This window comes from Xanthomonas sp. WHRI 7064, from assembly GCF_040202355.2.
Lineage (GTDB): Bacteria > Pseudomonadota > Gammaproteobacteria > Xanthomonadales > Xanthomonadaceae > Xanthomonas > Xanthomonas arboricola.
The window spans coordinates 573278-629668 of sequence record NZ_CP167821.1; the positions used below are offsets into that span (position 1 = coordinate 573278).

General features: G+C 64.4%; 56 protein-coding genes (2 of these 56 only partly in view). 26 read left to right on the plus strand and 30 right to left on the minus strand.

What is annotated here, in order from left to right:
* The 3 genes in view from ABQY74_RS02450 to ABQY74_RS02460 are tightly spaced (each overlapping or abutting the next) and all read right to left on the minus strand, a layout consistent with a single transcriptional unit that may run on beyond the window.
* Positions 1–620, minus strand: the beginning of a protein-coding gene (locus ABQY74_RS02450) for a monovalent cation/H+ antiporter subunit D (protein ID WP_039531384.1). 925 nt of this gene lie to the left of the window's left edge; the window shows 620 of its 1545 coding nt (coding positions 1–620); the start codon lies at positions 618–620; its stop codon lies off the left edge, out of view.
* Positions 617–991, minus strand: a complete 375-nt coding sequence (locus tag ABQY74_RS02455) for a Na+/H+ antiporter subunit C (protein ID WP_016901335.1) — start codon at positions 989–991, stop codon at positions 617–619. Before ABQY74_RS02455 ends, ABQY74_RS02450 begins: the two co-directional genes overlap by 4 nt.
* Positions 991–3819 carry a monovalent cation/H+ antiporter subunit A gene (locus ABQY74_RS02460; protein WP_039531378.1) on the minus strand — a complete coding sequence of 943 codons (2829 nt, stop codon included), beginning with the start codon at positions 3817–3819 and terminating at the stop codon, positions 991–993. The genes ABQY74_RS02455 and ABQY74_RS02460 overlap by 1 nt, the downstream gene beginning before the upstream one ends.
* Before the next feature lie 167 nt (positions 3820–3986).
* On the opposite strand from ABQY74_RS02460, the gene ABQY74_RS02465 reads away from it, so the two are divergent.
* Positions 3987–4889, plus strand: coding sequence for an NAD-dependent epimerase/dehydratase family protein (locus ABQY74_RS02465; protein WP_349793241.1), 903 nt, complete (start codon positions 3987–3989; stop codon positions 4887–4889).
* Positions 4890–5036: 147 nt separating this feature from the next.
* Here ABQY74_RS02465 and ABQY74_RS02470 read toward each other — a convergent pair whose 3' ends face one another.
* The 7 genes from ABQY74_RS02470 to ABQY74_RS02500 all read right to left on the minus strand — a co-directional run bounded on the left by ABQY74_RS02470 (position 5037) and on the right by ABQY74_RS02500 (position 12762).
* Positions 5037–5522, minus strand: coding sequence for a DUF962 domain-containing protein (locus ABQY74_RS02470; RefSeq protein ID WP_104554502.1), 486 nt, complete (start codon positions 5520–5522; stop codon positions 5037–5039).
* A 99-nt stretch (positions 5523–5621) separates the two neighbouring features.
* Positions 5622–7217 carry a M4 family metallopeptidase gene (locus tag ABQY74_RS02475; protein ID WP_349793243.1) on the minus strand — a complete coding sequence of 532 codons (1596 nt, stop codon included), beginning with the start codon at positions 7215–7217 and terminating at the stop codon, positions 5622–5624.
* A gap of 427 nt (positions 7218–7644) precedes the next feature.
* Positions 7645–9396 carry a peptidoglycan-binding protein gene (locus ABQY74_RS02480; RefSeq protein ID WP_349793245.1) on the minus strand — a complete coding sequence of 584 codons (1752 nt, stop codon included), beginning with the start codon at positions 9394–9396 and terminating at the stop codon, positions 7645–7647.
* A gap of 74 nt (positions 9397–9470) precedes the next feature.
* Positions 9471–10007, minus strand: coding sequence for a hypothetical protein (locus ABQY74_RS02485; protein ID WP_104554499.1), 537 nt, complete (start codon positions 10005–10007; stop codon positions 9471–9473).
* 233 nt (positions 10008–10240) lie between these two features.
* On the minus strand, positions 10241–10747 hold the full coding sequence (locus ABQY74_RS02490; RefSeq protein ID WP_104571461.1) for a hypothetical protein: 507 nt from the start codon (positions 10745–10747) through the stop codon (positions 10241–10243).
* A 289-nt stretch (positions 10748–11036) separates the two neighbouring features.
* The gene (locus ABQY74_RS02495) at positions 11037–11717 is read right to left on the minus strand and encodes a hypothetical protein (protein WP_349793247.1); all 681 of its coding nucleotides are present in this window, start codon (positions 11715–11717) and stop codon (positions 11037–11039) included.
* Between the two features lie 118 nt (positions 11718–11835).
* On the minus strand, positions 11836–12762 hold the full coding sequence (locus tag ABQY74_RS02500) for a phosphoribosylaminoimidazolesuccinocarboxamide synthase (protein WP_024938204.1): 927 nt from the start codon (positions 12760–12762) through the stop codon (positions 11836–11838).
* A gap of 207 nt (positions 12763–12969) precedes the next feature.
* Between ABQY74_RS02500 and ABQY74_RS02505 the strand changes: the two genes are divergently transcribed.
* The gene (locus ABQY74_RS02505) at positions 12970–13299 is read left to right on the plus strand and encodes a DnaJ family molecular chaperone (RefSeq protein WP_016901358.1); all 330 of its coding nucleotides are present in this window, start codon (positions 12970–12972) and stop codon (positions 13297–13299) included.
* Positions 13300–13428: 129 nt separating this feature from the next.
* On the opposite strand, the gene ABQY74_RS02510 is transcribed toward ABQY74_RS02505, so the two are convergent.
* The gene (locus tag ABQY74_RS02510) at positions 13429–14268 is read right to left on the minus strand and encodes an outer membrane protein (protein WP_104571430.1); all 840 of its coding nucleotides are present in this window, start codon (positions 14266–14268) and stop codon (positions 13429–13431) included.
* A gap of 123 nt (positions 14269–14391) precedes the next feature.
* On the opposite strand from ABQY74_RS02510, the gene rpe reads away from it, so the two are divergent.
* The 6 genes from rpe to ABQY74_RS02540 all read left to right on the plus strand — a co-directional run bounded on the left by rpe (position 14392) and on the right by ABQY74_RS02540 (position 20335).
* Positions 14392–15063, plus strand: a complete 672-nt coding sequence (rpe, locus tag ABQY74_RS02515; protein WP_104574961.1) for a ribulose-phosphate 3-epimerase — start codon at positions 14392–14394, stop codon at positions 15061–15063.
* Entirely contained in the window at positions 15060–15551 is a 492-nt protein-coding gene (locus tag ABQY74_RS02520) for a GNAT family N-acetyltransferase (RefSeq protein ID WP_104574959.1), read from the plus strand. The genes rpe and ABQY74_RS02520 overlap by 4 nt, the downstream gene beginning before the upstream one ends.
* 232 nt (positions 15552–15783) lie before the next feature.
* The gene (gene yegS / locus ABQY74_RS02525; protein ID WP_349793251.1) at positions 15784–16713 is read left to right on the plus strand and encodes a lipid kinase YegS; all 930 of its coding nucleotides are present in this window, start codon (positions 15784–15786) and stop codon (positions 16711–16713) included.
* A 257-nt stretch (positions 16714–16970) separates the two neighbouring features.
* A complete protein-coding gene (gene trpE / locus ABQY74_RS02530) occupies positions 16971–18446 on the plus strand; it encodes an anthranilate synthase component I (protein WP_065050376.1) in 1476 nt (491 codons plus the stop codon).
* A complete protein-coding gene (locus ABQY74_RS02535; RefSeq protein WP_349793253.1) occupies positions 18446–19513 on the plus strand; it encodes an aminotransferase class I/II-fold pyridoxal phosphate-dependent enzyme in 1068 nt (355 codons plus the stop codon). The genes trpE and ABQY74_RS02535 overlap by 1 nt, the downstream gene beginning before the upstream one ends.
* A gap of 27 nt (positions 19514–19540) precedes the next feature.
* On the plus strand, positions 19541–20335 hold the full coding sequence (locus ABQY74_RS02540; RefSeq protein ID WP_349793255.1) for an SIMPL domain-containing protein: 795 nt from the start codon (positions 19541–19543) through the stop codon (positions 20333–20335).
* A gap of 131 nt (positions 20336–20466) precedes the next feature.
* On the opposite strand, the gene ABQY74_RS02545 is transcribed toward ABQY74_RS02540, so the two are convergent.
* The 3 genes from ABQY74_RS02545 to ABQY74_RS02555 form a co-directional block, all read right to left on the minus strand.
* A complete protein-coding gene (locus tag ABQY74_RS02545; protein WP_349793257.1) occupies positions 20467–21375 on the minus strand; it encodes a LysR family transcriptional regulator in 909 nt (302 codons plus the stop codon).
* Between the two features lie 191 nt (positions 21376–21566).
* The gene (locus tag ABQY74_RS02550) at positions 21567–22472 is read right to left on the minus strand and encodes a LysR family transcriptional regulator (protein ID WP_349793259.1); all 906 of its coding nucleotides are present in this window, start codon (positions 22470–22472) and stop codon (positions 21567–21569) included.
* Between the two features lie 123 nt (positions 22473–22595).
* Positions 22596–22910 (minus strand): hypothetical protein, encoded by a 315-nt coding sequence (locus tag ABQY74_RS02555; RefSeq protein WP_372470026.1) that lies wholly within the window; start codon positions 22908–22910, stop codon positions 22596–22598.
* On the opposite strand from ABQY74_RS02555, the gene ABQY74_RS02560 reads away from it, so the two are divergent.
* The 3 genes from ABQY74_RS02560 to ABQY74_RS02570 all read left to right on the plus strand — a co-directional run bounded on the left by ABQY74_RS02560 (position 22897) and on the right by ABQY74_RS02570 (position 24105).
* The gene (locus ABQY74_RS02560) at positions 22897–23466 is read left to right on the plus strand and encodes a flavodoxin family protein (RefSeq protein WP_016901383.1); all 570 of its coding nucleotides are present in this window, start codon (positions 22897–22899) and stop codon (positions 23464–23466) included. The genes ABQY74_RS02555 and ABQY74_RS02560 overlap by 14 nt on opposite strands.
* A 31-nt stretch (positions 23467–23497) precedes the next feature.
* Positions 23498–23797, plus strand: a complete 300-nt coding sequence (locus tag ABQY74_RS02565) for a superoxide dismutase (RefSeq protein WP_349793262.1) — start codon at positions 23498–23500, stop codon at positions 23795–23797.
* Positions 23798–23946: 149 nt separating this feature from the next.
* On the plus strand, positions 23947–24105 hold the full coding sequence (locus ABQY74_RS02570; RefSeq protein WP_155273620.1) for a hypothetical protein: 159 nt from the start codon (positions 23947–23949) through the stop codon (positions 24103–24105).
* Between the two features lie 173 nt (positions 24106–24278).
* Here the strand turns inward: ABQY74_RS02570 and ABQY74_RS02575 are convergent, their stop codons facing one another.
* Together ABQY74_RS02575 and ABQY74_RS02580 are read right to left on the minus strand one after the other, a co-directional pair.
* Positions 24279–25019 (minus strand): SDR family oxidoreductase, encoded by a 741-nt coding sequence (locus tag ABQY74_RS02575; protein WP_104601414.1) that lies wholly within the window; start codon positions 25017–25019, stop codon positions 24279–24281.
* A 380-nt stretch (positions 25020–25399) separates the two neighbouring features.
* On the minus strand, positions 25400–26299 hold the full coding sequence (locus ABQY74_RS02580) for a LysR family transcriptional regulator (RefSeq protein ID WP_253657853.1): 900 nt from the start codon (positions 26297–26299) through the stop codon (positions 25400–25402).
* 159 nt (positions 26300–26458) lie between these two features.
* Here ABQY74_RS02580 and ABQY74_RS02585 point away from each other — a divergent pair, with 159 nt between their 5' ends.
* The 4 genes from ABQY74_RS02585 (at position 26459) to ABQY74_RS02600 (ending at position 33941) form a co-directional block, all read left to right on the plus strand.
* Complete coding sequence (locus ABQY74_RS02585) at positions 26459–27370, plus strand: NADP-dependent oxidoreductase (RefSeq protein WP_065050372.1); 912 nt, start codon at positions 26459–26461, stop codon at positions 27368–27370.
* Between the two features lie 173 nt (positions 27371–27543).
* Entirely contained in the window at positions 27544–28233 is a 690-nt protein-coding gene (locus ABQY74_RS02590) for a glutathione binding-like protein (RefSeq protein ID WP_104601183.1), read from the plus strand.
* A gap of 287 nt (positions 28234–28520) precedes the next feature.
* Entirely contained in the window at positions 28521–30734 is a 2214-nt protein-coding gene (paoC, locus tag ABQY74_RS02595) for an aldehyde oxidoreductase molybdenum-binding subunit PaoC (protein WP_349793266.1), read from the plus strand.
* Positions 30735–31109: 375 nt separating this feature from the next.
* Positions 31110–33941: an HrpF/NolX family T3SS translocon protein gene (locus ABQY74_RS02600; RefSeq protein ID WP_349793268.1), complete on the plus strand. Its 2832-nt coding sequence runs from the start codon at positions 31110–31112 to the stop codon at positions 33939–33941.
* A 472-nt stretch (positions 33942–34413) separates the two neighbouring features.
* On the opposite strand, the gene ABQY74_RS02605 is transcribed toward ABQY74_RS02600, so the two are convergent.
* Positions 34414–35064, minus strand: a complete 651-nt coding sequence (locus tag ABQY74_RS02605) for a hypothetical protein (RefSeq protein WP_349793270.1) — start codon at positions 35062–35064, stop codon at positions 34414–34416.
* A 570-nt stretch (positions 35065–35634) separates the two neighbouring features.
* Between ABQY74_RS02605 and hap3 the strand changes: the two genes are divergently transcribed.
* Together hap3 and xopF1 are read left to right on the plus strand one after the other, a co-directional pair.
* Positions 35635–36078, plus strand: coding sequence for an Hpa3 family type III secretion system protein (gene hap3 / locus ABQY74_RS02610; RefSeq protein WP_349793272.1), 444 nt, complete (start codon positions 35635–35637; stop codon positions 36076–36078).
* Positions 36075–38093, plus strand: a complete 2019-nt coding sequence (xopF1, locus tag ABQY74_RS02615; RefSeq protein ID WP_349793274.1) for a type III secretion system effector XopF1 — start codon at positions 36075–36077, stop codon at positions 38091–38093. Before hap3 ends, xopF1 begins: the two co-directional genes overlap by 4 nt.
* A gap of 422 nt (positions 38094–38515) precedes the next feature.
* Here the strand turns inward: xopF1 and ABQY74_RS02620 are convergent, their stop codons facing one another.
* The 12 genes from ABQY74_RS02620 to sctU form a co-directional block, all read right to left on the minus strand.
* The gene (locus ABQY74_RS02620) at positions 38516–39547 is read right to left on the minus strand and encodes a pectate lyase (RefSeq protein WP_372470084.1); all 1032 of its coding nucleotides are present in this window, start codon (positions 39545–39547) and stop codon (positions 38516–38518) included.
* 266 nt (positions 39548–39813) lie between these two features.
* Positions 39814–40296: a CesT family type III secretion system chaperone gene (locus tag ABQY74_RS02625; RefSeq protein ID WP_349793278.1), complete on the minus strand. Its 483-nt coding sequence runs from the start codon at positions 40294–40296 to the stop codon at positions 39814–39816.
* 56 nt (positions 40297–40352) lie between these two features.
* On the minus strand, positions 40353–40634 hold the full coding sequence (hrpE, locus tag ABQY74_RS02630; protein WP_349793280.1) for an HrpE family protein: 282 nt from the start codon (positions 40632–40634) through the stop codon (positions 40353–40355).
* Positions 40635–40717: 83 nt separating this feature from the next.
* Positions 40718–40960, minus strand: coding sequence for an HrpD6 family protein (hrpD6, locus tag ABQY74_RS02635; protein WP_102255011.1), 243 nt, complete (start codon positions 40958–40960; stop codon positions 40718–40720).
* Between the two features lie 10 nt (positions 40961–40970).
* Positions 40971–41918: an HrpD5 family protein gene (gene hrpD5 / locus ABQY74_RS02640; RefSeq protein ID WP_349793469.1), complete on the minus strand. Its 948-nt coding sequence runs from the start codon at positions 41916–41918 to the stop codon at positions 40971–40973.
* Positions 41915–42730, minus strand: a complete 816-nt coding sequence (locus ABQY74_RS02645) for a 4-hydroxyphenylacetate catabolism regulator HpaA (protein ID WP_349793471.1) — start codon at positions 42728–42730, stop codon at positions 41915–41917. Before ABQY74_RS02645 ends, hrpD5 begins: the two co-directional genes overlap by 4 nt.
* Positions 42727–42987, minus strand: a complete 261-nt coding sequence (sctS, locus tag ABQY74_RS02650; protein ID WP_016901415.1) for a type III secretion system export apparatus subunit SctS — start codon at positions 42985–42987, stop codon at positions 42727–42729. Before sctS ends, ABQY74_RS02645 begins: the two co-directional genes overlap by 4 nt.
* A gap of 4 nt (positions 42988–42991) precedes the next feature.
* A complete protein-coding gene (gene sctR / locus ABQY74_RS02655; protein ID WP_006451038.1) occupies positions 42992–43636 on the minus strand; it encodes a type III secretion system export apparatus subunit SctR in 645 nt (214 codons plus the stop codon).
* A complete protein-coding gene (gene sctQ / locus ABQY74_RS02660) occupies positions 43623–44576 on the minus strand; it encodes a type III secretion system cytoplasmic ring protein SctQ (RefSeq protein WP_349793473.1) in 954 nt (317 codons plus the stop codon). Before sctQ ends, sctR begins: the two co-directional genes overlap by 14 nt.
* Positions 44577–44666: 90 nt before the next feature.
* Complete coding sequence (gene sctP, locus ABQY74_RS02665) at positions 44667–45302, minus strand: type III secretion system protein SctP (RefSeq protein ID WP_349793283.1); 636 nt, start codon at positions 45300–45302, stop codon at positions 44667–44669.
* Positions 45302–47224 (minus strand): FHIPEP family type III secretion protein, encoded by a 1923-nt coding sequence (locus ABQY74_RS02670; RefSeq protein WP_349793285.1) that lies wholly within the window; start codon positions 47222–47224, stop codon positions 45302–45304. Before ABQY74_RS02670 ends, sctP begins: the two co-directional genes overlap by 1 nt.
* 8 nt (positions 47225–47232) lie before the next feature.
* Entirely contained in the window at positions 47233–48306 is a 1074-nt protein-coding gene (gene sctU, locus ABQY74_RS02675; RefSeq protein ID WP_349793288.1) for a type III secretion system export apparatus subunit SctU, read from the minus strand.
* 212 nt (positions 48307–48518) lie between these two features.
* Between sctU and ABQY74_RS02680 the strand changes: the two genes are divergently transcribed.
* From ABQY74_RS02680 to sctC, 9 genes are all read left to right on the plus strand, one after another.
* Entirely contained in the window at positions 48519–48974 is a 456-nt protein-coding gene (locus ABQY74_RS02680) for an HrpB1 family type III secretion system apparatus protein (RefSeq protein WP_039511079.1), read from the plus strand.
* Between the two features lie 31 nt (positions 48975–49005).
* On the plus strand, positions 49006–49398 hold the full coding sequence (locus tag ABQY74_RS02685; RefSeq protein WP_349793290.1) for a type III secretion protein HrpB2: 393 nt from the start codon (positions 49006–49008) through the stop codon (positions 49396–49398).
* A 1-nt stretch (position 49399) separates the two neighbouring features.
* Positions 49400–50164, plus strand: a complete 765-nt coding sequence (gene sctJ, locus ABQY74_RS02690; protein WP_047127966.1) for a type III secretion system inner membrane ring lipoprotein SctJ — start codon at positions 49400–49402, stop codon at positions 50162–50164.
* Positions 50165–50173: 9 nt separating this feature from the next.
* Entirely contained in the window at positions 50174–50803 is a 630-nt protein-coding gene (locus ABQY74_RS02695) for a type III secretion protein HrpB4 (protein ID WP_349793293.1), read from the plus strand.
* Positions 50788–51489, plus strand: coding sequence for a type III secretion system stator protein SctL (gene sctL / locus ABQY74_RS02700; protein ID WP_349793295.1), 702 nt, complete (start codon positions 50788–50790; stop codon positions 51487–51489). Before ABQY74_RS02695 ends, sctL begins: the two co-directional genes overlap by 16 nt.
* A complete protein-coding gene (gene sctN, locus ABQY74_RS02705; RefSeq protein ID WP_166767799.1) occupies positions 51479–52807 on the plus strand; it encodes a type III secretion system ATPase SctN in 1329 nt (442 codons plus the stop codon). Before sctL ends, sctN begins: the two co-directional genes overlap by 11 nt.
* A complete protein-coding gene (locus tag ABQY74_RS02710; RefSeq protein ID WP_104596162.1) occupies positions 52800–53309 on the plus strand; it encodes a type III secretion protein HrpB7 in 510 nt (169 codons plus the stop codon). The genes sctN and ABQY74_RS02710 overlap by 8 nt, the downstream gene beginning before the upstream one ends.
* Positions 53306–54136 carry a type III secretion system export apparatus subunit SctT gene (sctT, locus tag ABQY74_RS02715; RefSeq protein ID WP_039517019.1) on the plus strand — a complete coding sequence of 277 codons (831 nt, stop codon included), beginning with the start codon at positions 53306–53308 and terminating at the stop codon, positions 54134–54136. Before ABQY74_RS02710 ends, sctT begins: the two co-directional genes overlap by 4 nt.
* A gap of 174 nt (positions 54137–54310) precedes the next feature.
* Positions 54311–56137, plus strand: coding sequence for a type III secretion system outer membrane ring subunit SctC (sctC, locus tag ABQY74_RS02720; RefSeq protein WP_349793298.1), 1827 nt, complete (start codon positions 54311–54313; stop codon positions 56135–56137).
* A gap of 76 nt (positions 56138–56213) precedes the next feature.
* Here the strand turns inward: sctC and xopA are convergent, their stop codons facing one another.
* Positions 56214–56391, minus strand: the final stretch of a protein-coding gene (gene xopA, locus ABQY74_RS02725; RefSeq protein ID WP_372470028.1) for a XopA/Hpa1 family type III secretion system protein. Its footprint extends 464 nt past the window's final position; 178 of the gene's 642 nt are visible here — the last part of the coding sequence; its start codon lies off the right edge, out of view — the gene reads right to left on this strand; it ends in the stop codon at positions 56214–56216.

A 56391-nucleotide genomic window follows, 5' to 3' on the forward strand; every position in this document is an offset into this window, starting at 1 on the left:
AGCGGCAGGTCCTGCGCCGGCAACGCGGCGATGCGTTGCGACAGCTCGGCCATGTTCAAGGTGCCGAACACGCCGAACAGCAGGCCCAGCGCGATCAGGAACAGGGTCGACGCGCACACGTTGAACACCACGTAATGCAGGCCCACACGCATCTGCAGCCCGCGCCCGCCGCTGAGCAGCAGGCCGTAGGAGGCGATCAGCATCACTTCGAAGAACACGAACAGGTTGAAGATGTCGCCGGTCAGGAACGCACCGTTCAAGCCCATCAGCTGGAACTGGAACAGCGCATGAAAATGCGGCGCGCGCCGGTCCCAGCCGGCGCAGGCATGCAGCAGGCAGGCCGCGCCCAGGATCAGGGTGGTCAACAGCATCCACGCCGAGAGGCGGTCGCCCATCAGCACGATGCCGATGCGCGCCGGCCAGTCGCCGAGCAGGTACACCAGCACCTGGCCTTCGGCGGCGCGCGCGAACAAGGCGATGACCGATGCGGCCAGCAAGGCCATGCTTGCCCATGCCACCGTGCGCTGCACGCGCGGCCCATAGCGCCGATGTTCGACGAACAGCGACGCCGACGCGCCCAGCATCGGGATCAGGATCGGCAGGATCAGCAGATGGCTCATCGCCGGGCCTCGCGCGTGTCCACGCCGGTGGTGGCGTCTTCATGCGCATCCACATGATCGCTGCCGTTGTCGCTGCGGCTGCGGATCGCCAGCACCAGGCTCACCGCGGTCATCGCGAAGGCGATCACGATCGCGGTCAGCACCAGCGCCTGCGGCAACGGGTCGGTGTAGTGCATCAGGTCGGCGGGCACGCCCTCGCGCAGCACCGGCGCCTGGCCGCTGCGCAGCCGCCCACCGGCGAAGATCAGCAGGTTGGTCGCGTACGACAGGAAGGTCATCCCCAGGATCACGTCGAAGCTGCGCGCGCGCAGCAACAGGTAGATTGCCAATGCGGTGAGGACGCCGATCGCGCTTGCCACTGCCAATTCCATCAGTGCTGCTCCGCGGTGCGTGTCGAACGTTGGGTGGGGTCGATCTCGCCGCGCTGCGAGCTGCGCGTGCGCGAGGGTTTGATCGTGCCCATCATCGACAGCATCAGCATCGCCGCACCGAACACCACCAGGTACACACCGACATCGAAGCCCAGCGCGCTGGCCAGTTCCAGATCGCCCAGCAGCGGCAACGGAATCTCCAGATGCCCGCTGCTCAGGAACGGCATGCCGAACACCAGCGCACCGGCACCGCTGACCAGCGCGCACAGCAGGCCGATGCCGATCAGGCGGATGTAGTCGAAGCCGAAGCGCGATTCCACCGACGCGGTGCCCTGGATCACGTACTGCATCAGCAACGGCACCGCCAGCACCAGCCCGGCGATGAAGCCGCCACCGGGCGCGTTATGGCCGCGCAGGAACAGGAACAAGGACACCGTCAGCGTCAGCGGGAACATGATCTGCGCCAGATCGGCCGGCACCGGCAACTTGATCGGCGGCCCGGGCATGCTGCGCTCCGGCGCCATCCGCGAGCGCCGCAGCAGCGCGTGCACCACCAGCCCGGCGATCGCGAACACGGTGATCTCGCCGAAGGTATCGAAGCCGCGGAAATCCACCAGGATCACGTTGACCACGTTGCGCCCGTAGGCTTCCGGCAGCGCACGCTGCAGCAGCTCGCCGGCAACCGTGTGGCTGGGCTGGGTCATCAAGGTATAGGCCAATGCGGCAAGCCCGGCACCACCGACGACGGCGATGCCGGCATCGCGGAGCTTGCGCAGGCGCGCGGGCTCGGGCAGCGAGCGCTCGGGCAGGTAATTCATCGCTAGCAGCATCAGCACCAGCGTGACCATCTCCACCAGCAACTGGGTCAACGCAAGATCCGGTGCCGACAGGAACACGAAGGTCATGCTGACCGCCAGGCCGGTGCCACCCAGCACCAGCACCGCGAGCAGGCGCTGCTTGTACAGGAACAGGCTGCCCAGGGCGCAGGCGATCATCAGCAGCCAGATCGTCCAGCCCAGCAGCGGCAGCGGGGTGGGCGCCGGCCAGGCCGGCAATGCGCCGCCCTGCAGGAACGGCACCAGCGCCACCACGACAGCGCTCAGCACCAGCAGCATCAGCATGCGTTGCAGGTTGCCGTTGGTGACCGCATCGGTCATGCGCACGGTACCGGCGAACAGCGCGCGCAGGTTCCAGTTGAACAGCGCCTTGCCGGGCGAGCGGTTCTGGATCGCGTACATGTCCAGCGTGCGGCGCAGCGCCATGTACAACAGGGTGCCGCCCACCATGCCGGCGATGCTCATCGCCAGCGGCCAGTTCCAGCCATGCCACAGCGCCAGGCTGTAGTCGGGCAGGCGCTCGCCCAGGATGGCGCTGGCACCGGCGCGCAGCACCGGCGCGATGGTCCAGGCCGGCACGATGCCCACGGCCACGCAGATCAGCACCAGCACATCCACCGGAATCCGCATCCAGCGCGGCGGCTCGTGCGGGGTGGTGTCCAGATCGCGCGGGCCTTCGCCAAAGAAGGTGTCGTGCACGAAGCGCAGGCTGTAGGCCACGCCGAGCAGGCCGGCCAGCAGCGCGGCGATGCTGGCCAATACCCGCATCGTCTGCGGCGCATCGGTTTCCAGCGCCACGGCAAAGAACATTTCCTTGGACAAAAAGCCGTTGAGCAGCGGAACGCCGGCCATCGCCAGCGAGGCGGTGATCGCCAGCACGCTGGTGACCGGCATCAGGCGGCGCAGGTTGCCCAGCTTGCGCATGTCGCGCGTGCCGGTCTCGTGGTCGATGATGCCGGCGGCCATGAACAACGATGCCTTGAACACCGCGTGGTTGAGGATGTGGAACACGCCGGCCACCACCGCCATCGGCGTGGACAGGCCGAACAGCATGGTGATCAGGCCCAGATGCGAGATGGTCGAGTACGCCAGCACGCCCTTGAGATCGTGCTGGAAGATCGCGTGCCATGCGCCGAGCAACAGCGTGATCGCACCGATGCTGGTGACCGTGTAGAAGAACAGGTCGGTGCCGGCCAGGGCAGGATGCAGGCGCGCCAGCAGGAACACGCCGGCCTTCACCATCGTGGCCGAATGCAGGTACGCCGACACCGGCGTCGGCGCCGCCATCGCGTGCGGCAGCCAGAAGTGGAACGGGAACTGCGCACTCTTGGTGAAGATGCCCAGCAGCACCAGCCCCAATGCATAGGGATACAGCGGACTGGCGCGAATCAGATCGCCGGCCGCCAGCACCGCATCCAGCTGGAAACTGCCGACGATGCGGCCGATCATCAGGATGCCGCCGAGCAGGGCCAGGCCGCCACCGGCCGTCAGCACGAAGGCCATGCGCGCGCCTTCGCGCGCGTCCTTGCGGTGCGACCAGAAGCCGATCAACAGGAACGAACTGATGCTGGTGAGTTCCCAGAACACCATGAGCAACAGCAGGTTGCCCGACAGCACCATGCCGAGCATCGCGCCCATGAACAGCATGAGATAGGCGAAGAAGCGCGATGCGCTGTCGCGTGCACTCAGGTAGTAATGCGCATACATCACCACCAGCGCACCGATACCCAGCACCAGTAACGCGAACATCCACGCCAGGCCATCGAGCCGCAACGAGAACATCAGGCCGATCTGCGGCAACCATGCGTACTGGCTGCCGATCACCTCACCGCGCAACACGGCCGGTGTGAGCGTCGCCAGGATGACCAGCCCGCCCAACGGCGCGGCCGCAGCCAACCACGCAGTGATCGAACGGGAGGTGCGCCAGAGCAGCGCAGTGGCGGCCGCCATCACAAATGGCAGCGCGAGCAGGATTTCCAGCGAGAAAGGCATGCAGGGAACACAAGATTCGCGAGCAGGCCAGAGAGCTTAACAAACCGTTGACTGACGCCAGCGTCAACGCCGCGGCTGCGCGCCCGCGCAAATCGCCGTCGGATCGGCGTCGCGCCGCTGCCTGTCACTCGCTATGCTGGGATCCACCCAGACTGCATCCGAGCCCTGTGACCGCTGCCGATCCCGCTCCGTCCACTGCCGTTTCTGCGCCGCGCGCCCTGGTGTTCGGCGGCAGCGGTCAGATCGGCGAACGCCTGCTGACACGGCTGCTCGGCCGCGGCTGGCAGGTGACGGCCTGGTCGCGCCAGCCACGTGCCGCGCGCGCCGGGCTGATCTGGCGGCAGGGCGATCTGGCCATGCCGGCTGCCGCGGGCGAGGCATTCGAGGTGATCTTCAGCTGCGGTCCGCTGGACCATTTCGCGCGCTGGTATGCCGAAAATCCGGTGCGTGCTCCGCGCATCGTGGCGTTCGGTTCCACCAGCCTGGAGGTCAAGGAACACTCGATCGACGCGGCCGAGCGCGATGTCGCACAGCGCCTGGCAAATGCCGAACAGGCGCTGTTTTCCGCAGCCCAGGCGCGTGGTGCTGCGGCGACGGTGCTGCGCCCGACGCTGGTCTACGGTGCCGGGCGCGACCGCACGCTCACCCAGATCGCCGGGCTGGCGCAGCGCACCGGCGCCTTCGTGCTGCCGGCCAACGCGACCGGGCTGCGCCAGCCGGTGCATGTGGACGATCTGGCCAGCGCGGCGCTGGCGGTGGTCACCCAGCCGGCGACGCAGCAGCGCAGCTATGCCGTCGGCGGCGGCGAAGTGCTGGCCTACACGCAGATGGTGGAGCGCGTGCTGGCAGCGCTGCCGCGAGCGGCGCGGCTGTATCAGGTGCCGCCCGGACTGTTCGGCCTAGCCCTGACCGCTGCGCAGCGGCTGGGGCGCCTGCGTGGCATCAATGCGGCCGCATTGCAGCGCATGCGCGATGACCTGGTGTTCGATCTGGAACCGGCGCGTCGCGACTTCGGTTATGCGCCGCGTGCCTTTCGTCCCCTGCCCGAAGAACTCGGCATTGGCGAGTGAGGCTCGTCTGGGCGTGCGTGCTGCCAGGCCTGGATGGCGCGCAGACTGCCTGAAGTGCGATCCGCCTGAGCGTAGCCACCGCAGCGCGACGCCGCTTTCAAATCATGATCAAGCCAACGATGGCTGCGTTCTTGCAGTCACTCGCGCTCAGTACCGCCAACCCAACTGACGATAGAGCTTGGCCAATACCCAGATCGGCCCGATCAGCAGATAGGTCAGGTCGGTCAGAAAGCTCGGCTTGCGGCCTTCGATCCGGTGGCCGACGAACTGCGCGACCCAGGCCAGCACGAACACCGTCAGCGCCGTGGTGAACAGCCCGGTGAGCCCGAGTCTGCCTTCGAGCAACCGGCACAGGCAGCCGAAGAAAAAGAAGATCCCCAGCATGCCCAGCCCGAGCGGACGCGATAGGCGGTTGTAGTACGACCAGGCCGCGAACATCGACAACGCCGCCCACACGCCGCTGCTGAACCAGGTGCCGCCGACCGGGATGCACCACAGCAGGGCCACCACCGACCACAGGATCGCCGGCACCGCCAGCACGTGGATCTGCTGATTGGTGGTGTTGCGGTGATCGTCGGCGTAGCTGGCGAAATAGCGGTCGATCGGTCGCGCGGTCTTGGTGCGTTCGGTCATGTTCCCTCCCAGGAATGACCCAAGCATACGCGCGCGGATGGCACTGTGGCAGCCGTGCTCCCTGCCACGCGCAGTGCGCGTGGCAGGGGCCGGTGTGCATCAGTTGACCGACACGGCGCTCCACGCTGCGGCAACCGCGCGGTATTGCGTGGATGTGCTGCCGTACAGATCGGTGGCCGCGCTCAACGTGGCCCTGCGTGCGGCCGCGTAGTTGGTCGAGGACGTCATGTAGACCGTCAACGCGCGGTACCAGATGCGGCTGGCCGCCGCCCGGCCGATCGCCGTCAATGCCGTATTGCCGTTGCAGACCAGCCCGGCCGGCGTCACGTTCCAGCTGGTGCCCGACCCGAAGCCGCTGGGTACCACCGCGCCTTCGGCCAGCAGATAGTAGAAATGGTTGGCCACGCCCGAGCTGTAATGCACGTTGAGCGAGCCCAGGCTGCTGCTGTAGCAATCGGGCGAATCGCCATCCAGGCTGGGCTTGAACATGTAGCGCAGGGCCAGCGTCCCGCTGCTGTTGCCCGGGATGATCTTCTCGCCGATCAGGTAATTGCCCGGCTGCGCGCTGTTGTTGGCGGAGTACTCCACCATCGCGCCCATGATGTCGGACGTGGCTTCGTTCAGGCCGCCCGACTCGCCCGAATACACCAGGCGCGCGGTGCGGCTGGTCACGCCATGGGTCATCTCGTGGCCAGCCACATCCACCGACACCAGCGGCGTGAACGTGCTGCCGTCGCCATCGCCGAAGGTCATGCAGAAGCAGCTGTCCTGCCAGAACGCGTTGTTGTAGCGGCTACCGTAATGCACGCGGCTGCGCGCACCGACACCGTCGTTGGCAATGCCGCTGCGCGCATGGGTGGTGCGGAAATAGTCCCAGGTCAACGCCACGCCGTAATGCGCATCCACCGCTGCAGTCACCGTATCGCTGTTGGCGCCGCTGCCCCAGGCGTTGTCGGCATCGGTGACCAGCGTGCCGTTGCCGGAGGTGCTGTTGCGCATGTTGTAGGTCGCGCCGCTGCCGCGGCTCAGATCGGTCAACTCGTAACCGCTGCTGCAACGCGTCGTTGCCAACGCCACGCTGCCTGCATACAGCGAACGCCCGGTGCCGGCCGCACTGGTGCCACCCGCGCAGGCGGTGTGCACCGTGTCCCAGGATTCCAGAATGCGTTGATTGACTGCGTCGACGATGTAATGCATTTCGGTCGGCGTCTGATCGGGCTTAATGCCGCTGTAGATCACTTCATAAACCAGCCGCGGTGCGCCCTGGCGCGCATACAAGGCCAGACTTGCGCGCGGCGCGGCATCGGGTGCCAGATCGAACTGCGTACCGGCCGCACGCACTGCCGTGTCCGCATCGATGCCCGGCACGATGCTCGGGCGCACGTTGGTGTCCATGCTCTGGCTCAATTGACGCATCACTCCGCGCCGCGAATGCACCACCACATCGCCGCCGATCACCGGCAGGCCCTGATACGTACGATCAAAGCGCACATGCTCGCTGCCGTCGGCATCGACAATGCTGTCGCGCGCGACAAACGCATCGGCCGTTGCACGATTGGCCAGCGCGGCAGCGTGATTGCCCAACAAGGATTGCGCGCGCGACACCGCGGCATCCGCGGAAAGATCCGCAGCAGTGGCGACAGCAGACAACGATAGCGCGCAGCAGATCGCTGCGCCCAGGACATGGACTTGCATGACGACTCTCTCCCCGAAAACGTGCAATGCAAAGATCGGCGGCGATACACATCACGGCCGATCGCGACTGGCAACAGGTGCCGGCAGATAAACTTGCACAGTCCATGACAGCACAGTAGTAAAAGTTACAGCTGTGTTGCGTTCTGTGCGCCGCGCCACTTTGCGGTGTGGAGGGCATCGCAGAGCAGCAGGAGTGTCGCTGCGTGTGCAACATCGCCAGCGCGGCAGGCATGCCGTCCTGTCGCAATCTGGAGGGTGCGTCAACCTCCAGCGACGCTCAATCCGCTGGCAACGACAGGCAATCCGCGCAGGCGTGTGCAGTCAGGCGTGGCCGCGGCGACGCTCTCGGCGCTACTGTCGAAAGCAGACAGGCACAAAAAAACCGGCCAGACACCTGGCCGGTTTTTCTTGCTGCGGCGTTGAATTGTCAGCGGCCGCCGATCGCGGCCCGCTGCTGCTCATCCTGCGCCCGCTGCTGAGAAGCCTGGCCAGCCAGCAATTGCGCACTGGTCTGCTCCAGCGTGGGAGCTGGCTGGTTCAGATCCACCGCCGCACGGAAGCCCGGCGTGGTGCCCATGACAAATGCCTTGCCATCCTGCACGGTGACGTTCTGCAGCTTGTCTGCGGAATCGATACCGTTCTGCTTGGCCTGCAGGGTGACGTGGGCCGCGGTCTCGTTGGAGATCATGCTGGGCAGCTTGCTGCGGATCGCGTTGTGCAAGGCATGATCCGGATGCGAGGCATCGTCGAGCGACGGCCCCTTGGGCGCAGCGACCGGCGTCTGTGCTGCCTGTGCCTGGGCCGGTTGTGCGGACAACGCGGCCTGCGTGTTGCGCCCCACCACGCCATCGGGCTGCAGCCCGTGCTGCTTCTGGAACGCAATCACCGCCTCACGCGTGTTGTCGCCAAAGCGGCCATCCTCGGCAAGCCGGTTGCCCTGCGCATCGCGCACGCCGAGACGGTTGAGGTCCTGCTGCAGCTTGCCGACATCGCCACCTTGCTCGCCATGCCGCAGCGTGCCGTTGCCACCCGCTGCCGCCGGCTGGGAGTGGCGCGCGCCGGACTCCTGCTGATGGCCCTGATTCCAGAATGTCTCCGGACTGGTCAGCTTGCCGTTGGCATCGCGCAGCTGGTAATGCACATGCTGCGCGTACTGGTTGTTACCGTTCGGGCCGCGTCCACCCATTGTGCCGATGGCATCGCCGGCGGACAGCGTCTGACCTTCCTTCACCTTGAGTGCGTCCAGGTGCAGGATCTCGTGCGAGTTACCCTGTGCATCGCGAATCTTGACGGTGCCGTAGTTGCCGCCCGCGAAAGTGACGGTTCCGGCGACCGGCGAATGCACCGTCGGGTGCTGCATGTTGCGGCCTGTCTGGCCACCCTGGTAGTTGAAGTCGGTACCGCCATGATCACGGGCACTGCGATGCTCGCCGTAATGGCCGGTGACGTGCGGTGCAGTCCCGTTCTGTGGCGGGAGCATCCGTTCCATCGTGTGCTGAAACGAGCTGGATCCACCATGCTGTGGCTGCACAGGTGCTGGTGCAGTGTGCTGCACCGGCTGTCCGAGTTGGCCATGTGCCAGGTTGTTCATCAGCTCTGGAGTGATATCGCGCTGCCAGCGGGCAAACCGATTCTCGCGGTCGGCCAATCCATTCGGCGGATCGCCGCCGTTGATTGCAACGCCTGCCGCATGCGCGTCCTGCCTGGCGGCCTGCGGCACGTTGTTCTGCCAGTACCAGGTGGCAATGCGGGATGCGTTTTCAGGTTGTGCAGCCAGATCGGGGTGTGCCACCAGATCCAGGTTCAACGCTTCGCCGGCCGCACGATATTGGTCCTTGCCGGTGAGCTGCATATAACCGCGGCCACGGTACAGGTAGCCATCGCCGGGCTCGTTATTGCCCATGCGTCCGCCATACATCAATTCGGCCAGTTTTTCCGGTTGCCCGCGCAGGGCATCCAGACGTGCCTGCTCCAGGGCTTCGGGACCCTCACGCAGTGCGGAGCGCACCTTCGAACTTACCTGTGAGGATCCGTGCGTATAGCGGAACCCTTCTTCCAGGCGGTTGAGGCCCATCGATTCATGACCCACCTGGGCCATGAAGTTTGCCAGCTCCTTCGGCTGGGTAATGCCTGCAGCATAGGCTGATTGGAGCAGCCCTGCTTCACGATCGGTTGCCATGGGTGTAACTCCTCATTTCTCAGCAACATGAAATAACGGACTCCTTCCTTGTCCGTGCAAACCATTACGTCCCTTTAATTCGCCTTCTCGGCTGCGGCGTCGTCCAATGCCGCAGCTTTCTTCAATGTGGATGGATCAAACTCCTGGAATGCCACCGTGCCGAAGTCTTTGGCGGTCAATTCCAGGGTGTTGTGCTGCTCGGTTTCGGTATCGGACAGGTCACGCACCACCTTGTCCAGCAACCAGGTCTGCTTGTCTGCCGAATACTTGAACGTGAAGTCGTCTGCCCAACGCTCGCGCGATCCGCCGGAAATGGAAATGGTGAATTGCCCGGTCTGGATGCGCGAAAACGCGTAGGGGTCGCCTGCCAGACCGCCGCAACGGGCGCATGGCACGATCTTGCTGTTTTCTGAGGCCTTCTGCATCGCACCGTCGGCGGTCTGCGTCAGCAGCAGAACCGTACGCGGTTGTCCCTCGCCAAGTTTTTCGGCGCCGGTGCTGGATGGGGAAATCACCACCAACGCATCGGAGCGGCCCGCGCCGGTCAGATCGCCACGGATGGTCTCCAGAGCCTTCGATCCCGCCGGAATGAAGGAGTCTATCGTGCCCATAGGTACAGTCCCTTGTGTCGGTGTTGCGGGGGTTGGTGCGGCAGGTGCGGACGGCTGCGTCGCCGCGGTACCGGCAGCGGCGGTCGACTGCTCGGCCGCACCACCAGCTTGAGGTCCGTTACAGGCCGCGAGTGCAACTGCCAATGCAGGGCCAATCAGTCGGAAAGGACGCAAGGTTATCTCCTGAAACGTTGGCGGATACGCCATTACCAGTGTCGCCACTAGCGCGCTGATTACAAAGACTGGTCGTCCACCTTGATCAGCATCCAGCAAGGGCGCTGGGCGAAGTGGTAGACCTGCTGATCGCCGGTGTCCGGTGTGCGGACCAGTACCTGGCGGCCATCGGCCTCTTCGGAAATCGTGACCTCGCGGCCGCCGTTGCGGGCTGCCTCCAGGTTCGGGATGACGGGCCATTCGACCTTGGCCAGCGGAACCGTGCGGGTGACCGGGGCGGGCTCGGGCTGTGCGTCCGGGTCGAGCTGGATCATCGTCAGCGGATCGGCGGTGGCCTTTTCCTGTACCGCAATGTCTGCACTGAAGCTTTTCAGAAACGTAGAGAAGTCGGCGCTGGGGCAGGTTGTCGCCTGCGCAGGCGTTGCCGGAGCAGTGGCGGGTGCCGAGGCGGCAGGTGCTGCATTGGCAGCAGGCGTCGCAGCGCCGGCGGGCTCTGCTTGCGGCTTGCAGGCGACCAGCGCCAGGCTCAGTGCGAGAGCGTGCAGGGACGTTCGGAAAAGGGCCAAGGGATCCTCCTGATCATTGCGGGGCAACTGGAACGCGGGCGGGATGGTATACGCGCGCTGCTTGCCAATGTGTGAAGGCTCGCGGAGTCGTGGCTTGCGCAAACTGGCCGGCATGCGGCAGGCCAATACCCTCGCAGAACAAGCAACCTGACGGTGGCCCCGGTGCTCGGGTGAGTCCACGGCCGTTGATTGCTGTCAGCGAAGGCAGGTTATCGCGATCGAGCCTGCGTAAAGGTCATGATGATTTAATCATGGTTTGGCGGGGATTTATCCGGTGTGGCGCGGCTGACTATATCCCGTTTGAAAATACATCGAGTGCATCCGCACCCACCCATCCCTGTGTGCAGTCGCCGACATACTGGCCCGGCGCGGCAGCATGGCAGCTCTCGCCAGTGGCGCTCTTTAAGCGTTGGATCGGCCTGTCGCCATATGTCCCGCATGTCGGGTTGTTCTTGCATCCGGCGACGCTGTCTGCAGGAATCGCAATGACGTAGTAATACAGTGGATTCTGTCCGGCGCGGCCGATCGCTTGAATGCAGACGAGCTGGCCCTGCGCCAGCCTGGCTCTGGTCACCGCACGACTGCCAGTGGTCGGCACCGCATCAAGTGCATTCACCCCGTTTGCCTGCGCCACGCCGGCAAACAAGCCCGCATCGCCACATGCAGGCGAGAGCTCCACGTCGTAGAAATCGCCGGCATCGACATTACCGGCCGTGCAGTCTTTTGCCATATTCGCATCGGCACACTGCACGCCGCTTGCCTGTAACAACGTCGCGAGCCGGTCATTGACGGAAGCGCCAGCAGAAGCCGGTGCATGTGCTGATGCAGACGCCGATGCCGTCGATGTGACTGGTGGCGCGACGGGGGCTGCCGATTCGCCGGCGCTGCACGCGCTTACTGCAAGCAGCCCGGGCAGCAGTGCGTTGCGTAACGCCGGCAATCTGCGGAACGAACAATATGAGAGTGCCATTGCGACTTCCTTGGACAATAGACCGCGTCAGGTGCGTCCTTCAGCGCTCAATAAAGAGCGCTGCCCGCCATTGCTGCTTTAGTACAGCATCAAAGCCCCGGAAGCGGGGCCTTGGAGATCAATCGACCGAAATACCCGCCAACCGCTGCAATGCCTCGGCGTATTTTGCGCGCGTGCGTTCGATCACTTCTGCCGGCAGGCTGGGGCCGGGTGCGGTCTTGCCCCAGTCCAGGGTTTCCAGATAATCGCGCACGAACTGCTTGTCGTAGCTGGGCGGGCTGGTGCCGAGTTCGTACTGGTCAGCCGGCCAGTAACGCGACGAGTCCGGGGTCAGCATCTCGTCCATGATGTACAGGCGGCCGTCGGCATCGGTGCCGAATTCGAACTTGGTGTCGGCCAGCAGAATGCCGCGCTCGGCAGCAAAATCGGCGGCGAAACGGTAGATGCGCAAGGTGGCATCGCGGACGCGTTCGGCAAGCTCGGCGCCGACGGTCATGACCATCGCGTCGAAGTCGATGTTTTCGTCATGGTCGCCGACCGCGGCCTTGGTCGACGGGGTAAAGATCGGCTCGGGCAGTTTCTCGGCCTGGCGCAGGCCATCGGGGAGTTCGATGCCGCTGATCTTGCCGGTACGCTGGTAATCCTTCCAGCCGCTGCCGATCAGGTAGCCGCGTGCGATCGCTTCCACCGGCACTGGCTTGAGCTTGCGCGTGACCACGGCGCGCTTGGCATACAGCGCCGGGTCCACGCCTTCGGGCAGGACCTGCTCCACGCTGATGTCGACCAGATGGTTGGGCATCAGGTGTTCGGTCTTGTGGAACCAGAAGTTGGAGACCTGGCACAGCATCTCGCCCTTGCCGGGGATCGGGTCGGGCAGCACCACGTCGAACGCGGACAGGCGGTCGGTCGCCACCATCAACAGATAATCGCCCGGGGGCGCATCGGCGGGCAGGCGCTCGCGGGGAATGTCGAAGACATCGCGGACCTTGCCACGGTGACGCAACGGCAGGCCGGGCAGATCGGATTGCAACAGCGTGGTCGACACAGGCACTCCTAAGGACGTCGCAATGACGCTGTCCCCGGGACCCGGCGGGCCCGCGGGTGGGCAGCGGGCCGCGTAGTGTACGGCGCTTCGGCGCGCGCCGCTGGATTTATTGGAGCCGCCCCGGCGGCCGGCGTGCATGCCGCGTCAGCCAGGCCGGGCGGGCGTTCGGGTAAGATCGCCAGCCCGCCTTCCCGCCCCCGATTGCCCATGTCCTGGTACGGAAAACTGCTCGGCGCACTGGCCGGCGCCCTGCTGTTCCGCGGCGCGCCGGTACTCGGGCTGATGATCGGCCTGGCGATCGGGCATGCGGTGGACGCCGGCTGGTTCAAGCGCCGCGCCGACAACCCGTACGAAGCGCTGGGACTGGAGCCGGACGCCACCACCGCCGAGATCGACCTGGCCTACCGCCGGCTGATGTCGCGCTACCACCCGGACAAGGTGGCCAACGCCGAGCCGGAAGCACGCCGCCAGGCGGAGAAGAAGGCCAGCCAGATCAATGCGGCCTACGATCGGATCCAGCGCTTGCGCAAACGCTGATCCAGCCTGACGCTTCGGTATCAGTGCCAGGCGGAACAGCGGTCCGCACCCGAACCGGCATTGGCGCCACCAGTAAAAACGCCCGACCCATGACAGGTCAGGCGCGGTCACTCAGACGACGCCGAACACTCAGAAGCGATAGGTCGCCGTCAGGCGCACCGCATTCGACGAAAAGTCGGTATCGCTGCGGCGCAGATCGGTACCGGCCGGGTTGACGCGCAGGAACGGGTTGGTCGCCGGCGCGGTGCCAGGGCCGACACGCACGCGGGTGTCTTCGTCCTGCAGGCGGGTGAACAGGTACTCCACACCGACCGAGACGTTGTCGCTCAAACGGCGCTGCAGGCCCAGGCCGGCCTGGTAGCCGTCGGCGCTGTCGCCGCCGCTGCTGGTGAAGCTGTTGGCGGTGTTGCTGCTGGAGAAGCTGTGGTCGAACTCGCCGCGTGCCACGCCGGCGGTGAAATAGGCCAGAAAGTCGCCCTGCACGCCGAAGGCGTAACCGATCCGCCCGCGCAGTGCGGCGGTGCGGTTGAGCTGGCGGGTGAAGGTGTAGAACGCCGGGGTGGTACTGAAGGCGCTGACGCTGTCGCGCAGGTCGTTGCGGGTGTACTCGGCGACCACCCCGTAGACCCAGTTGCCGGCCTGCCAGTCGTAACCCAGCCGCGCACCGTATTCGGCGCCACCCTTGTCCTTGCTGCAGCCGCTGGCCGGAGTGCGCCCGGCCGCCGCGCCGCCGCAGAATCCGGGCGAGAAGGCATCGGCGCCGGTGGGGGTGCTGACCTGGTCGCCATCGCGGCCATCCAGGTTGGTGTCGAAGCCGAAGCGGCCGCCGGAAACGCCGCTGACGTCGGCACCGCCGACATTGGCGCCGATCGAGAAACCTGACCAGTCGGCCGGGCCGGTCTGGGCCCAGGCGGACGGGGCGAGGGCCATCAAAACGAGCGCAGCGGAGGCGAGCGGGGTGGTCTTCATGCGGTGTCCTTGGCGAAAGGGCGCGGTGCGCCGGTTCAGGTGCATACGCAGCCTGGACCGCTGCGGATGCACTTGCTTTGCGCGCCTGCGACAATGTGTTTCCCGTTCCTTGACGAGCTGCCCATGCAACCGACGGCGATTGCCCCGTCCATCCTGTCCGCCGATTTCGCCCGTCTGGGCGAGGAAGTGAACAACGTCCTGAAGGCCGGCGCCGACTGGGTGCACTTCGACGTGATGGACAACCATTACGTGCCCAACCTCACCATCGGCCCGATGGTGTGCCAGGCGCTGCGCAAGCACGGCATCACCGCGCCGATCGACGTGCACCTGATGGTCGAACCGGTGGACCGCATCGTGCCGGACTTCGCCGAGGCCGGCGCCACCACCATCAGCTTCCATCCCGAAGCCAGCCGCCATGTGCACCGCACGATCCAGCTGATCAAGTCGCACGGCTGCCAGGCCGGCCTGGTGCTCAACCCGGCCACCCCGGTGGACATTCTGGACTGGGTGCTGCCCGAGCTGGACCTGGTGCTGGTGATGTCGGTCAATCCCGGCTTCGGCGGGCAGGCCTTCATTCCCTCGGCGCTGGACAAGCTGCGTGCCATCCGCAACAAGATCGACGCGCTGGGCAAGCCGATCCGGCTGGAAATCGATGGCGGGGTCAAGGCCGACAACATCGGCGCGATCGCTGCCGCCGGTGCCGACACCTTCGTCGCCGGCTCGGCGATCTTCAACGCGCCCGACTATGCGCAGGTGATCGCGCAGATGCGCGCTGCGGTGGATGTGGTGCGATGAGCGCGCCTGCGCTGCAGATCCGCGCCGCCACGCCCGACGATGTGGTGCTGCTGCATGAGCTGATCACCGCACTGGCGGTGTACGAACGCGAGCCCGATGCGGTCAAGGCCAGCCCGCAGGACCTGCGCGCCAGCCTGTTCGGCGAGGGCGCCACCGCGCATGCGCTGATCTGCGAGCAGGCCGGCCAGGCGCTGGGATTTGCGGTGTATTTCTTCAATTACTCGACCTGGCTCGGCCGCAACGGCCTGTATCTGGAAGACCTGTTCGTGCGCCCGCAGGCGCGCGGGCAGGGCGCCGGCCTGGCCCTGCTGCGGCACCTGGCCCGGTTGGCCGTGCAGCGTGGCTGCGGGCGTTTCGAATGGTCGGTGCTGGACTGGAACCAGCCGGCCATCGACTTCTATCAGGCGGCCGGTGCGCGCCCGATGGACGGCTGGACCGTCTACCGGCTCGACGGCGAGCGCCTGGCCGCGTTCGCCGCCGGCGCCTGAGCGCGGCCTGCGCGCCGCCGCGGCACGCAAAGAGAAGGCCGCCCCCATGGGAGCGGCCTTCGAGAAAATTGGAGGCTGATCCTGCCTCCGCCCGTCGTCCCTGCTATGGCCTTCCACTCTCCGGGTTCTCGGTGACATGCCGATGACAGCTCGGCGACATTGCGTATTCACGATGCGCGCAGCGGGCCGCTGATAGCCTGCGTCCACCACCCCCACAGCATTGGCAGCGTGCATGGCCGCGTCCCACTGGCGTCTGATCCTCAACGGCAAGTCCACCGACAATCTGGACCTGCGTGAGGCGGTGGGAACGCTGCGCAAGCGCGGCATCCAGCTCGAGGTGCGGGTCACCTGGGAAGACGGCGATGCCGAGCGCTATGTCGGCGAAGCGGTTGCCGACGGCGCCCACACCGTGATCGCGGCCGGCGGTGACGGCACCTTGAGCGAAGTGGCCGCCGCACTGGCGCATCACACTGCCGACGCCGCCACGCTGCCATCGCTGGGCCTGGTGCCGCTGGGCACCGCCAACGACTTCGCCACTGCCGCCAACCTGCCGATCGAACCGCTCGCTGCGTTGACGCTGATCGCCGAGCGCCCCGCCGAGCCGATCGACCTGCTGCGCATCGACGCCGAGCAAGGCCCGCACTGGTGCGCCAACGTCGCCAGTGGCGGGTTCGGCACCCAGGTCACCGTCGAAACCGACGAAGGCCTGAAGAAGATGCTCGGTGGCCTGGCGTATCTGATCACCGGCATGTCGCGGCTGGGCCGCATCGACCCGATCAGCGCCCGCTTCAGCGGCCCGGATTTCAACTGGGAAGGCGAGTTCATCGCGCTTGGCCTGGGCAACGGACGCCAGGCCGGCGGTGGCCAGGCGCTGTGCCCGGAGGCCCTGATCGACGATGGCCTGCTCGACGTCACCATCGTGCCCGCGCTCAACGGCGAAGTGGCAGCCACCCTCGGCACCCTGGTCACCGGCGGCAAACAGGCCGCGCTGGAACGTGTCGCCGTGCGCGCGCGGCTGCCGTGGCTGGAGATCGTCGCCCATCAGCCGCTGACCTTGAACCTGGATGGCGAGCCGGAGACCTCGCTGCATTTCCGCATCGAATGTGTGCCGGCGCGGTTGCGGATGCATTTGCCGGTGGAGTGCCCGTTGCGGAGCGTTTGAGGGCGGGGAATCGGGAATCGGGATTGGGGAATCGGTAGAGCGGGGGCTAGTTGTACGGCGGCTAGGCTTGCCTGCCCGGCTTCGCAATTTGCGCGGCTTTCGCCTCGCGCCTGCTGCCCCGGCGCGGCAGTTGCGCTACAGTAGTGACGTGTCCCGCTTGACGACTCCACGCTCCTTCTCTTCCGCTCGCCGCTGGTGGCGATGGTGGCCCGTTGCCGTCGTCCGCCCCGCCACAGAGTCCCGGAAGGAAAGTCGTCTTGATCACTGCAGAGCAGTTCCAGCGCCAGGCCGCTGAAGGTCACACCCGTATCCCCGTCGTCCGCGAAGTGCTGTCCGACCTGGACACGCCGCTGTCGGTCTATCTGAAGCTCGCCGACGGCCCCTACACCTATCTGTTCGAATCGGTCGAAGGTGGCGAACGCTTCGGGCGCTATTCCATCATCGGCCTGCCGGCGCGGCGCGTGTACAGCTTCCGCGGGCATACGCTGGAAATCAGCGAGCACGGCGAAGTGCTGGAAACCCGCGAGGTCGCCGACCCGCTGGCCGAAGTGGACGCCTTGCGCGCCGAGCATTCGGTGCCGCAGCTCGACGGCCTGCCCGGCTTCACCGGCGGCCTGGTCGGCTGGTTCGGCTTCGAGTGCATCCAGTACATCGAACCGCGCCTGGGCAGTGGCGACAAACCCGATGAGCTGGGCACGCCGGACATCCTGCTGATGCTGTCCGAAGAGCTGGCAGTGTTCGACAACCTCAAGGATCGGCTATACCTGATCGTGCACGCCGACCCGCGCCAGCCGCAGGCCTATGTGCGCGCCAACCGGCGCCTGGACGAACTGGCGCACCGGTTGCGTCAGGGCGGTGCCGGGTATCCGCAGGCGCAGATTTCCGATGCGATCGACGAGTCGGACTTCCACTCCTCGTTTACCCGCGAGGAATATCACGCGGTGGTGCGCAAGGCGCAGGAATACGTGCGCGCCGGCGACATCTTCCAGGTGGTGCCGTCGCAGCGCCTGCGCGTGCCGTTCCGTGCGCGTCCGGTGGATGTGTATCGCGCGCTGCGCGCGCTCAATCCCTCGCCGTACATGTATTTTCTCGACGTCGGCGGCACGCAGGTGGTGGGCTCCTCGCCGGAAATCCTGGCGCGCCTGCGCGATGGCGTGGTCACCGTGCGGCCGATCGCCGGCACCCGTCCGCGCGGTGCCACGCCCGAGCTGGACAAGGCGCTGGAGGCCGAACTGCTGGCCGACCCGAAAGAGCGCGCCGAGCACGTGATGCTGATCGATCTCGGTCGTAACGATGTCGGCCGCGTCGCCGAACCGGGCACGGTCAAGGTGGGCGAGCAGTTCGTGATCGAACGCTATAGCCACGTGATGCACATCGTCAGCGAGGTCACCGGCACGCTCAAGGCCGGCCTGAACTACAGCGACGTGCTGCGTGCGACCTTCCCCGCCGGCACCGTCAGCGGCGCGCCGAAGATCCGCGCGCTGGAGATCATCCGCGAGCTGGAGCCGGTCAAGCGCAACGTGTATTCCGGGGCAGTCGGTTACATCGGCTGGCATGGCGATGCCGACACCGCCATCGCGATCCGCACGGCGGTGATCCAGGATGGGTATCTGTACGTGCAGGCCGGCGGCGGCGTGGTCTACGACTCCGACCCGGATCTGGAATGGCAGGAGACCATGAACAAGGGCCGCGCGCTGTTCCGTGCGGTTGCGCAGGCGGCCAAGGGGCTGTGATGGACGGGCAGGGCAACGCTGCGCGCATCAGCTTCCGCAACGATTACAGCGAGGGCGCGCATCCGCGCCTGCTGCAGGCGCTGGCGCAGGCCAGTGCCGAGCAGAACGCCGGCTACGGCACCGATCGCCATACCGCGCGTGCGGTTGCGCTGATCCGCAGCGCAGTCGCGCAGGCGCAGGCCGAGGTGCATCTGTTGGTCGGCGGCACCCAGACCAACCTGACCGCGATCGCCGCGTTTCTGCGCCCGCATCAGGCGGTGATCGCGGTGGAAGCGGGGCACATCGCCACGCACGAAACCGGCGCCATCGAAGCGACCGGCCACAAGGTGCTGACCGTGCCCGCGTTGCACGACAAGCTGACGCCGGCGTTGATCCAGCCATTGCTGGATGTGCACGGCAACGAGCACATGGTGCAACCGCGCCTGGTCTACATCTCCAACAGCACCGAGAGTGGCACCATCTACAGCCGTGCCGAGCTCGAGGCGCTGTCGCGTTTCTGCCGCGCCCACGATCTGCTGCTGTATCTGGATGGCGCACGCCTGGGCGCCGCGCTGACCGCCGAGGGCAACGATCTGGATCTGTCCACCATTGCTGCGTTGACCGATGCGTTCTACATCGGCGGCACCAAGAACGGCGCATTGCTCGGCGAAGCGCTGGTCATCGTCACTCCTGCCTTGCAGGCCGACTTCCGCTACATGATCAAGCAACGCGGCGCGTTGCTGGCCAAGGGCATGTTGCTGGGATCGCAGTTTGCCACTCTGTTCGAAGGTGGCCTGTTCTTCGAGCTGGCCGCACACGCCAATGCGATGGCCCAGCGCCTGCGCGCGGGATTGCTGGCCGCTGGCGCGCAGTTCACCAGCGACTCGCCAACCAACCAGCAGTTCATCGCCGTCAGCGCGCAGCAGGCCGCGCAGCTGGCGCAAGGCTACGACTTCGAGCGCTGGGAAGTGCGCGCCGATGGCAGTCAGGTGATCCGCTTCGTGACCTCGTGGGCGACCAAGTCCGCGTCGGTCGACCGGCTCTGCGCGGACGTCGCAGCGCTCAGCCACTCCGCCATGCATCCATAACCATTTCTCTCATCAAGGAAGAACCCGATGAAGCGAGTTGCCCTCTGGATTTTCGCAAGCCTGTTGATGCTGCCGCTCGCCGCGACAGCGCAGGTCAACAGCCTGCCGTCACAGCCGCATTTGCTGGTGAAGGGCCAGGCTTACCGCACGGTTGACCCGGACCGTTTCATCGTTGATCTCAAGGTCAGCAACACCGATCTGCAGCCTGACCTGGCGCGCAAATTCGTCGAGGAACGCGCCCGATCGGTGTTGGACGGCCTGCGACGCAACCACGTTCTGATGGATTCGCTCTATGCCTCGTCGCTGTCGATCTCTCCGCAGTCGCGCTACGAAAATGGCAAGTCGGTGTTCCAGGGGACCCGCGTGGAGCGCAAGATCCGCGGCACCTTCTCGTCCCTGAAGGACGTGCGCGCCTTTCTGGGCGGCCTGGAGGCCAACGAGAATGTCCAGGTGTTGTCGATGCAGAGTGCATACGCCGATGCGGCCAAGCTGCGCGCCGAACTCAAACGCGAAGCCGCAACGCAATCGCGGGAATCCGCCCAAGGGCTGGCCAGCGCCTACGGCGTGCGGCTGACCGGGATCTACAGCATCTCCGATGTGGCGCCCAGTTTTGCCTACGGCGTCGAAGCCGGCACCTGGTCGGCGCCTGCAGCGCCAACGCCCAGCTCCGTGGTTTCGCCGCCCTCGCCACCGGCACCCCCACCGCCGCCGCCGCCGCCACCTGGTGCAGATGGCAAGGTGCAAGGCCTCGGCGAAAGCCTGCTGACCGGCACGATCACCTACACCGAAAACATCTATGCGGTCTTCCTGATCGCGCAATGAGTCGCTGCCGCGCGGGTCGTCAGCGAGCAGGGCGTCCATGGCATGGGGAGCGCCTGCCCACCAGGGCACGCGAACCGTAGGTCGCGCACGCCGGGTGCAGTCACGTTCGGGCTGGTGACAGCAGATGATTTTTAGCTGCCGAGCGGGCCGAGCTCGCGGACCAGATCGAGCAATAGGCGTAAGCCATTAGGTAGTTGCCGTCGGCTCGAGTAGTAGAGATGAAAGCCGGGGCCAGGGCTGGCCCAGTCCTCCAGCACGAGCCGGGCGGTGCCCGCGGCAAGCAACGGAGCCAGTACTGGCTCGGGCGCATAGACCAATCCTGCTCCGCCGGTGAGGAGGGCCAGGGCCAGCCTGGTGTCGTCAATCGTCATGGTCCCGGGCACGTCGACAGTCAGGAGTTCGCTGCCTTTTTCGAGCTCCCAGCGATAGATGCGGTCATTGCCCAGCCGGATGCGCACGCACCGATGATGGTGAAGGTCGAGCGGATGCTGCGGTATGCCATGGCGTGCGAGGTAGGTGGGCGCCCCGGCGACCACCCATCGGATGTCCGGCGATAGCCGCTGGGCAATCATGTCTTCCGGGACGGTTCCACCGTAGCGAATCCCGGCATCAAAGCCTCCCTCGACGATGTCGATCATCCGATTGGTCGAAACAATATCTACTTCCACCTTGGGATAGCGTTCCGCAAAGATCGGCAGCACCGGGCCGAGCAGGAGCGGCACTGCATCGTTGATGACATTGAGCCGGATACGGCCGGCGGGCGAATTCCTGTGCTGGTTCAGCAGCTCAATGGCCTCGCCGATGGCTCCAAACGGCCCAGATATCGCCTGTAGCAGCTGTTCGCCGGCAGCTGTCAGCGTGACGCTGCGGCTGGTGCGGTGAAGAAGCCTGACTGCCAGACGCGTTTCCAGGCCCTTGATGGCGTGGCTCAGTGCTGAAGAACTCACCCCAAGCTCTGTGGCAGCACGGCTAAAGCTCAGATGCCGCGCAATGGTCAGGAAATAGACAAAGTCGGCCAGGTCTGCGCGATTAAGATTCATCTGTCTTCATCGGTAGTGTGCTGTGTAGTGCTGAAGATGATTCGGGCGCCAGATTCACGGCTGCTCGTGTGATTGAGTCTCGTCAAACAAGAGCCCAGCTCGCGGCTGTTCTTTGGTCGCAACCGCGTACATGGCCCAGACGCCAGGTTCGAACTTCATGGACGCGCGCTTCTCTGCGGTCGCGCTACGGTTCATTCCTCTTTCCACTTCTCAAGCTCCGCGGCGAGCAGGTCGATTGCCAGGCGCGATCGCAGCGGCAAATACTGCATGGCTGGCCACACCGCGCTGCATTCCATGACCGTACTTGGCCGATCTCCCCAGATTTCTACAAGTTCCCCACCTTGCATCCGTTCCCGAACCAGCCAGTAGGGGAGCCACGCCAGCCCCATGCCTTCTGTTGCTGCGGCTGCAATCACCTCCAGATCGTTGAGGCGCATACGTGAGCTGACCGCAACGTCGACGAGCTGCCCCTGGGCATTTGGAAGACGCCAGACAAGGCCATGACCATTGCGCCAGTACGGAAGCAACGCATGGTCTGCCAGATCCTCAAGCGTGCGCGGCTCCCCATGTGCCGCCAGGTAGTCCTGGGAGACACATAGAACCTTGCGTTGACTTAGCAGGCGGCGAGAGCGCAACGACGAGCCGTTTGCTACCACTCCATTACGCACCGCCAGATCGAAGCCCTCTGCAATGAGATCCACACTGCGATCACTCAGGTGCAGTTCGAGTTCTAGCTTGGGATGCTGCCGTGCATACGAGCGCAATATAGGCGCCACGCAATGCCGGCCGAACAGGACTGGCAGGGTGACGCGGAGCTTGCCGGCCACTTCCCGTTGGCCGTTCTCCAGCATGACTTCTCCAACCCGCAATTCTTCTATCGCGCGAAGGCAGCGCTCGTAATACTGCTGACCGTCTTCGGTCAGGCATTGTGATCTGGTGGTTCGCTGAAAGAGCTGAACGCCGAGCCGGTCCTCCAAACGCGCTATCGCTTTTCCCACTGCTGAGCGCGTGAGTGAGAGCCGCTGGCCTGCCTTGGCGAAGCCCCCGGCCTCAACGACCTCGACGAACAGCTGTACACCATCAAACCTGTTTCGCACGTGATGGTCCTTGTGTTCGCAGCTTTCGAAGCAAGCCGGCTGAGGTAGGAATGATGACCATGGCAGGCCCTGGCCACTCCGTACGGGCTATGGGGAAAAAAGCGTGTCTCACTGCATCGTTCTTCATTGGGTCGCTTGGTGACTTGGCGATTGGCTCACTTCAGGAGTGCATTGTTCTCCGGCCCGCGTCGTTGCTGCTCCGCAGAAACTTCGATGGATCTTACGCGAGGTCTCAGCTGTTGCCATTGTAGAAAATGCGGATGCATGCCCTGGAAAAATGGCCACCAATGCCGGCCTGGCTTCTACTTTATAGTCCTGCAGGTACGTCTCGAATGCAGCGGCGGCAGATGCGTAGCGCGCGCTTGACTCGTTCATTGCCGTTCGAGGAAGCACCACCGCACCAACATAATTGACAGGCAGGCAGATGCTGATTTCCATCGTGTACGACAGCGGTTTTGGCCATACCACCCGGGTCGCCGAGGCCGTGGCAAGCGGCGCCGGGCAGGTCGACGATGTCGATGTGCGGTTGATTGCAGTGGCTGATGAGATGATCGACTGGATAGCGCTTGAAGCAAGTGATGCGATCGTTTTTGGATCGCCTACCTACAACGGAATGATCAGCGCGAGGTTGAAGAAGTTCTTTGAAGACTCGACCAAGGCGGCATGGACGGGAATGAAGTGGCGCGACAAGGTCGCGGCAGGCTTCACCAACTCTGGTGCGCAGCACGGCGACAAACTCAATTCGCTTGTCTCGATGGCGTTGTTTGCCGCGCAGCACGGGATGATCTGGGTGGGCCTGGATCTGATGCCGGGCAACAGTAGCAGCAGTGGAGGAGTCGACGATCTCAATCGTCTCGGGAGTTGGCTGGGTGTGATGACGCAGTCCAACAACGACCAAGCTCCAGAGCTGGCTCCGCCTGCCAGTGATCTCAGAACCGCAGAGTACCTGGGTCGCCGTGTTGCTGAAACGACCCGCCGCTTTTGCAGCACTTGAATCGCCTTACACCCAACCAAGGACATTGACCATGAGATTGCTTTGCCTCGATATCCCGCAGCCGGGCGCAACCCTGGAAAAGTACCAGCCGTACATGATGGAAGAGGTCCGGCATAGTTGGCAGCACTACAAGGACGGCGTCATCCGTGACATCTACTTCCGGCAGGATCGTCCCGGTGTCGTGATCATCGCTGAGGCAGATTCGGTGGCAGCTGCGAAATCTGCGCTTGCCGAGTTCCCCCTGGCCAAGGTCGGCCTGATTGATTGGGACGTGATCCCGTTCGGGCCTTTCGTCAATTGGGAAGTTCTCTTTGCGGCGGGCGATCACTGACTGTTGCTGCGCTGTCATTGACAGGGACTCAGTCAAGAATCAAGGACGGCGAAGGGACGTCTCACGCGGTCAAGTCGACACGCTGCGTTTGTCATCAGCCATTCGATCCGTGGCGATAGTGGCGAGCCAACAGGCTCGCACTTGATCTGTTGGCAAGTACGCTGGCGAAACGCGCCGCGACGCACCAGCCAGCAACCAATTGGCCTGAAAAGATCGTCATTGATGGTCGCCTTATCATTGGTCGGAATCCGGCCTCGGTACGCGCGGTCGGCAAGGTGGTGGTCAAGCAACTCAAGGCAAGCGATTGAGTGTCCTTCTGGTTGATGGTGCATGGAGCTTCAAGCGCATGGAGCGTGGCCTTGCATGTGCGAGGCCACGCGCTTGCTCAACGTAGATGGTCGAACGTTTCCAGATCACCGCCAATCTTTCAGCACAAGCGTCAACCTTCAACGGCGATCACGGAGTCAGTTGCAAGGTCGAACTATGCGCGGCTGTTCATGCGGTCGAACATTGCTTCTCCCAACTCGCGCGTCTTAGCGGAGATGCCGACCAGAACCTCGTCCTTGCCCGCTTCAAGCTGCACGAATGCCTGATCGACGAACTCTTCTGCGCTGACCATCATGTTGTTGGAGACACCGCCGCTGCGCTTGTTGCCACCCAAACCGGTATCGACGATAGGGGGCGCGATCTCGATCACACGGACCCTGGTTTCCCGCAACTGATGCCGCAGGCTGAGCGTAAACGAGTGGATTGCAGCCTTGGTGGCGCAGTAAACCGGGACATCGGCCATCGGCGAAAACGCCAGGCCGGAGCTGACATTAAAGATATAGGCGCTGGGTTGCTGCTGTAGCAAAGGCAGCAGACGGCTTATCAGATGGATTGGCGCAGTGAAGTTGATAGCCACCTCTTGCTCGAGGGTGTCCATCCCGGGGTCTGCCGTAAAGTCGCGATGCACCTGGATGCCAGCATTGTTGACGATGGCGTTGAGGGTGGGGTGCTCATCCTGCAGCCACTGTGTGAGCGCGTCGCGGCTGGTTGGATCTGCCACATCGCAGATGCGCGTGATCACGCCGGGGACTTCAGCCTTTGCCTGCGCAAGAGAGGATGCAGTGCGACCGCAGATGATGACCTGGTTGCCGTCGGCGACAAAGCGCCTTGCCAGGGCAAGACCGATTCCCGTCGCGCCGCCAGTGATGAGGATGGTGTTGTGTGTGAGCTTCATCGTCTTGGATCCTTCGCAAAGAAATGTAGAAGGTATGTCGACGATGAACCAGGCATCAGCGGCCACACCTTCGCTACCGGCATGCCGGGGCTGAGGTGTCGCGGATACCCTGAAGCGGGAGGAGTTGCCATTCACTTGAACGGCGACCGGGCTACCATCCGGTCAGCACTCTTTCGACAGCCGCTTTCTACCATGGCGCTTCTTTCGCTACAACTGCTCTTCTCTTGCGGCATTCAACAATCCAGGGGTGAAGGAATGCGTTGCATGAGGGTGACTGCTTCGGTCCACTTGAGTCGCAGCTGCAGTTTGCGTATCAACGAGCACGTACTCCAGAACGTCTATTCGACCTCTGAGCGAGGATGCGTCGACACCGGAAGCCGCTAAAGCGTGTCTTTGGAAAAATGTCCGCACAGAAACTCGACGAATGCGGTCACCTTGGGGCTTACAAGGCGACGTGAGGCATGCAACACCCAGCCTTCGAGCAGCGGTGCCTGCACGACGCCCCATTCGGCGACCCTGCCGCTGGCGATGTCTTCAGCCACGGCGGAGCGCGGCACCACGGCTGCACCGGCACCAGCCAGCACCGCATTTCTGATCAGGAGCGGCGTCGAGTACCAGAGCACCGGCTTGGGGAGGTAGGTGCACAGGTGCCCGTCTTTATCGACGACCTTCCACGCAGGAATGACCTTGCGGCCAATGCGTGTGATGACCTGGAGTTCTATACCGGAAGCAGCCGCTTCGCCGGCTTGAGGGCGGCTCAGGTCCGGCGGAGCGACAAGCACCAATTGGTCATTGAGGAAGCGCCGGCCGACCAGCTTGTCGTCCGTCGGTGGGTTGAAGCGGATCACGATGTCGTAACCGTCTTCCACCAGGTCGACCAGGCGGTCTTCCGCAGTCACCTCCAGCTGCACATCCGGATGCGCGCGCAGGAAGGCTGCGCCGATGCGCCCCATGGCGATATGCGAAAACAGCAGCGGCGCACTGATGCGTAGCACACCGCGTGGCCGGCCGATGCCTGATTTCAACTCCTCAACCACCTGGGCGATTTCGCCGAAGGGGTCGGACGTTCTCGCGTGTAGAACTTCGCCTTCCGGCGTGAGCCGTAGCTTGTGGCCGCCCCGTTCAACCAGGCGTACGCCAAGGCTCTCTTCAAGCGAACGTACTCGACGAGACAAGGTGGCCTTGGGTTGCCCAGTGGCACGGCTTGCGCTTCCGAAGCCCCCGTGGATCACGACAAGGTTGAAGTCTGCAAGGGCTGCGATATCCAAGGGGTGTTCCATTTGCAAGACATCATGTCCAGGTATTCGGGACTATGCGCTGGGTTTGGGCGGGCAAACAATGGCGGCGTCGACAGGATCCCGAGGTTCACGGGTGCACTCCAGCTCACGGTGCCCTTCGGGTTGTCACTTCATTCACTCACGTCTTCAAGGAATGCTCGCATGAAAGCAGTACGTTTCCACGCCTATGGTGGCTCCGAGGTCCTCAGGATCGAAGAGATCGATAAGCCGGTGCCGGGTCCGGGTCAGGTTCGTATCCGGGTCAGGGCGGCAGCAGTCAATCCGATCGACTGGAAACTGCGTGCCGGATACATGCATGCAATGATGCCGCTTGCGTTTCCCGCAGGAAGCGGGTGCGAGGCCTCGGGCGTGATCGATGCGGTTGGTGACGGCGTCCCGGCCGATCTGCTGGGCAGGAGCGTGTTTGGCAAAGGCAACGCTACGATGGCGGAATACGCCATCCTGGATGAGTGGGCTGCCAAGCCTGACGCACTGACATTCGAGGAAGCAGCTGGCCTCGCGGTCGCCGCCGAAACGGCTGCACGCATCATCGATCAGGTGGGCGTCAAGCCCGGGGAGACGTTATTGGTCAGCGGTGCTGCCGGCGGCGTGGGTTCTGCCGCACTCCAGCTCGCGCGTGTTGCCGGTATCCGCACCATCGGCACGGCGAGCGAGCCAAAGCATGACTACCTACGTTCGTTGGGAGCGATCCCGACCACCTACGGCCTGGGTCTTTCCCAACGTGTTGCCGAGCTCGCACCAGCAGGGGTACACGCTGCGCTCGATGTGGTCGATTCTGGAATGATTCCGGAGTTGGTGGCGATCACCGGTAGCCCGTCGAAGGTGGTGTCGATCTCCGATCTCACTGCACCGCAGTACGGGGCGAAGACCTCCTTTGAGCCGATGGACAAGGACAGCGCGACCAAGGTGCTGGAGCAGGTTGCGGCGCTGTGTGTCGCGGGAGCTTTTACATTGCCGGTCGCACAGACCTTCCAGCTGCAGGATCTTGCAGCGGCGCATGACCTGAGTGCCCAGGGGCATGTCACCGGACGGCTCGTTGTGACCTTCGGCTGAGCTTGAGCCTTGCAGCAGCGCAGCAACGCGCTGCATTTTTCGCCCGTGTGCCGGCCAGGCCTTGATCCCGTAGCGATGCAGGCCTGGCCAGTTGCCGCCGGAAGTACAGGCGCGCTCTGCATTTCGCCATGGGTTTGTCAGCATTCGAATGGCCACGCCATTAGGAGCAGACGATGATAGATCTCTACTATTGGCCCACTCCAAACGGCCACAAGGTCACCGTGTTCCTGGAAGAGGTCGGTCTGGACTACACGCTCAAGCCGGTCAACATCGGCAAGGGCGACCAGTTCACGCTTGAGTTCCAGCGGATCTCGCCCAACAACAAGATGCCGGTGATTGTTGATCACGCTCCGGCCGATGGTGGTGCGCCGCTGAGCGTTTTCGAGTCTGGTGCGATCCTGCTGTATCTTGCGGAGAAGACCGGCCGGTTCCTGCCTGCGGATGCACGCAGCCGCCTCGATGCCCTGGAGTGGTTGTTCTGGCAGGTGGGCGGCCTTGGTCCGATGAGCGGGCAGATGGCGCACTTCAGCGTCTATGCGCAGGAGACCATTCCCTATGCCATCGATCGCTACAAGGCCGAGGTGCGTCGACTGCATCGTGTGCTCGACCAGCGCCTGGCAGAGCACAGCTTCGTCGCTGGCGCCGAGTACGGCATTGCCGACATGGCGAGCTATCCGTGGTTCGAGGTCTACGGCGACCTGAAGCCCGATTACGACGCGTTTCCGCACCTGCGGCGCTGGCAGGGCGCCATTGCCGCACGCCCGGCAGTGCAACGTGCTTATGCGCTCAAGGAGCAGGTCAACCCGAATGCCGGAAAGCCGCTCAGTGACGAGGAGCGCCAACACATGTTCGGTAGACGCTGAGGAATGCTTCCGCAGGGCCCGGGTAATGTGGCAGCGTTCTACGATGGTTGTCTGCGGTCCTGCCCCTGATGCCCAGACGCGATAAGTGATTGCTGAGAAATTCTCATAAGCGCATCCCGGCCTGGCCAGCGTCGGTGCTCCTGGGGTTTGGTACAACAGCTGGCCATGTGCTCGTGTGCGCAGCCCCAGCCCGTTGGCAACCCAGCCATCTGTTGGGCAGGAAACGACAGCACGCGATCGCACTGCCCGATACGCAGCTCTCGACTGCTGCGCTGGAGATACGCTCAATGAAGTTCGACACGCCGGCAGGCCTCACTCCCATCGACCAACTCACCGTCGTCGGCAAGCCCGTGGACCGTATCGAAGGCCCGCTCAAGGTGACGGGCAGCGCGCCTTACGCCTACGAGTGGCACGACAACCTGCAGGAGCTGGCGTATGGCTACATCGTCGGCGCTGCAATCGCCAAGGGGCGCATTGCGCACATCGACACCACCGCCGCTGCGAAAGCTGCCGGCGTGCTGCATGTGCTCACCTACAAGAATACCCAGGCTCTGGGCACCGGCGAGTTCTACGTGCAACGTTTCCTGGCCGCGCCCGAGGTCGAGCATTATCACCAGCCTGTTGCGGTGGTGGTGGCCGACACCTTCGAGCAAGCGCGTGCGGCCGCTGCGCTGGTGCGCGTGGACTATGTGCGTGAGACCGGCCGCTACGATCTGGCGCAACAGCTGGATAGCGCGCCGATCGCACAACAGGCGCCATTTGGCGGTCCACCGCAAACCGCGGTAGGCGACTTCGACGCGGCCTTTGCGGCCGCGCCGGTCAAGGTCGATGCCCGCTACACCACGCCGGACCAGGCGCACGCGATGATGGAGCCGCATGCCAGCATCGCCAGTTGGCAGGGCGATCAGCTCACCTGCCGCACCTCGATCCAGCAGATGAACTGGGGCCGGCGCGATCTGGGCAAGATCCTCGGCATTCCCAAACACCACATTCGTTTGCTCTCGCCGTATATCGGCGGCGGCTTCGGAGGCAAGGGCACGGTCCAGTCGGATCTGGTCATGGCCGCACTCGCTGCCAAGGCGGTCGGCAGGCCGGTCAAGGTGGCGCTGCAACGCCCGCTGATGTTCAACAGCACCATCCATCGGCCGGCGACGATCCAGCGGATCCGGCTGGGCGCCACACGCGATGGGCGGCTCACCGCCATTGGCCACGAAAGCTGGTCCGGCAATCTGCCTGGCGGGCGTACCGAACCCACGACGCTTTCGACCCGCGTGCTGTACGCAGGCGCGAACAGGATGACCCAGGTACGTCTTGCCGTACTCGACCTTGCCGAAGGCAATGCGATGCGCGCGCCCGGCGAGGCGCCCGGCTTGATGGCGCTGGAAATCGCCATGGACGAGCTGGCAGAACGGCTCGCCCTGGATCCGGTTGCGCTGCGCATCCTCAACGACACCCAGGTGGATCCGGAGAACCCGGGCAAGCCGTTTTCCACGCGCGCGTTCGTCGACTGCCTGCAGGAAGGTGCCGAACGTTTCGGTTGGAGCCAACGGCTGGCGCGGCCGGCAAGCGTGCGCGACGGGCAATGGCTGATCGGCATGGGCATGGCCGCTGCGGTGCGCGGCGCGCCGATTTCCAAGGCGGGTGCGCGTGCGCGGCTGGACCGCACCGGTACGGTGACTATCGAGACCGACATGACCGACATCGGCACGGGCAGCTACACCATCGTGGCGCAGACCGCTGCGGAGATGCTGGGCGTGCCACTGCATCAGGTCGTCGTCCGCCTGGGCGATTCCAGTTTCCCGGAGACGCCAGGGTCGGGCGGTCAGCAGGGTGCGGCCTCGGTCACCGCGGGCGTGTATGCAGCGTGCGTCGCCTTGCGTCAGGCGATCGCCCAGCGGCTTGGCATGCCGGTGGACGCGGCGCAGTTTGCCGACGGCATGGTCACGGCCGGCACGCGCCGCGTGCCCTTGCGCCAGGCGGCAGCGCAGCACGACATCATGGTCGAGGATGCGATGGAGTTCGCTGGCCTGAAGGAGCGCTACGCCCAGCAGACCTTCGGCGCGCATTTTGCGCAAGTGGCCGTCAACGGCTACACCGGCGAGATCCGCGTGCGGCGCCTGCTGGCGGTGTGTGCAGCCGGCCGCATCCTCAACCCGAAGACTGCCAGAAGCCAGATCATCGGCGGCATGGTGATGGGCGTCGGTGCCGCGCTGATGGAAGAGATGGCAGTGGATCGCCGCCTGGGCTTTTTCGTCAATCACGATCTGGCCGGCTACGAAGTCCCCGTGCATGCCGACATTCCGCATCTGGAGGCGCACTTCATCGACGAGGTCGACCCCACCATGTCGCCGCTCAAGGCCAAGGGCGTCGGCGAAGTGGGGTTGACGGGTGTGGCACCGGCCATCGCCAATGCCATCTACAACGCCACCGGCATCCGTGTGCGCGAGTACCCGATCACGCTGGACAAACTGCTGGCGCAGCTCCCGCTTCCATCGGAATGAGCGGGGTTGCGGCCGGGCATCAGCCGGCTTCAACGGACAGGTGCCACTGCCCTGATGGAGAGCGCGGTCGACATCTATGCCCGGCTTCGAGGCCTGGCATTCGCTCCGAGCAGGATGACCGCATTTGCCAGAGCTGATCACGCCATGCGCGCTCCGGGCGCGTTGATCGGCCCCCCCCCCGAGCTGATGTCGGGTGAGGGTGTCGCCCATGCACGTTTCCTGCGCTTTTTTCGCCAAAATAGTTCATTGGTGCGTGCGTCGCGTAGCGGGAGTGGCACCATTTGTGCTCGCCGCATGAGACATGCCCGTGTGACCGTATGAGCATGTACTCATATGCAGCTGCTCTGTCACTGCTATGTCACTGCGAGGCCGCACATGTCGCTCAACACGCTTTCGACCGGGAGTGCCGCCGGTCTGTTTCTACCTCTGACGGATGACGCGTCGTCGTCGGAGGCACCCGGATCCGATTCGGCCATGAACGACTCCGATCTATTGCTGGCGATGGACAACCTGTTTTTGCAGCAGATTTATAATCTGATTGCCGCCACCTACGGCAACACGCCAATCAGTGAATCAGGCAGCGACGTTCCGGGGTTGGGCACGCCTTCAGCGGACGATGTGCAAGCCGGCCAGCCGATCGAGAAACGCACGTCCTGGCCGAGCCCATCGACCCCGTTCGATGCCAAGGACATCAAGGGATCCAGACTACCGCCTGCGGTGGATGGCTCATCGGTGACATGGGACGGCGGCACGCTCACCGCATCGGAGCTCCAGATTGTTTCCACACTCAATCAGCACAAGGACAAGATGCCGCTTGAGTTCGCAAAACTCGACGACACGATCAATGATCCGTCCACGCCCGCCGATCTGAAGAGCGCGCTGCAAGGCTTGCAGAAAGATCCGCGCCTGTTCTTTGCCATCGGCTCGCAGGGCGACGGCAAATGCGGCGGCAAGATCAAGGCCGAGGACTTGTGGGATTTCGCCGACCACCATCAACAGGTCACTGACCTGGGCGGCAAGAATGCCGAGTTCAATCCCAAAAACATCAAGGGGGCGACACCGCCGCCTGCCGCACAAGGTTCAACGGTGACCTGGGACGGCGGCACGCTCACGCAGCAGCAACTCGACATCGTCTCCACGCTTAATCAGCATCGCGACATGATGCCGATCGAGTTCGCCAAGCTCGACGAAAAGATCAACGACCCAGCCACGCCGCCGGACATGAAACAAGCGCTGCAAGGCCTGCAGCAGGATCCTGGCCTGTTCTTCGCATTGGCATCCCAGGGCCACGGCAAGCACCACCATGATGACCAGGGCAAGTGCAACGGCACGCTCATCGCCGCCAACCTCTACGACTTTGCCGACCGTCACCCGCAGGTGACCGCGTTGGGTGGCAAGAACGCGACCTACAATCCTGAAAAGATGAAAGGGCGCGAGCTGCCGCCGCCGGTGGACGGCTCTTCGGTCACATGGGATGGCGGGACACTTACCCAGAACGAGCTGGAGATCGTCACCACGCTCGATCGCCACAAGGACAAGCTGCCGGTCGCGTGGGCTGACCTGGATGCAAAGATCAACGATCCGGCGACGCCGCCGGATTTGAAGCAGGCATTGACGGAACTGCAGAAGGATCCGCGGCTGTTCTTCGCCATCGGCTCGCAGGGCGATGGCAAGTGCGGTGGCAAGATCAAGGCCGGTGATCTGAGAAAATTCTCGGCCGGCCACGCGCAGGTTGCGGAATACGCCAACAAGCAAGCCAAGGGCTACACGCAGAACTATGTGGCCTCGGACAGCCCGGACAAGACCCAGCCAACGGTCATGACCGAAAGCGACGCGATGCGCGAGTTGTATCGCTATTCGGACTATCTGCCGAAGGATCTGAACCAGGATGCCTTCAAGCACCTTGTCGAAGGCGACAGCAAGACCCAGAAGTGCCCACCACAGGTCATCGCCGCCGCGCAGTATTTTCGTGAGCATCCCGACCAGTGGAAGGCGCTGGCGGGAGATGCGGGTTCGATGAGTACGCCGGATTTTCTGCAGAAATCCACATCGCAGATGCACCTGACCGCACCGGAATTGAAAACGCTGGACACCATCAACAGCCACCAGGATGCGTTCTTCGGCGATGGCAAGGAGGTGACCCGCGACAAGCTCGACACGATCGTCAAGGACGACAAAGCCGACCCCGCGGTGCGCGATGCTGCCAAACAGCTATTGGGCGACCCGCTGCTGTTCGGCTTGTTGAATAATTCGATCACCGGCTACAAGAAGCCCCACAGCTTCTTCGGCGGTGGCCATGTCGTCGACTCGGGCAAGATCAGCAACAAGGATTTTCAGCAGTTCTACGATCACATGACGGCGGCCAACAAGACCGTCGATAAATCACCTACGCACGCGGCCACGTCGCCCGACCAGAAGAAGGCTGTGGCGGACATGTTGATGGGCAAGGCCGATCAACCCGAGATCAAGCAGAAGAAGAAAGACATCGGTACCGTCGGCAAGGGCTTGCATGAATTCCTCAAGTGGGACAGCAAGATCATGGACTGGGCCTCCGTAGGGTTGAGTGCGTTGAACGGCATCCCCATCATTGGCGAGATTGCCGATGTAGGAGCGCTGGCATTGGAGAGCGAAGCGCAGGCCGCCCAGGTGATCGACACCGCGCTGCAAGGTGGCGACATGAAACTGGCGTGGGAACTCGCCGGTATCAACATGGCCGGGGCGGTGGTGGGGGCCGCCGGTGGACCCTCGGCCAGACTCGCAGCCAAGGGAGTCGCCAAGGGGGTCGCCGAGGGCGCAGCCAAAGGGGTGACCAAGGGCGCAGGCGAGGGGGCGGCCAAGGGGGCAACCGGGGGCGCGGCCAAGGGCGCAGGCGAAGGCATGACCAATGGCGCAGGCGAGGGCGTAGTCAAAGGAGAAGGCAAGGGCGCAACCAAGGGGCAAGAGCGCATTAACGGGTTTAAAGGATATTTGGTAGGCAACGACATTAATCGATCGACCGACATGCTCAAGGCGCCTGTGTTGGCGGGCCTGCATTATGAAGAGGTGCGATTGGATAAAGAGAAGAAAGAAGGCGAAATCCACCATAAGCTGGAGGACACGGGCGGAATACCGCTGGGGAAACAGATTATCCCGAAGGAAGTTGCGGACAACTTCGAGGCGGACACGAAGGAAAATCTCAGGAATCTGAGGGGTGGGCGGCGCAGGTAATGATCGCCTTTGTTCGGCGTTCGCTGTGAGAGGAGCAGAGGGCGTTCGCGATGATCACCCGAAGCATTGGCATGCCGATCACTTGATCTTCAAACACATGCGTTCGCGGTTCGATATACGGTGATCGCAGCAAAATCGGCCGCTCACGCAGGCTCACCAATGCGGGCGAGAGTGTCCGTGCAAGCCAGGTTGGCGCATAGCAGGGCGCTGCATCGGGCCGTCTTGCTGCTCCAGAGTGCTGGGCGGGCGCAGCTTTTTCGATCGATAGCGCGTAGGGCAATGGTTACCCGCGCGCCTTGAGCAGTTGGCAGCCACAATCCTGCTGCTTTGAACGCCAATGTATCTTTCCGGCTGCTGTTTGCGACGAATCAATGCAGGGCTGAGCACTTGGGCTGCAGCCCTGCAGCAAGTGCAGACGGCGTGACAGATGGTTCTTTCCAGTCGCCTGCGGATAGCTACGGACTACTGGAGATCATTGACGGGACCACGTTTGAACACTAGATACATTATGGATATTGAAATAATTCAATAGCTCCTCTCTGGTTTTCACTTCTGTCACATGGTTGACCTGACGATCCCAGATCACCAGTTTTTCGCCCTGGCGCATTCCTGCGACAAGGTGTCCGATGCCGGAATGACGCTCCATGCCGATCGCAATCTTTTCGTAGTTTGGAAGCTCATGCAGCGCATTGGCAAGGTCTTGCGGCGATCCGCGCTGGTGTCTGACGTTGGAGTTCTCGAATTTGGTGATCGCCCAGGTGAACTGGTCGGGCGTCATGCCATGCTGGCTGATGTACTGAATGTTGTCTGGCGTCAGGCCCAGTCCGTTGACCACGTCCGCCTCGGCGAGCCCGGTCAGTGCCGCAATCGTATGAAGACCGCAATCATTGCTGGTGCCTGCGTGGAATGGCGGCATGCCAAGTGGCCGCATCTGCTGTGCCTGCGCGGTCGACAGAGCGGGCTTGGAAGCGGTGCGATATCTTTTCGGGGCGGGACGTCCCGGAAGTTGTGCAAGCGCTCCGTCGGTTCTTGTGGTCGGCCTACTCTGCCTTTCGGCATTCGGTGAATTCGCCACATGGTTATCGTAGGAACGTGCTGTCTGGGGTGCGGAAGAAACCTTCATGAATACCACTCGCTTGTATTGATGAAATAGGTGTGAAGCACAACGCGCGATAGCGAATCCACGTTTGAGTTTTGGTGGCCGCTACGGGCGGCAACAATGCGCCACGCTGACCACTTCTGCGACCTGCATCGCGAAGTGGGGCATATCGATACGAATCGAATATCCGGGGGCGCAAGCGCGTTAATCCCAGATCGGTTTTGCGCAACCTGGTCCTGGATGCTCGGAAAAACGACCTGTGTCGCGTTCGTAGCTGCTTGGTATGAAGTCCACTAGCCGCCGTCTGGCACTGCTTAAGATGGTCCGCTTGCTCGAATTGGTTGGCGTGTGTGGGCATTGACTACCGCGCTTGCGTCATCGATCACGTCTTGCCGATCGTTCGACCTCGCGTTGCTCCGGAGTGCGGTGCACTTGATCTAGGTCTCGGTTGCACCGTTTCCAGCAAGCCATCTTCGCCCGCAGCAAGAGTCTTTCGCAGGGCTTTACCCCGGTATGCGTTCCGTGGCGGAGACTTTGTCCTACCGGAATGGATGTATCGGTATTCATCGCATACTTTCTCGAGGGCTTCGGATAATGTCGGAATTGGGAAATCTCCACACAGCAAACGACACGTTTTTCACCAGCCTGGGAGTCCGTCTCGGGCTACCGGGAGAGCTCGCGCAACGACTCGGCGGAGGCGAAACCATCCTTGGGCCTGCGGGCATGCTGTGCCGTGTCCACACGCAGACGCAGCAGGGCGAAGTGACGGCGTTTCCGGAAGTGATCCTGCCGTTGGCCGCACGCGAGCTCGGCGGCGATGAGGTGGTGACGCTGCTGGCGCTGCAGGAACAATTGCTGACCGAATACGGCTGGCGGCTCACGCTCTCGGATCTTGGCCTGTTGTGTGTCTGCCCGCTGTTGCTCGAGCGCACGCCCGATGCCGTGGCCACCGCGCTGGAGCGCGGGCAAGTGGTTGCCCGTGTGGTGCTTGACGCGCTGGTGACGCAGGCCGGTAGCGCGGCCGAGGTGGCCTCATGAAACTCACCAGCAACATCGGGACCGCTTCCAGCAGCCGCTCAACAACTTCTGCGCCCGCACACCCAACGCAGGCCGAGGACACCGTGACCCCGGCACAGACGCGCTCGCCGCCCGGGCCGCTCGCAGGCCTGTCTTCGGGGCCGGTGCTGCGCGGTCGTCGCGCACCGTTGTCGCGTCGCGTCACCGCCGGCACGACGCAGGCCGAATCCTCGCATGGCGCACCCCATCGCTCGGAGTCCTCGCAGTCGTCGCATTCTTCCGAGCTGACGGATGCATCGTTTCACACTGCGCAGGCCAGCCCCACGCCCTCGGTTGTCGATGAGCCGCAGTCACCTGCCGCTGCAACGACCCATGCGCAGCGCAGTGCATCGGCAGCGGCTGAGTTGAAGGCGCAGCTACGTGCACGCCTGGTTGACCTGCCATTTGCCGCCCCCTCGGAGGATCAGGAGGCACTGCAGGCCGCATATCTGGAATGGGCGGACGCGCGCGTGCAGGAACGCATCGCGGCGTTCGGGCCGGATGCCGGATACCAGATCGCCGGCGACATGAAGACGGCTGGCGCGAAGGCGGCTTGGCCGATCGCCTACGAATGTCTCAGGGCCTTCATCATCGGCTCGATGCGCACCCCGTTCGGTCTCGCGGCAGGCGCAGCCTACGATGGTGCGCGTGCACCCGGATCGGAAACGCTGAGTACGACGACGCTGTCCGGCGCGGTGGCGGGCCTGATGTCCTATACCAGCGATACGTTGCTGATCCCGGCAATGGACCGGCGCGCGCGCGTCGCCAACCTGCCGCGGTTCCAGGCCATCGACCCCAAGATCCTGGTGCCCGATCCGCCACCGGCCCTGCTGGAGATCACTGCCGAGGGCAAGCGTTTCACACGCCCGGGCGAGGGCGACGCAGCCACGCTTGCGGAGCTCAAGGCGCAGACCTACGACCTTCGCCAGGGCATCACCCAGTGGCAATCGACCCTGGACGACAAGTCCCTGGACACCTTGTTGCTCAAGCCGACGATCAACGCGGGATTCAACGCGGCGCGGCGAACCTCCGACGACCCGGGCACGCGCACGCCGGCCGGCCAGCTGGGCCTGAGCGCGCTCGCCATCGGCGGCGCAGGAGTCGTGCAGAAGGCGATGCTTGAAACCGGCAAGGCGGTGGCGCGTACCGGCCAGATGAGTGTCCCCGACCTGCTTGGCGGACAGCAGCGGCTGAATCTGTTTGCGTTGGCATTGCCGGACAAGACGCGTCGGCCTGCGCAATGGTCCGACGCTGTGCGGTTCCCCCCCAACTATCTGCTGGAGACCGGGAAGGAAGGCCTGGCGTTGGCCAGGCAGGCCTTGAGCACCACCAATGCGGTCACCACTGCGCTACGCGATGTGCTGGGCCGTCACATGCTCAGCAACGTGCTGGCCAACTTCGCCTCGCTCGGGGCCGGCCGCCTGATCGCCGCGCCCTTGCGTGGTGGCAATGCAAACGGCAGCGTTGCAGGCGAAGCCGCCAACTCCCCCGCCACGGTCGTGCAACAGGCGGTGCAGACCTTGTTCAACGATACGGTCTGGAATGCGCTCAAGGCCAAGAACGGTGCCAACACCACCCAGGCGACGCGGCTGGATCAGCAGCGTGCCGTCAGCGCAGCCAGTCATCAACGCACCATCGCACGCACGCTTCAGTCATTGGCCGAGCCGATCAACGAGGCGATCGCGATGTTTGCGCCGACACAGGCGCAGATTGCGCGCGCCCTGGAGGAGGGGCAGCCGCTTGCGCCTGCACCGGGGCCGCAGGCGGTCAGATTGCATGATGCGCTGGAGAAACTACTCACGGAGATCGACACGCAGTCCGTCTCGATTGCGACCATCGACACCGTGCGCGATGAGCTGCACGCCGGGCAGGCGGCGATGTTCAGCGGCGTGCCGCGCAACAACCTGACCGAGACCCTGGACACCGGGTTGACGACGCTCAGGCATGCATTGCACGAGAGCGAGGCACTTCGCCAGTGGGAAAATGGCCGGCCGTGAGCGGTCGATGCTGCAGTTGATCCAATCGCGCCGCATGCCGCAACGACAGGCGTCACCACGGTGACGCCTGTCGTTTGTTGTCGGTCCTGCTGCGCGCCATGCGCTCGCGGGAACTGGCGATGCGGTTGCATCGCCACGTATTCCAGTTGGCCAGCACCCGTTGGCGTTTGCGGATTCGGTTGGCACGGTCAGCTATATGGGCCTGCAGTTGTTCCCCGTTGCCATTGACCAGACAGGGCGCGCATCAGGATCCCCCATATCCTGCTCGCGTGCGTGAACCGGCGCGCCAGGCGCAGGGCATCAACAGTCGATACATCGGTATGCGGCCATTTCGACACCACCCAATGCCGATGCCCGGCAGATGCGGCAACGCCATGCATCTGCCGGGCAGGATCGACGCGTAGCACCGCAGCAGGCTGCGATCAGCCGCTGTAGGCCTTGTAGCCGATGCGTGTCGCCCCGATGGCCTGGGACGCGTCGGGGGCAATCACCTCATTGGGCGCATCGGTCTTCAGGTTTGCCAGCTTCACCGTCGCGCCGGGCGCGTCGGTACGGAACACCGCTTCCTTGACCTGATTGAACTCGCAATTCTCGACCTGAAGATTGGTGTCGATATCGGTATGCCCTCCGTTGGTGCGGAAGACCTTGCTGGCACCCTCGACGGTGTCGCCCGACATCACCACGTCGGCAGCGCCGTTGTCCTGCACGACCTTGTCTGCGGCGTTCTTGAACGTGCAATTGATGATCTCGACCTTCGGCCGGCCGCTGACCTCCGGGCTGCAGCCGGCAATCCCCGCATCATGCTCGCGGTTGCCCTGGCCATCGATGGTGACCGCATCCTCGCTGACATCCTCGTTGACGCAATTGACCATCTTGCCGCTGCCCATGAAATGCACGCCGTCGCCCCCGCCGGTCATGTTGACGTTGCAGAGGCTGCCGCCGTCCTCGACCACGAACAGCGGTTGCTGATGCTCGTCCTGGTTGCCTTTGCCCAGGCAGGGGCCGCCGACGTACAGCTGGTTCTTGCCGTCGAACACCTCCCCCTTGTGCACCACGATGGGCTTGTTCTGGACGCCGGGCGGCGCGGTGACGACCTTGCCGGGAGGAAGTGGCGCCTGCGTACCGTTGGGGCCGGGCGTGACCGGCTGACCGCTGCCGGGCGGCGTTGCCGGTTGACCTGGGCTGGTGGGCGATGCGCCGTTGCCGGCTGCTGTTCCGCTGGTGCTTCCGCTGCCTTTGTTGTTGCTGCCACTGCCACTGCCACTGCCACTGCCGCCGCTGCCATCGCCAGTCCCGCTGCCGTGTTGCCCGCCGGCGTTGGTGGAGCCGGGCGGGTTCGAGGGCGGCAGCGAGGGTGTCGGAGTGGGATTGGTCGGCGGCTGGCCGTCGCTGGATGGCTGATCCTGTGGCTGCAGCATGTCGCTGAGCATGCGTTGCATGCAGTAGGCCAGCATGCTCATGATCACCGCGGTGAGGGCTTGCTGCTGCGATAGGGAGAACGAGGACGGCTGTAAGCTCGCAGTGGTGTGTGAGGGAATGGCGAGATTCATTGGCGAGTGTCCTTGCGAGAGATGAAGGGCGGAAGAAATCCTGCGAGAGGGATAACGGCGCGATAGCGTGGCGGTGGCACGGCGCAGCGGATGCGCAAGGCTCCGACAGCGTGCTGCCGGGTCGTGCCTGTCTCGCGGCAAGCATCAGCCTGCAGGCAAGGTCGAGCACCTCACGCGCGTAGCCACAGATAGTTTCCCGTTGCGATTCCTTCGAACATGTCGTCGTGTGCAATGAAGATGTTGTTGTTCCAGTAACGGCCATGTTCGGCGTAGTGGGCGAGCAGATCGCAGATCCATGCGCCGTCGACGTCGTCGTCCAGCGGCACGCGCACGATCAGGACGATCACACCGGCATCGTTCAATCCCAGTTGCGCCTGGTCCTGTGCGTACACCGACAGGTTGGCTTCCAGCAGCAGCCGGAACACCGTCAGGGTGCGCCCCGCCGGAGCAAGGCCGTAGGAGATGCGTAGATACAGCGCTTCTTCTTCCGGCGCTTGCTGTGCTTCATCGTCGGTCTGGGCTGCAGGCATGTGCAGATAGACTTCAAACCCGTCTACCCAGAGCACACGACTGTTGAGCACCGCCTGCACATCCGGCAGGTCCAGTGCTTCGCACATCTGCTGAACGATCGCTTCGAATCGGGCGCTGCTCATCCGTCATGCAACCTGACGCAGGGCCGCATACCGGCCCCGCGTCATGTCAAAAGCCGTTACTGACCGACCAGGCTTTTTGCATTGTCGCCGGCCTTGCCGATGAACTTGTTGAGCGCCATATTGAAGTCGAGATCGTTCTTGAGCATGGTGATCTTGTTGTTCATGCGCTTTTGATCCTCGTCCGAGGCGGTGAGATCGCCGAGCAGCGAGTCAATCTGCCCGCTCGCCCCATGCGTTGCCGCGGCACCGGACATTCCATTTGAAACGCCTCCGGTAAAGCTGTCCATGCCCTGGCCGAAGCGCGAGTGCAATGAACTCATTTCGGGAAGTAAAGCCATACGAAGACTCCTTAGCAGTTAATTAAAGCGGGGGCGCCTGCCGGCGCGTTTTACCTGGTCGAGGCGACCAAGGAAATCGATGGTCAAGGCATGCCGGCAACATGCGCGACGATGTCGCGCGCGGCGTTGATGCCGTCGTGCAAGACAGTGAAATCGTTGCGCGCGGCCTGATCGCTCGCTGCAGACCAGTGCACACGGAGTTGTTGCGCCGTCGTATGCAGCGCTGCCTCGACGTTGCGCAGTCGCTCGCCGGAGACATCCAGCGCCTTGGTCTGCAAGATCTTGCTCATATCCTGGGTGACCGTGTCTGTCATGGCATCGAACATGGTGCGGTTCTCATGGCGCCGCTTGCTGCGGCAGGGAAGTCAGGTGCTTGGTGCCGTCCGGTGTCTCCACGTAATGCAGTCCTTCAACCAACAGGGCGGCATCGTAGTTCGAAGGCGGTTTTACCGACGGGTCCTGCTGGGTGATGTCCACATGCAGCTTGCGGATCTCCGGGCCCAGATCGCTGCGTAGATCGGCAATCCGCCGGATTGCACGCTCTGCGTTGTCGCTGCTGCCGGCGATGGAAAACACGCCTTGACTGTCGTAGCGAACGTTCAGATCGCGGTCTGCCAGGGTGTCGCGCAGGGTGGCCAGCACCTCATCCACCACCACCACATCGACCGTGACGGCATGTTGATACCGATGCAGTTGTACACGCAGGCGCGCCGCATCCGCGCTGCTCGCCACCAGGCCCTCGACCCGCACGCGCGGGCCGACCTGCTCCACGCGCGCTTCGCGCAAGCCAAGCCGTTTCAGCACGGACCGGACCTGGTTGAGCTGGTTGTCCTGGCTGCGCGCCGGAGCAGCATCGGAGAGAAACGCCGGCAGCAGGGAGGGCAGCAGCGCCGCGGCGGCCAGCGCTAGCATGGCGCCCACCACTGCGCGCATCGCAGTACGCCTGGACCTGGGTGGCGGAGGTGTTGCCGGCGTTGCGGCGGGAGACAGCAACCGCTCCAGCAGTGCCACATCGTCCGGCCAATCGGCCGCGGCCTCACCGATGCAGAGCACCAACGGACCAAACCGCATTGGATGCAGCGCAACAAACGGTGTCGTTGGCAACGCGTCGCTGCGATAACGAACTTGACCATCTGCATCCACCTCGATGATGAGCGGGCAATCAGGCCAGTCTTCGATCCGGATCTCGGCCTGGGGATCGGCGCCCAACGTATAGCTGCCTGGCTGCAAATCTAATCGCGCGCCGGCGTGTATTCCCGTCAGTATGCGAAGTTGCATGGTCATGCACGAATCCGCTGAGCGGCCCCGTCTTGGTGTTCCATCAGTAGCGTGTTCAAACGCGTGACGCCACGCGCACAATCAGCGGGTCTGCGCGGTTTTCCCGCGCTGATCAGCATCAATGGCAGCAGCAGGTTGTAGCTGCGTAGTGCTGGTGTGGGCTCCGGTTGCGCGTGCACCATCTCCACCAGGCGTTTGCGCAAGGTGTCCATGCTTTCGGCAAAGCTGCCCGTCTGGCCGGATTGCAGGTGCTCGCGCATCAACATCCAGACCATGGTGGTCAGCGATGCGGCAACCGGATGGGCAATGCCGATGTCACGCAACTCCACGAACGCAGCGGTGAGGGCGTGCCGTCTGAGCGTCTGGTCACCGGCGCGCGTTGCCGCATAGCGATCGATGACTGCCTGGACACCCGCACGCATATCCTCGTCCCGGTGGACCGGCGAGGCGCTTGGCCACGTCTCTGCCTGCGGATCGCCGGCGTGTGCGCGAGCGCCGGCGCCATGCTGATCGTCCTGGCCTTGCCCCTGTTCCTGCGGCTGAGCGATTGCGATGCTGACCCGGCCGCGTAGCGCCGAGACACGTGCTGCCTCGGCGTCTTCCAGTTCGGCGGCGTCGAGCTCGTCGTCCATGCCATCCAGCGACCGCATGCCGCGTCGCCGCCTGCGCGGCGGAGCGGGGCGCAGACGCGGTGCATGATGTGGCGTGTCCGCCAGCAGCTGTGCGCCAGCGGCCGGCGCATCGGCATGGTGGTGCGATGCGCCGGGCGCGCTCGGCAGCGACGGCGGCACGGCACCTGGCGAAATGCGCCGGATCATGGAAACGCCGCCTGCATCAGCGCCTGGCCGAACTGCATGATCGCCGAGGCGCCCCACGGCGCGGTGATCGCAATGGCCGCCACCACCACCACCAGCTTGAGCGCGAACGAAATCGAGGCATCCTGCAGCGACATCACTGCCTGGATGAAGGCGATCAGCAAGCCAGCCAGCGCGGCAACGCCGACCACCGGCAAGGACACCTTGAGACACAACAACAAGGCTTCGGAGGTGAATCGCACCAGATCGTCATGGTCCATGGCGTCACCGATAACTCAAGACCAGGCCGTGGATCAGCATGGACCAGCCATCCAGCGCCACGAACAACAGCAGCTTGAACGGAATGGCCACGTTGGTCGGCGTCACCTGCGACAGACCCATTGCCATCAACGCATTGGCCACTACCAGATCGATCACGATGAAGACCAGATACAGCAGGAAGCCGATGCGGAACGCCTCGGTCAGCTCGCTGAGCGTGAATGCCGGTGCCAAGACGAGAAGATCGTCCGGCTTGAGCGTGTCGGCCTTGTCCTTGGGCCAGATCTGCTGCGCCGAACGAATGAAGAAGGCTTTCTCGCGCTCGCGCGTGTGCTTGAGCAGGAACTGCCGGAACGGTTCGCGGCAGGCGTCGAGCAGCACCACCACGCGGCTGTTGTCGGCACCGGGGCTGTAGTTCTGCGCGGCCTTGAACGCCTCCATGCCCACCGGCGCCATCACGAAGCACGACACCAGCAACGCGACGCCGTTGAGGACCATGTTCGGTGGCACCTGCTGCACACCGATGGCATTGCGCAGCAAGCCGAGCACCACCACGATCTTGGTGTAGGAGGTCACTACCATCGCTGCGAAGGGCAGCAAGCCCAGCATGATGACCACCAGCAGCAGCGAGCCGACATCAGGCATCTGCATGCGCGGTCTCCGACATGCTGAGGATCTGCACGCCGAGATGTTCGCCCACCGCCAGCAGCCGGCCGATGCCGATGGTCTGGCCGTAGACGACCAGACGGATGTCGGCCTGATCCACCGGCACCGACAGTTCGAGGATCTGGCCGGGCTGCAGGCCCGACAGCACCGACACAGACAGTGCAAGTTGATCCACTTCCAGGTGGACAGGCAGTTCCAGTGCCGCCACATCGGTGGTGGACGATGTGGCATCGAGCTCGGGCATATCGTGCTGCATGGCGGGAGCGGTCTCCAGAATCATCTGTTGCAGGTTCAGGCGTACCGGAGCGCGCAATACCGCGCCTCCAGGGATGCCCCAGAGCAGCTCGCCGTTGCGCACGGGAGCCGGGGCAAGCGCGTGCAGCAGCACATCGCCCGGGCGCAGCGCTTGCAGCAGCGTCGCCGTCGCCGTGCGCTGGCCGATGCGCAGGCGCGTGCTCAGCCGCAGTGCGCCCAGCCAGGCCGGCAGTGGCGATGGCGTCGCCAGCGCAGCGACAGCCGTTTGCAGCGCAGCAAGCAGCACTGGGCTGGCGGTCTCTGCGATCGCGTCGATGCCGCCCAGGGTGATGCCGATCTGCGGGCAATCGGCTGCGTCCGCACAGCGCTCGAACGCGACGACCTCGGCAGTACCCAGCCCGAGCGCTGCGAAGGCATGCAGGAAATCGTTCAACAGCACGCCGGCGATCGCTGCACGCAGGGCGTCGTCGGCTTCGTTCAACAGCGGCGCCAGGCCGTCGCGTGCGGCGATCCGCAACTCCAGGCTGCCGCGATCGAACTGCAACTGCAGGCGCGCCGCCTCCGCCGCCCGGATGCCACGACGTTGCACGGTGAAGCCACACCGCTGCACGGCACGCGCATCGCAAAGCACTCTGCCCAGCTGCGCGCGTGCGGCAGGCACGTGGGTCAGCGCTTGCGACAAGTCGCGTGTCGGTGACGTCGGGCTCGGCTCGGTTGACAAAGCGGGGTCCCTGGTTATGGCTGTGCTGCTGCGTGTGCGCTAGACGACCTCGATGCTGATCTGAAGCGCGCCGCTGAGCGCGGCCTTCAATGCGGTATCCAGACGCTTTCTTCCATTGCAAAGTACCTCGCGCGTCTCGGGCGAGCCGCTGTCGAAGCGAAGCGATAGCTGGTCTGGCGAAAGCCGCAACAACAGCGTGGTCTGCGGCAGGATGTCATGGTTGATCTCCAGCCATGCCTCCCAGATTCCTGCGCCGCGCACCGGCGTGGCGTTGCAGAACTCGGCCACTCGTAGCGCGATGTGGTGGATGGCCATCTGCGCGCGTTGGGTGCGGATCCACTCGGCGGCGATCTGCCGACCCAGCGCGTCGCTGTTCTCGCCTCGGGCGATCTGTCCACGATGACCGTCATCCAGACAGGCTGGCGCGCCTGGCAGCCGCGCAGCGTCGTGACCGTCGCGGGCAGCATCCGCCGCTTCGGGCAGCGGCGCAGTGTCGTCGCCATCCACAGGCGACACCATGTCCGGCAACCCGGGCAGCACGCTGCCCAGGCGCCGGCGCAGTTGCATGAAGCTGACACGCTGCGTCGCACGCACCGGTGCGGGCGCTGCGGGCGGCTGCAGCGGTTTACCGGTGACAGGCAGGATGCGCACGTGGCGAACCGGTGGCTTGCGCATCAAGCCACCACTCTGCCGATCGGCTGCAGCTGCACCTCTGCGCCCAGTTCCTGGAACGAATACACCTCCAGCCAGTTCAGGCGCGCCTCGATCATGCGGCGGACATAACGCCGCACGTCCATCGATGCGACCACTGCCAGTGGATGCCGCGCCTGATCTTCGACGATGCGTTCCACCTGCTCGACCAGCTGATTGGCCTGCTCCGGTGGCAGCGCCAGGAAATTGCCGGCCGGTGTGGCGCGAATCGACTGCCGGATCAACTGTTCCACCGCGTGGTCGAGCATCACCGCAGGCAGCTGCCCGGTGCCTGCGGTCGCGGTGTGCGCAAGATAGCGGCCGAGATCGCAGCGCACATACTCGGTCAGCATCAGCAGATCCTTTTCCTTCGGTCCCCACACCACCAGGCTCTCCAGGATGCTTTTGATGTTGCGCACCGGGATGCGTTCTTCCAGCAGCCGGCGCAAGACATCGGCGATGCGCTGCGCGGGCATGGCCTTGTTGACCTCTGCCACCAGCCCGGGATAGTCCGCGCTCACCTGTTCCAGCATCCACTGCGTTTCCTGGATGCCGACGAACAGATGCGCGCGTGCACGCAGCGGTGCGATGGCCTGTTGGGCCAGCGCTTTCTGCAGGTCCGCGGTATTGCTCAACGTGTTGCGGGTTTCCGGGACGTCGTGAATCAGCACTTCGTACTGCAGGTCCTGCAGGGAGTCGCTCTGCCAGATCGCGATCCCCGGAAACGGCAGGCCCAGCAGTTCCACCAGTTGCCGGCGCTCGCTCTCGATCGCCTGGTCCAGCAGCGCCGGGTCGAGCTGCGCAGCCAATTGCGGCGACAGCCGCATCGACAGGGGTGAGGCAAAATCCGGCGCGCTCTTGCGGATGTGCGGCGCATCGCCCTTGGCCCCCTTGCGGCTGGTCGATGGCAGCGTGTGCTGATCGCTGCCGCTGAGATCGCGTTGCTTGCGCCAGATCGTATAGCCGCCTGCGCCCACGGCCGCCGCCAGCAGCAGGAACAGTAGCGCGGGGAACCCCGGAACGAACGCAAAGCAGGCGAGCAGCACGCTCGCCGCCAGCAAGGCGCGCGCATTGCCGGTGAGCTGGCGGCCGATCTCTAGCCCGAGCGAGCTGATCCTGGCCTCGTTCTCGTTGGCAACACGGGTGATCATGACGCCGGCCGCCACCGAGATCAGCAGCGAGGCGATCTGCGACACCATCGCATCGCCCACCGACAGGATCGCAAAGCGGTTGGCCGCCTCGCCTGCGCTCATGGCGTGGTAGGTCACGCCCACCACGATGCCGGCCAGGATGTTCACCATGGTGATCACCAGGCCGGCGATGGCGTCGCCCTTGACGAATTTCATCGCGCCATCCATGCCGCCGTGCAGTTGACTCTCGATGGCCAGCCGCGCGCGCTTGCTGCGTGCTTCCTCTGCGCTCAGGTTGCCGCCGCGCAGGTCGGCATCGATGCTCATCTGCTTGCCGGGCATCGCATCCAGGGTGAAGCGCGCACCCACTTCGGCAACGCGCTCGGAGCCTTTGGCGATCACGATGAACTGCACCGTGGTGATGATCAGGAACACCACCAGGCCCACCACCAGGTTGCCGCCGACCACCAGCTCGCCGAAGCTCTCGATGATGTGGCCGGCCTCGGCATGCAGCAGGATCGATTTTGTCGACGCGATGTTCAACGATAGCCGCAGCAGCGTGGTGAACAGCAGCAACGAGGGAAACGAGGACAGCGAGATCGAGTCCGGGACATACATCGTGACCATCAGCAGCACCACGCTGAGGGTGATATTGATGCCCAGCAGCGTGTCGATCAGCGGGGTGGGCAACGGCAAGATCATCAGGCCGATGACCGCCACCACCAAGGCGGCGATCGCCACTTCACCGGTGTATGCGAAATAGCGTGTCAGGCGCATGCGATCTCCTAGCAGGGCAGCGGACCGCTGCCGTCATCGTTGTCGCGGCCCAGCGCATCGACCCAGCGCAGTACCACCGCCACCGTTTCGAACAGCGCTTCAGGCACCGCCTCGCCCAGCTCGACCTGATGCAGCGCACGCGCCAATGGCGGGTTCGCCACGATCGGAATGCCCTGGTTGTGCGCATAGGCACGCAGTTCCAGCGCACCGTCGTCCACGCCCTTGGCAACCACTTGCGGCAGACCGAAGCCGTCCGGTTCGTAGGCGAGCGCGACGGCGTAATGGGTCGGGTTGACCACCATCACCTTGGCCTTGGCAACGCGCTCGCGCGGGTCGCCGAAGACCAGTTCCTTGGCGAATTCCTTGCGCTTTCCCTTTACTTCCGGGTCGCCTTCGCTCTCCTTGTGTTCGCGCTTCTGCTCGTCCTTGCTCATGCGCTTGTCGCGAATGAACAGCCAATGCTGCACGCTCCAATCCGCCGCGCCGACCAGCACGAACACCAGCGCCGCCAGGGCGCACAGAACCCCCAATGCGCGCCAGCCGATCTGTGCGATGTCGGCCGTTGGTTGGTAGGCGAGCCCGATGATGGTCGGCATGAGTGCACGAAGGCCATACCACAGCACCACGCCGATCACTGCGGCCTTGATGCCCAGCTTCAGCAGGTTGATGAGACTGCGTAACGAAAAGAGTTTTTTGACGCCGTTCACGGGGTTGAGCGAATCGAACTTGGGCGTGACCGGTTTGAGCGAGGCATTGAGCCCGGTCTGCAGGAAGCTGCCGATCAATCCCGCGGCCAGGCAGGCCGCCACGAAGGGCAGCGTCAGCAACACGCCCTGGATGCCGATGCGACCGAGCGCACGGTGCAATGCGGTGGCATCGCGCGTATTGGCGCTGAAATCCAAACCGATCGACATCAATGCACGCAGGTGTTCGACAAAATAGCTGCCTGCCAGTTTCAGCACCAACAGCGCGGCCAGCAGTACCGCGGCGGCAGTGACATCCGGGCTGATCGGGACTTCCCCATCCCTGCGCGCATCCTGCAGTTTCTTTTCGGTCGGCTTCTCGGTCTTCTCATCCGACATGGCGATCTCCGGCCGCTGTTGCTGCACGCCGATTCTGGTCGAGCCATCGTCAGGCGATCCGCTTCCAGGGCGAACGTGTGCATGGGTGGACGAAGCACGATGTGTTTGTTCGCGATGGTATTCCGATGTTCGCTTCTGAAAAGTCTTGCTGGGCGCCGACGCGTACGTTACGCACGCATGCTGTCCACAGCCATTGAATGACGAGGTGCGGTATGGAAAACATCGAATGTCCTGGTTCGGTCGTGAGTGGGCTGATCGAATTGATCACGGTCGGGCTGACCCACGAAAAACTCGAAGAGGCCGCAGCGGTGCTGGCCGCCGTGCGGGTACTGCGGCCGGAGCTGAAGGCGCTGGATACCTTCGACGCCTGGATTGCGATCAAGCGCGGCAGTTATCTGGAGGGCGCGCGCCTGCTGCGTGAGCTGGAGGCCGATGCAGGCTCCAAGCCGTTGTGCAAGGCCTTGTACGCGTGTTGCCTGTTTGCGGTGGGCGACCCGTCGTGGCATGGCATTGCAGACGGCCTGATCGAAGAAGACGCCGATGCCGACGCCGTTGGCCTGGTCAAGGCGCTGTCAGGCCGCTACACGCCGGCACCCGCACAGCTGGAAGCGGCGGCAGAATCCGCCACGCCGATGGAAGTTCCCAACGCCCAGTATCTGCGCGCCTGAGCCGGACCTCACCCCGCCTGCGGAACATGTCATGACGCTGATTCCTCCTGTTGCACCGGTCACTGCCGGTACCGGCCTGTCCACCTCAGCAGTGTCGCCGATGGCGACGCCGAACCAGGCGCTGGTCAACCGCTTCCAGGCACTGATGCAGTCCTCCAGCCCGCTGCCGCCTGCCACGCAGCGTGTCGGCGAGCCGAGCATGGTGAGCCGCATGGTCAACGTGCAGAACGATGGCGTGCGCAGCATGACCGAGCATATCGATGCCTTCAGCATGCAGGCGCCGACCATGGGCCTGCAGGAAATGGCCTCGCAGCAAATGAAGTTGATGCACGAGCTGACGATGGTCGGCTTCAACCTCAATGTCAGCGTTGGCGTGGCACAGTCGGGCAAGAACGCCGTGCAGACGCTGTTCAAGAACCAATAGCATGCGAACGCTCAGATATCTGGTGGTGTTGCTGCTGGCACTGCTGCTGTCAGGCTGCGACCAGCAGCTGTATTCCGGGCTGACCGAGAACGATGCCAACGACATGCTCGCCGTGTTGCTGACGGCCGGTGTGGATGCGGACAAGGTCACCCCCGATGACGGCAAGACCTGGGCGGTCAACGCGCCGCACGATCAGGTGTCGTACGCGTTGCAGGTGCTGCGCGCGCATGGCATGCCGCACGAGCGGCACGCCAATCTCGGCGAGATGTTCAAGAAGGACGGCCTGATTTCCACACCCACCGAAGAACGCGTGCGCTTCATCTACGGCGTGTCGCAGCAGCTGTCGCAGACCTTGTCGAATATCGACGGCGTGATCGCGGCCGATGTGGAGATCGTGCTTCCCAACAACGATCCGCTGTCCACTTCGGTCAAACCCTCCAGCGCCGCGGTGTTCATCAAGTTTCGCGTCGGTAGCGATCTGACCAGCCTGGTGCCCAGCATCAAGACGCTGGTGATGCACAGCGTGGAAGGGCTGACCTACGAGAACGTCAGCGTCACGCTGGTGCCTGGTGGCGCGGAAAGTGATGCGCAGTTTTCCGCATCGCCACCGCCACGTGCCTGGGCGTGGCCGTGGCTGGCCGGTTGCGCGCTGGCGCTGTGCGTGGCGCTCGCTGCCGCAGCGCTGTACTGGTGGCCGAACGCCAATGCACGCCGCTGGGGCGGCTGGCAGCGCCTGCGCGAGTTGTCCAGAAAACATGCTGGGTGAGGCCGGCGGATGGATAAGTCACGCATCGACGACGCGGCACTGTGGCTTCAACGCGGCACGGCGGCGCTGTCCGCGCTGGCGCAATCGCTGGATGCAGACCGGGTGGCCCACTGGCTGGGCCCGGCCGCTGCGTCGGGTTGGGAAGGTGCGCCTGCGCAGCGTCGTGTGCGCGTGGTCCAGGCCTGGACGGGGTGGTCGAGCATGCCGCCCTGTGCGCTGGATCCGCTGGCCAGCCGGCTGGGCATGCTGGCGCCCGAACTGCTCGCCAAAGTGTTGATGAGCCGCGCGTTGTTCTCGCGTGCATTGGCGCTACGCCGCTGCATCGAGCGCGAGCGCCTGAGCTGGTTCGAGCAGCGGGTGGGGCAGGCAGTGCTCGACCATGTGCGCCATCGCACGGTCACCGGCATGACAGCGCCGCTGTTGCCGCGCGATGCCGACCCGGCGGCATGGGTCGGCGATGGCTGGCGTCGCCTGGCGGCCGATGGCGCCTGGCCCGACCCCTGCGTCGCCAAGGTGATCGCGCTGTCCTTGCCGTTGGGCGCTGCCCGCGTGGCACCCGTCGCTGCAGATGGCGCCAGCGATGCCTTCCTGCAGGCGCTTCCCACCTTGCTGCCGGAGCTGCTATGCGTCTGTGGCTGAGGTCCACGCAGGAGGCGGTGGGACTGGACGGCGACGTCATTCCCCGCGAGGCGTTGGCCTGTGTGCTGGAACTGGATGCCGCGGCTGCACAGGTGCACGCGCGGTGCGCGCAGACGTTGGCGGACGCCCAGGCGCGTGCGCAGGCGCTGATCGACGATGCGCAGCAGCAGGCCGAGGCGATCCTCAACGATGCCCGGGACAAGGCGGAGCGCAGCGCACGGTTGGGCTATGCCGCCGGGTTGCGCCGCCAGCTCGACGCATGGAACGAGCACGGCGTACGCCATGCCTTCGCGGCCGAGGATGCCGCGCAGCGCGCCCGCGAGCGTCTGGCCGGGATCGTCGCGCATGCCTGCGCACAGGTCCTGCACGGGCACGATCCCGCTGCGCTGTACGCGCGCGCCGCACAGGCGCTGGACGGTGCGTTGGACGAGGCCAAGGGCCTGCGGGTGAGCGTGCATCCGGATGCGCTGGACGACGCGCGGCGCGCCTTCGATGCGGCCGCGGCGGCCGCCGGCTGGGCCATGCCGGTGGAACTGTGCGGCGACGCGCAGCTGGCGCTGGGCGCCTGCGTATGCGAATGGGATACCGGCGTGTTCGAGGCCGATCTGCGCGATCAGCTGCGCAGCCTGCAGCGGGTCATCCGCCGCGTCCTGGCCGCGCCGCAGGCGGTGCAAGATGACGGTTGAGATGCCGCTGCTGGAGGCAACGCTCGAGCGCGAACTGGCTGCGCTGGCCTTCGGCCGACGCTACGGCAAGGTGGTCGAAGTGATCGGCACCATGCTCAAGGTTGCCGGGGTGCAGGTCAGCCTGGGCGAGGTGTGCGAGTTGCGCCAGCGCGATGGCAGGCTGTTGCAGCGCGCCGAGGTGGTGGGCTTCAGTCGCAATCTCGCCTTGTTGGCGCCGTTCGGCGAATTGCTGGGCTTATCGCGCGAGACGCGTGTGATCGGGTCGGGGCGCCCCTTGGCGGTGCCGGTCGGGTCGGCGCTGCTGGGACGCGTGCTCGATGGCCTGGGCGAGCCGGCCGACGGCCAGGGGCCGGTCGACGGCGACGGCTGGGTGCAGATCCAGGCGCAGGCGCCGGACCCGATGCGCCGGCGCCTGATCGAACAACCGATGCCGACCGGCGTGCGCATCGTCGATGGCCTGATGACGCTGGGCGAAGGCCAGCGCATGGGCATCTTCGCCGCCGCCGGCGTCGGCAAGAGCACCTTGATGGGCATGTTCGCGCGCGGCACGCAGTGCGACGTCAACGTGATCGTGCTGATCGGCGAGCGCGGACGCGAAGTGCGTGAGTTCATCGAGATGATTCTTGGCCAGGATGGCCTGGCGCGCAGCGTGGTGGTGTGCGCCACCTCCGACCGCTCCTCCATCGAGCGCGCCAAGGCAGCCTATGTCGGCACCGCCATCGCCGAATATTTTCGCGATCAGGGCCTGCGCGTGCTGCTGATGATGGACTCGCTGACCCGCTTTGCCCGCGCGCAACGCGAGATCGGTCTGGCCGCCGGCGAGCCGCCCACCCGGCGCGGCTTCCCGCCGTCGGTGTTCGCCGAGCTGCCGCGCCTGCTAGAACGTGCCGGCATGGGCGAGACCGGCTCGATCACCGCCTTCTACACCGTACTGGCCGAGGACGACACCGGCAGCGATCCGATCGCCGAGGAAGTGCGCGGCATCCTGGACGGGCATCTGATTCTGTCGCGCGAGATCGCCGCCAGGAACCAGTACCCGGCCATCGATGTGCTGGGAAGCCTGAGCCGGGTGATGAGCCAGATCGTGTCTGCCGAGCAACGTCAGTCCGCCGGCCAGCTGCGGCGACTGCTGGCCAAGTACAACGAGGTGGAGACCTTGCTGCAGGTCGGCGAATACCGCCAGGGCAGCGATGCGGTCGCCGACCAGGCAATCGCCAGGATCGACGCGATTCGCGACTTCCTCAGCCAGCCCACCGATCAGCTCAGTGACTACGACACCACCCTGGAGCAGCTTGCCGGCGTGATCGACGATGCGTGAGCGTGCCAGCACCTGGGCGACATTGCAGCAGCTGAAGACGCGCCGTCACGCGCGGATGCAGGACCGTCTGGGCGACTGCAGGCGTGCGCTGGCGCAGTGCGAGCGCGAACGCGTCAGTTGCAGTCAGGAGGCCAGCGCCTGCACTGCGCGTCTGGCCGCGTTCGATGACACGCTGGCCGACAAGGCCGGCGCGGGTGAGCCGATCGGCATTGAGGCGATCCTGCAGCACCAGCGCTTCCGCGCCGTGCTGGAAGAGCGCTGCCGCGCCGCAGAGCAGGCATTGGTCGCAGCGACGCAGGCGGTGCAGAGCGCACGCGACGAGACCGCATCAGTGCAACAGGCACTGAGCAAACTGCAGGCGCAGGCGGATGCGTATGCGCAGAAAGCCGCCCACGCGCAGCGTGCCTGGCAGGCACAACGCGACGTGGCCGAAGAGGAAGACGCGATCGAGGCCCTGGTCGGGCTGCGCCTGCATCGTGCCGCGCGCGGAGTGCGGCAATGAGCGACACCGCCACCGCGCTACTGGCGCTGTCGTCCCAGGGCGTGTCGTTGCTGACCTTGCTGGCGTTGTGCGGGGTGCGCGTGTTCGTGATGTTCTTCGTGCTGCCGGCCACGGCACAGGACAGTCTTCCGGGGATGGCGCGCAACGGCGTGATCTATGTGCTCAGTTCCTTCATCGCCTACGGACAGCCGGCCGATGCGCTGGCCAGGATCGAAGCAGCCGGCCTGGTCGGGCTGGTGTTCAAGGAAGCCTTCATTGGCCTGATGATCGGGTTTGCCGCATCCACGGTGTTCTGGATTGCCGAGAGCGTGGGCCTGCTGATCGACGATGTGTCCGGCTACAACAACGTGCAGATGACCAACCCGCTGAGCGGTGAGCAGAGCACGCCGGTCTCCACGGTGTTGATGCAGCTGGCGATCGTGTCCTTCTACGCGCTGGGCGGCATGCTGATGCTGCTCGGTACGCTGTTCGAATCGTTTCGTTGGTGGCCGTTGAGTCAGCTCACGCCGGACATGGGGGCGGTCGCCGAATCCTTCGTCATCCAGCAGACCGACGGCATGATGGCCGCAATCGTCAAGCTGGCCGCACCGCTGATGTTGGTACTGGTGCTGGTGGATCTGGCCATCGGCTTTGTGGCCCGCGCTGCCGACAAGCTGGAGCCTTCCAATCTGAGCCAGCCGATCCGTGGGGTCCTGGCGCTGCTGCTGCTCGCGTTGCTGACCAGCGTGTTCATTGCGCAATCCGGTGACGCACTTAGCTTCATCCACTTCCAGCAGCAGTTGCACGATGCCGCCAACATCGGCGGCAAAGGAGGCGCAGCGAATTGATCATTGTTGAGACATCGCCTGCGATGAGCTGCCTACACTGACTGCACAGCCCAGGATTTGCTGTTTGACGCCGTGTCTGCAGCCGCCTGCATTCGGCACGCAATCCGCGGCCGACGCCTGCCTGCCAGGTGCCGCCCCATCGACTTCTTTCACTTGCCTCGCAGAGGGAACGCCATGGCATACGCCTGTCCTCCAGTTCACCGCCATCGACGTGCGCCATTGGCCGCCGCGTTGCTATTGAGTCTGCTGCCGCTGCTGCCGTCGCATGCCACTGCCGCACAGGTGCCGTGGCATTCGCGCAGCTTCAAATACGTTGCCGACCACAAGGATCTCAAGGAAGTACTGCGCGACCTGTCCGCCAGCCAATCCATCACCACCTGGATTTCACCGGAAGTGACCGGCACGCTCAGTGGCAAGTTTGAGGCCAGCCCGCAGAAATTCCTCGACGATCTGTCTGCGACGTTCGGCTTCGTCTGGTATTACGACGGTGCCGTGCTCAGGATCTGGGGCGCCAACGAAACCAAGAATGTAACCTTGAATCTGGGTGCTGCATCGACCAGTGCGCTGCGCGATGCGCTTGCACGCATGCGGCTGGACGATCCGCGCTTTCCGGTCCGTTACGACGAGGCGGCGCACGTGGCGGTGGTGTCCGGCCCGCCGGGTTATGTGGATACCGTCGCTGCGATCGCCAGGCAGGTCGAGCAGGGCGCGCGCCAACGCGATGCCACCGAAGTGCAGGTGTTTCAGCTGCATTACGCGCAGGCCGCCGATCACAGCACCCGCATCGGTGGGCAGGACGTCCAGGTGCCGGGCATGGCCAGCCTGTTGCGCAGCATGTACGGCGTGCATGGCGCACCCACTGCGGCGCTGCCGGGGCCGGGTGCCAATTTCGGGCGGGTGCAACCGATCGGCGGCGGCTCATCCAATACCTTCGGCAACAACGGTCAGGCCCAGAATGGCGGCGGCAGCAACGGCGGCAATGGCATTCTCGGCCTGCCTGCATCGTGGTTCGGCGGTGGCTCGCCGTCCGATCGGGTGCCGGTCAGCCCGCCGTTGCCGGGTACGGGCGCCAATGCGCCGGCCAGTGTGTGGCCGGAGATGAGCCAGGCGCGCCGCGACACGCCACTGGCGGTGGATGCAGGCAGCGGCGGCGAGTTGGCATCGGACGCGCCGGTGATCGAAGCCGACCCGCGCACCAACGCCATCCTCATCCGCGACCGCCCCGAGCGCATGGCCGCCTATGGCAGCTTGATCCAGCAGCTCGACAACCGCCCCAAGCTGCTGCAGATCGATGCCACCATCATCGAGATCCGCGACGGCGCCATGCAGGATCTGGGCGTGGACTGGCGTTTCCACAGCCGGCGTGTGGATGTGCAGACCGGCGACGGCCGTGGCGGCCAGCTTGGCTACGACGGCAGCTTGAGCGGTGCGGCGGCGGCGGGGGCAAGCGCTCCGTTGGGCGGCACCTTGACGGCGGTTCTGGGCGACGCCGGGCGTTACCTGATGACGCGTGTGTCGGCGCTCGAGCAGACCAACAAGGCCAAGATCGTGTCCACCCCGCAGGTGGCGACGCTGGACAACGTGGAGGCGGTGATGGACCACAAGCAGCAGGCCTTCGTGCGTGTCAGCGGTTATGCATCCGCGGACCTCTACAACCTGTCCGCCGGTGTGTCGCTACGCGTATTGCCGAGTGTGGTGCCGGGCTCGCCCGACGGACAGATGCGCCTGGATGTGCGTATCGAAGACGGGCAGTTGGGCGCCAATACCGTCGATGGCATTCCCGTCATCACTTCCAGCGAGATCACCACCCAGGCATTCGTCAACGAAGGCCAGAGCCTGCTGATCGCCGGCTATGCCCAGGATACTGATCAGACCGATCTGAACAAGGTGCCCGGGCTGTCCAGGATTCCACTGGTGGGTAACCTGTTCAAGCACCGCCAGCAGGGCGGATCGCGGCTGCAGCGCTTGTTCCTGCTGACCCCGCATATCGTTTCGCCCTGAGCAGGGCAGCGGGGCAGTCGATGGTGTTGCAACGTGCAGGCTGCCGCATGGCCCGGCAGCCTGCACGCAGTGCCGATCAGGCCTGGCCGGTGATGCTCGACAGGTTGGCGTTGAAGCCGCCACCCAGGCTGTTGCCGCCCAGGCTGCTGTTGACCGAACCGCCACCGCCTACGCCGGCGCCGGCGCCGCCCTGGTTCTGCATCAGCTGCATCACGATCTGCATCAAGATCTGCGTCAACGGACTCAGGCCGTCC

Coding starts and splice junctions, on each gene's coding strand:
- ABQY74_RS02645 (WP_349793471.1), bottom strand. CDS start 42,730: ATGATCCGGCGCATTTCGCCAGGTGCCGTGCCGCCGTCGCTGCCGAGC.
- ABQY74_RS02470 (WP_104554502.1), bottom strand. CDS start 5,522: ATGACCGAACGCACCAAGACCGCGCGACCGATCGACCGCTATTTCGCC.
- sctS (WP_016901415.1), bottom strand. CDS start 42,987: ATGGACCATGACGATCTGGTGCGATTCACCTCCGAAGCCTTGTTGTTG.
- ABQY74_RS02455 (WP_016901335.1), bottom strand. CDS start 991: ATGGAATTGGCAGTGGCAAGCGCGATCGGCGTCCTCACCGCATTGGCA.
- hap3 (WP_349793272.1), top strand. CDS start 35,635: ATGTCGGAATTGGGAAATCTCCACACAGCAAACGACACGTTTTTCACC.
- ABQY74_RS02600 (WP_349793268.1), top strand. CDS start 31,110: ATGTCGCTCAACACGCTTTCGACCGGGAGTGCCGCCGGTCTGTTTCTA.
- hrpD6 (WP_102255011.1), bottom strand. CDS start 40,960: ATGTTCGATGCCATGACAGACACGGTCACCCAGGATATGAGCAAGATC.
- ABQY74_RS02460 (WP_039531378.1), bottom strand. CDS start 3,819: ATGCCTTTCTCGCTGGAAATCCTGCTCGCGCTGCCATTTGTGATGGCG.
- hrpE (WP_349793280.1), bottom strand. CDS start 40,634: ATGGCTTTACTTCCCGAAATGAGTTCATTGCACTCGCGCTTCGGCCAG.
- ABQY74_RS02680 (WP_039511079.1), top strand. CDS start 48,519: ATGGAAAACATCGAATGTCCTGGTTCGGTCGTGAGTGGGCTGATCGAA.
- ABQY74_RS02575 (WP_104601414.1), bottom strand. CDS start 25,019: ATGAAGCTCACACACAACACCATCCTCATCACTGGCGGCGCGACGGGA.
- ABQY74_RS02560 (WP_016901383.1), top strand. CDS start 22,897: ATGCTGATTTCCATCGTGTACGACAGCGGTTTTGGCCATACCACCCGG.
- sctT (WP_039517019.1), top strand. CDS start 53,306: ATGAGCGACACCGCCACCGCGCTACTGGCGCTGTCGTCCCAGGGCGTG.
- ABQY74_RS02710 (WP_104596162.1), top strand. CDS start 52,800: ATGCGTGAGCGTGCCAGCACCTGGGCGACATTGCAGCAGCTGAAGACG.
- sctU (WP_349793288.1), bottom strand. CDS start 48,306: ATGTCGGATGAGAAGACCGAGAAGCCGACCGAAAAGAAACTGCAGGAT.
- sctP (WP_349793283.1), bottom strand. CDS start 45,302: ATGCGCAAGCCACCGGTTCGCCACGTGCGCATCCTGCCTGTCACCGGT.
- ABQY74_RS02580 (WP_253657853.1), bottom strand. CDS start 26,299: ATGGAACACCCCTTGGATATCGCAGCCCTTGCAGACTTCAACCTTGTC.
- sctN (WP_166767799.1), top strand. CDS start 51,479: ATGACGGTTGAGATGCCGCTGCTGGAGGCAACGCTCGAGCGCGAACTG.
- ABQY74_RS02695 (WP_349793293.1), top strand. CDS start 50,174: ATGGATAAGTCACGCATCGACGACGCGGCACTGTGGCTTCAACGCGGC.
- ABQY74_RS02535 (WP_349793253.1), top strand. CDS start 18,446: ATGGACGGGCAGGGCAACGCTGCGCGCATCAGCTTCCGCAACGATTAC.
- ABQY74_RS02585 (WP_065050372.1), top strand. CDS start 26,459: ATGAAAGCAGTACGTTTCCACGCCTATGGTGGCTCCGAGGTCCTCAGG.
- ABQY74_RS02625 (WP_349793278.1), bottom strand. CDS start 40,296: ATGAGCAGCGCCCGATTCGAAGCGATCGTTCAGCAGATGTGCGAAGCA.
- ABQY74_RS02555 (WP_372470026.1), bottom strand. CDS start 22,910: ATGGAAATCAGCATCTGCCTGCCTGTCAATTATGTTGGTGCGGTGGTG.
- ABQY74_RS02505 (WP_016901358.1), top strand. CDS start 12,970: ATGTCCTGGTACGGAAAACTGCTCGGCGCACTGGCCGGCGCCCTGCTG.
- ABQY74_RS02485 (WP_104554499.1), bottom strand. CDS start 10,007: ATGGGCACGATAGACTCCTTCATTCCGGCGGGATCGAAGGCTCTGGAG.
- ABQY74_RS02475 (WP_349793243.1), bottom strand. CDS start 7,217: ATGCAAGTCCATGTCCTGGGCGCAGCGATCTGCTGCGCGCTATCGTTG.
- hrpD5 (WP_349793469.1), bottom strand. CDS start 41,918: ATGACCATGCAACTTCGCATACTGACGGGAATACACGCCGGCGCGCGA.
- ABQY74_RS02620 (WP_372470084.1), bottom strand. CDS start 39,547: ATGCTGGCCTACTGCATGCAACGCATGCTCAGCGACATGCTGCAGCCA.
- ABQY74_RS02540 (WP_349793255.1), top strand. CDS start 19,541: ATGAAGCGAGTTGCCCTCTGGATTTTCGCAAGCCTGTTGATGCTGCCG.
- ABQY74_RS02565 (WP_349793262.1), top strand. CDS start 23,498: ATGAGATTGCTTTGCCTCGATATCCCGCAGCCGGGCGCAACCCTGGAA.
- sctR (WP_006451038.1), bottom strand. CDS start 43,636: ATGCAGATGCCTGATGTCGGCTCGCTGCTGCTGGTGGTCATCATGCTG.
- ABQY74_RS02495 (WP_349793247.1), bottom strand. CDS start 11,717: ATGGCACTCTCATATTGTTCGTTCCGCAGATTGCCGGCGTTACGCAAC.
- ABQY74_RS02685 (WP_349793290.1), top strand. CDS start 49,006: ATGACGCTGATTCCTCCTGTTGCACCGGTCACTGCCGGTACCGGCCTG.
- sctJ (WP_047127966.1), top strand. CDS start 49,400: ATGCGAACGCTCAGATATCTGGTGGTGTTGCTGCTGGCACTGCTGCTG.
- xopF1 (WP_349793274.1), top strand. CDS start 36,075: ATGAAACTCACCAGCAACATCGGGACCGCTTCCAGCAGCCGCTCAACA.
- ABQY74_RS02480 (WP_349793245.1), bottom strand. CDS start 9,396: ATGGCAACCGATCGTGAAGCAGGGCTGCTCCAATCAGCCTATGCTGCA.
- sctL (WP_349793295.1), top strand. CDS start 50,788: ATGCGTCTGTGGCTGAGGTCCACGCAGGAGGCGGTGGGACTGGACGGC.
- sctC (WP_349793298.1), top strand. CDS start 54,311: ATGGCATACGCCTGTCCTCCAGTTCACCGCCATCGACGTGCGCCATTG.
- ABQY74_RS02670 (WP_349793285.1), bottom strand. CDS start 47,224: ATGCGCCTGACACGCTATTTCGCATACACCGGTGAAGTGGCGATCGCC.
- ABQY74_RS02510 (WP_104571430.1), bottom strand. CDS start 14,268: ATGAAGACCACCCCGCTCGCCTCCGCTGCGCTCGTTTTGATGGCCCTC.
- ABQY74_RS02605 (WP_349793270.1), bottom strand. CDS start 35,064: ATGAAGGTTTCTTCCGCACCCCAGACAGCACGTTCCTACGATAACCAT.
- paoC (WP_349793266.1), top strand. CDS start 28,521: ATGAAGTTCGACACGCCGGCAGGCCTCACTCCCATCGACCAACTCACC.
- ABQY74_RS02590 (WP_104601183.1), top strand. CDS start 27,544: ATGATAGATCTCTACTATTGGCCCACTCCAAACGGCCACAAGGTCACC.
- ABQY74_RS02520 (WP_104574959.1), top strand. CDS start 15,060: ATGAGCGCGCCTGCGCTGCAGATCCGCGCCGCCACGCCCGACGATGTG.
- yegS (WP_349793251.1), top strand. CDS start 15,784: ATGGCCGCGTCCCACTGGCGTCTGATCCTCAACGGCAAGTCCACCGAC.
- ABQY74_RS02545 (WP_349793257.1), bottom strand. CDS start 21,375: ATGAATCTTAATCGCGCAGACCTGGCCGACTTTGTCTATTTCCTGACC.
- rpe (WP_104574961.1), top strand. CDS start 14,392: ATGCAACCGACGGCGATTGCCCCGTCCATCCTGTCCGCCGATTTCGCC.